Source organism: Micromonospora reichwaldensis (assembly GCF_031845925.1).
Lineage (GTDB): Bacteria > Actinomycetota > Actinomycetes > Mycobacteriales > Micromonosporaceae > Micromonospora > Micromonospora reichwaldensis.
The window spans coordinates 1-57379 of the sequence record NZ_JAVRFL010000018.1; the positions used below are offsets into that span (position 1 = coordinate 1).

General features: G+C 74.7%; 51 protein-coding genes (1 of these 51 cut by a window edge). 25 read left to right on the forward strand and 26 right to left on the reverse strand.

The window, feature by feature from the left end:
• Window positions 1-120: 120 nt before the first annotated feature.
• The 5 genes from RM555_RS16530 (at window position 121) to RM555_RS16550 (ending at window position 5191) form a co-directional block, all read left to right on the forward strand.
• The gene (locus RM555_RS16530; RefSeq protein ID WP_311412589.1) at window positions 121-1275 is read left to right on the forward strand and encodes a dihydrodipicolinate synthase family protein; all 1155 of its coding nucleotides are present in this window, start codon (window positions 121-123) and stop codon (window positions 1273-1275) included.
• Window positions 1276-1340: 65 nt separating this feature from the next.
• On the forward strand, window positions 1341-2138 hold the full coding sequence (locus tag RM555_RS16535) for a sugar phosphate isomerase/epimerase family protein (RefSeq protein ID WP_311412695.1): 798 nt from the start codon (window positions 1341-1343) through the stop codon (window positions 2136-2138).
• Window positions 2139-2192: 54 nt separating this feature from the next.
• Window positions 2193-2636: a hypothetical protein gene (locus RM555_RS16540; protein WP_311412590.1), complete on the forward strand. Its 444-nt coding sequence runs from the start codon at window positions 2193-2195 to the stop codon at window positions 2634-2636.
• A gap of 108 nt (window positions 2637-2744) precedes the next feature.
• On the forward strand, window positions 2745-4130 hold the full coding sequence (locus RM555_RS16545) for an FAD-binding oxidoreductase (protein ID WP_311412591.1): 1386 nt from the start codon (window positions 2745-2747) through the stop codon (window positions 4128-4130).
• Window positions 4127-5191, forward strand: coding sequence for a (Fe-S)-binding protein (locus RM555_RS16550; protein ID WP_311412592.1), 1065 nt, complete (start codon window positions 4127-4129; stop codon window positions 5189-5191). The genes RM555_RS16545 and RM555_RS16550 overlap by 4 nt, the downstream gene beginning before the upstream one ends.
• Window positions 5192-5601: 410 nt before the next feature.
• Here the strand turns inward: RM555_RS16550 and RM555_RS16555 are convergent, their stop codons facing one another.
• Genes RM555_RS16555 through RM555_RS16565 form a run of 3 tightly spaced genes read right to left on the reverse strand, consistent with a single transcriptional unit; the run spans window position 5602 to window position 9067 of the window.
• On the reverse strand, window positions 5602-7869 hold the full coding sequence (locus tag RM555_RS16555) for an ABC transporter permease (RefSeq protein WP_311412593.1): 2268 nt from the start codon (window positions 7867-7869) through the stop codon (window positions 5602-5604).
• Window positions 7866-8546, reverse strand: coding sequence for an ABC transporter ATP-binding protein (locus RM555_RS16560; protein ID WP_132234909.1), 681 nt, complete (start codon window positions 8544-8546; stop codon window positions 7866-7868). The genes RM555_RS16555 and RM555_RS16560 overlap by 4 nt, the downstream gene beginning before the upstream one ends.
• Window positions 8543-9067, reverse strand: coding sequence for a PadR family transcriptional regulator (locus RM555_RS16565; protein ID WP_151453153.1), 525 nt, complete (start codon window positions 9065-9067; stop codon window positions 8543-8545). Before RM555_RS16565 ends, RM555_RS16560 begins: the two co-directional genes overlap by 4 nt.
• A gap of 80 nt (window positions 9068-9147) precedes the next feature.
• On the opposite strand from RM555_RS16565, the gene RM555_RS16570 reads away from it, so the two are divergent.
• Window positions 9148-9723, forward strand: a complete 576-nt coding sequence (locus tag RM555_RS16570) for a GNAT family N-acetyltransferase (protein WP_311412594.1) — start codon at window positions 9148-9150, stop codon at window positions 9721-9723.
• On the opposite strand, the gene RM555_RS16575 is transcribed toward RM555_RS16570, so the two are convergent.
• From RM555_RS16575 to RM555_RS16585, 3 genes are all read right to left on the reverse strand, one after another.
• On the reverse strand, window positions 9694-10281 hold the full coding sequence (locus tag RM555_RS16575; RefSeq protein WP_311412595.1) for an ATP-dependent endonuclease: 588 nt from the start codon (window positions 10279-10281) through the stop codon (window positions 9694-9696). The two genes, RM555_RS16570 and RM555_RS16575, sit on opposite strands and share 30 nt — an antisense overlap.
• Before the next feature lie 243 nt (window positions 10282-10524).
• Window positions 10525-12111: a chitinase gene (locus RM555_RS16580; protein ID WP_311412596.1), complete on the reverse strand. Its 1587-nt coding sequence runs from the start codon at window positions 12109-12111 to the stop codon at window positions 10525-10527.
• A gap of 145 nt (window positions 12112-12256) precedes the next feature.
• Window positions 12257-13042 (reverse strand): RNA ligase family protein, encoded by a 786-nt coding sequence (locus RM555_RS16585; protein WP_311412597.1) that lies wholly within the window; start codon window positions 13040-13042, stop codon window positions 12257-12259.
• A gap of 166 nt (window positions 13043-13208) precedes the next feature.
• Here RM555_RS16585 and RM555_RS16590 point away from each other — a divergent pair, with 166 nt between their 5' ends.
• Entirely contained in the window at window positions 13209-13634 is a 426-nt protein-coding gene (locus RM555_RS16590) for a type II toxin-antitoxin system Phd/YefM family antitoxin (RefSeq protein ID WP_151452949.1), read from the forward strand.
• Between the two features lie 21 nt (window positions 13635-13655).
• Here RM555_RS16590 and RM555_RS16595 read toward each other — a convergent pair whose 3' ends face one another.
• Genes RM555_RS16595 through RM555_RS16610 form a run of 4 tightly spaced genes read right to left on the reverse strand, consistent with a single transcriptional unit; the run spans window position 13656 to window position 16736 of the window.
• Entirely contained in the window at window positions 13656-14720 is a 1065-nt protein-coding gene (locus RM555_RS16595; RefSeq protein ID WP_311412598.1) for an ABC transporter ATP-binding protein, read from the reverse strand.
• Window positions 14717-15532 carry an ABC transporter permease gene (locus RM555_RS16600; protein WP_311412599.1) on the reverse strand — a complete coding sequence of 272 codons (816 nt, stop codon included), beginning with the start codon at window positions 15530-15532 and terminating at the stop codon, window positions 14717-14719. Before RM555_RS16600 ends, RM555_RS16595 begins: the two co-directional genes overlap by 4 nt.
• Window positions 15529-16314: a molybdate ABC transporter substrate-binding protein gene (modA, locus tag RM555_RS16605; RefSeq protein WP_396888787.1), complete on the reverse strand. Its 786-nt coding sequence runs from the start codon at window positions 16312-16314 to the stop codon at window positions 15529-15531. Before modA ends, RM555_RS16600 begins: the two co-directional genes overlap by 4 nt.
• Window positions 16311-16736 (reverse strand): TOBE domain-containing protein, encoded by a 426-nt coding sequence (locus RM555_RS16610; protein WP_311412600.1) that lies wholly within the window; start codon window positions 16734-16736, stop codon window positions 16311-16313. The genes modA and RM555_RS16610 overlap by 4 nt, the downstream gene beginning before the upstream one ends.
• 197 nt (window positions 16737-16933) lie before the next feature.
• On the opposite strand from RM555_RS16610, the gene RM555_RS16615 reads away from it, so the two are divergent.
• Window positions 16934-18067, forward strand: a complete 1134-nt coding sequence (locus RM555_RS16615; RefSeq protein WP_311412601.1) for a transporter substrate-binding domain-containing protein — start codon at window positions 16934-16936, stop codon at window positions 18065-18067.
• Window positions 17959-19098 (forward strand): hypothetical protein, encoded by a 1140-nt coding sequence (locus RM555_RS16620; protein WP_311412602.1) that lies wholly within the window; start codon window positions 17959-17961, stop codon window positions 19096-19098. The genes RM555_RS16615 and RM555_RS16620 overlap by 109 nt, the downstream gene beginning before the upstream one ends.
• Window positions 19099-19134: 36 nt before the next feature.
• Here RM555_RS16620 and smpB read toward each other — a convergent pair whose 3' ends face one another.
• Window positions 19135-19629 carry an SsrA-binding protein SmpB gene (gene smpB, locus RM555_RS16625; protein ID WP_311412603.1) on the reverse strand — a complete coding sequence of 165 codons (495 nt, stop codon included), beginning with the start codon at window positions 19627-19629 and terminating at the stop codon, window positions 19135-19137.
• A 123-nt stretch (window positions 19630-19752) separates the two neighbouring features.
• Here smpB and RM555_RS16630 point away from each other — a divergent pair, with 123 nt between their 5' ends.
• Complete coding sequence (locus RM555_RS16630) at window positions 19753-20292, forward strand: RNA 2'-phosphotransferase (RefSeq protein WP_311412604.1); 540 nt, start codon at window positions 19753-19755, stop codon at window positions 20290-20292.
• 10 nt (window positions 20293-20302) lie between these two features.
• Here the strand turns inward: RM555_RS16630 and RM555_RS16635 are convergent, their stop codons facing one another.
• The 4 genes from RM555_RS16635 to RM555_RS16650 all read right to left on the reverse strand — a co-directional run bounded on the left by RM555_RS16635 (window position 20303) and on the right by RM555_RS16650 (window position 22606).
• Window positions 20303-20815, reverse strand: coding sequence for an NUDIX domain-containing protein (locus RM555_RS16635; protein WP_311412605.1), 513 nt, complete (start codon window positions 20813-20815; stop codon window positions 20303-20305).
• 76 nt (window positions 20816-20891) lie between these two features.
• Complete coding sequence (locus RM555_RS16640; RefSeq protein ID WP_311412606.1) at window positions 20892-21452, reverse strand: NADAR family protein; 561 nt, start codon at window positions 21450-21452, stop codon at window positions 20892-20894.
• A gap of 135 nt (window positions 21453-21587) precedes the next feature.
• The gene (locus RM555_RS16645) at window positions 21588-22229 is read right to left on the reverse strand and encodes an SRPBCC family protein (RefSeq protein ID WP_311412607.1); all 642 of its coding nucleotides are present in this window, start codon (window positions 22227-22229) and stop codon (window positions 21588-21590) included.
• Window positions 22226-22606, reverse strand: a complete 381-nt coding sequence (locus RM555_RS16650; RefSeq protein WP_132234872.1) for an ArsR/SmtB family transcription factor — start codon at window positions 22604-22606, stop codon at window positions 22226-22228. The genes RM555_RS16645 and RM555_RS16650 overlap by 4 nt, the downstream gene beginning before the upstream one ends.
• A gap of 188 nt (window positions 22607-22794) precedes the next feature.
• Here RM555_RS16650 and RM555_RS16655 point away from each other — a divergent pair, with 188 nt between their 5' ends.
• Together RM555_RS16655 and fxsT are read left to right on the forward strand one after the other, a co-directional pair.
• The gene (locus tag RM555_RS16655) at window positions 22795-24027 is read left to right on the forward strand and encodes a TIR-like protein FxsC (RefSeq protein WP_311412608.1); all 1233 of its coding nucleotides are present in this window, start codon (window positions 22795-22797) and stop codon (window positions 24025-24027) included.
• A 16-nt stretch (window positions 24028-24043) separates the two neighbouring features.
• Window positions 24044-27955, forward strand: a complete 3912-nt coding sequence (gene fxsT, locus RM555_RS16660) for an FxSxx-COOH system tetratricopeptide repeat protein (RefSeq protein ID WP_311412609.1) — start codon at window positions 24044-24046, stop codon at window positions 27953-27955.
• 168 nt (window positions 27956-28123) lie between these two features.
• Here fxsT and RM555_RS16665 read toward each other — a convergent pair whose 3' ends face one another.
• From RM555_RS16665 to fxsA, 3 genes are all read right to left on the reverse strand, one after another.
• Window positions 28124-29878: an aKG-HExxH-type peptide beta-hydroxylase gene (locus tag RM555_RS16665; protein ID WP_311412610.1), complete on the reverse strand. Its 1755-nt coding sequence runs from the start codon at window positions 29876-29878 to the stop codon at window positions 28124-28126.
• 4 nt (window positions 29879-29882) lie between these two features.
• Window positions 29883-31106 carry an FxsB family cyclophane-forming radical SAM/SPASM peptide maturase gene (locus RM555_RS16670; protein ID WP_311412611.1) on the reverse strand — a complete coding sequence of 408 codons (1224 nt, stop codon included), beginning with the start codon at window positions 31104-31106 and terminating at the stop codon, window positions 29883-29885.
• Window positions 31107-31191: 85 nt separating this feature from the next.
• Window positions 31192-31383, reverse strand: coding sequence for an FxSxx-COOH cyclophane-containing RiPP peptide (gene fxsA, locus RM555_RS16675; RefSeq protein ID WP_132234860.1), 192 nt, complete (start codon window positions 31381-31383; stop codon window positions 31192-31194).
• A 450-nt stretch (window positions 31384-31833) separates the two neighbouring features.
• Between fxsA and RM555_RS16680 the strand changes: the two genes are divergently transcribed.
• The 8 genes from RM555_RS16680 to RM555_RS16715 all read left to right on the forward strand — a co-directional run bounded on the left by RM555_RS16680 (window position 31834) and on the right by RM555_RS16715 (window position 41998).
• Window positions 31834-32340 carry a hypothetical protein gene (locus RM555_RS16680; protein ID WP_311412612.1) on the forward strand — a complete coding sequence of 169 codons (507 nt, stop codon included), beginning with the start codon at window positions 31834-31836 and terminating at the stop codon, window positions 32338-32340.
• Window positions 32340-33746: a hypothetical protein gene (locus RM555_RS16685; RefSeq protein ID WP_311412613.1), complete on the forward strand. Its 1407-nt coding sequence runs from the start codon at window positions 32340-32342 to the stop codon at window positions 33744-33746. Before RM555_RS16680 ends, RM555_RS16685 begins: the two co-directional genes overlap by 1 nt.
• Window positions 33743-35128: a VWA domain-containing protein gene (locus tag RM555_RS16690; protein ID WP_311412614.1), complete on the forward strand. Its 1386-nt coding sequence runs from the start codon at window positions 33743-33745 to the stop codon at window positions 35126-35128. Before RM555_RS16685 ends, RM555_RS16690 begins: the two co-directional genes overlap by 4 nt.
• A gap of 14 nt (window positions 35129-35142) precedes the next feature.
• A complete protein-coding gene (locus RM555_RS16695; protein WP_311412615.1) occupies window positions 35143-36252 on the forward strand; it encodes an ATP-binding protein in 1110 nt (369 codons plus the stop codon).
• Window positions 36249-39086 carry a DUF5682 family protein gene (locus RM555_RS16700; RefSeq protein ID WP_311412616.1) on the forward strand — a complete coding sequence of 946 codons (2838 nt, stop codon included), beginning with the start codon at window positions 36249-36251 and terminating at the stop codon, window positions 39084-39086. The genes RM555_RS16695 and RM555_RS16700 overlap by 4 nt, the downstream gene beginning before the upstream one ends.
• Window positions 39087-39198: 112 nt before the next feature.
• A complete protein-coding gene (locus tag RM555_RS16705; protein WP_311412617.1) occupies window positions 39199-39549 on the forward strand; it encodes a YciI family protein in 351 nt (116 codons plus the stop codon).
• Window positions 39550-39551: 2 nt separating this feature from the next.
• Window positions 39552-40763, forward strand: coding sequence for an RNA polymerase sigma factor (locus RM555_RS16710; RefSeq protein WP_311412618.1), 1212 nt, complete (start codon window positions 39552-39554; stop codon window positions 40761-40763).
• Window positions 40764-40864: 101 nt separating this feature from the next.
• Window positions 40865-41998 carry a carboxylate-amine ligase gene (locus RM555_RS16715; RefSeq protein ID WP_311412619.1) on the forward strand — a complete coding sequence of 378 codons (1134 nt, stop codon included), beginning with the start codon at window positions 40865-40867 and terminating at the stop codon, window positions 41996-41998.
• A gap of 174 nt (window positions 41999-42172) precedes the next feature.
• Here the strand turns inward: RM555_RS16715 and RM555_RS16720 are convergent, their stop codons facing one another.
• Window positions 42173-43957 carry an N-acetylglutaminylglutamine amidotransferase gene (locus tag RM555_RS16720; protein ID WP_311412620.1) on the reverse strand — a complete coding sequence of 595 codons (1785 nt, stop codon included), beginning with the start codon at window positions 43955-43957 and terminating at the stop codon, window positions 42173-42175.
• 169 nt (window positions 43958-44126) lie between these two features.
• Window positions 44127-44552, reverse strand: a complete 426-nt coding sequence (locus RM555_RS16725; RefSeq protein ID WP_311412621.1) for a MarR family winged helix-turn-helix transcriptional regulator — start codon at window positions 44550-44552, stop codon at window positions 44127-44129.
• Between the two features lie 79 nt (window positions 44553-44631).
• Between RM555_RS16725 and RM555_RS16730 the strand changes: the two genes are divergently transcribed.
• Window positions 44632-46425 carry an ABC transporter ATP-binding protein gene (locus tag RM555_RS16730; protein WP_311412697.1) on the forward strand — a complete coding sequence of 598 codons (1794 nt, stop codon included), beginning with the start codon at window positions 44632-44634 and terminating at the stop codon, window positions 46423-46425.
• Between the two features lie 84 nt (window positions 46426-46509).
• Here the strand turns inward: RM555_RS16730 and RM555_RS16735 are convergent, their stop codons facing one another.
• Together RM555_RS16735 and RM555_RS16740 are read right to left on the reverse strand one after the other, a co-directional pair.
• Window positions 46510-47337 (reverse strand): RNA methyltransferase, encoded by an 828-nt coding sequence (locus RM555_RS16735; RefSeq protein WP_311412622.1) that lies wholly within the window; start codon window positions 47335-47337, stop codon window positions 46510-46512.
• Between the two features lie 100 nt (window positions 47338-47437).
• The gene (locus tag RM555_RS16740) at window positions 47438-48271 is read right to left on the reverse strand and encodes a phytanoyl-CoA dioxygenase family protein (protein WP_311412623.1); all 834 of its coding nucleotides are present in this window, start codon (window positions 48269-48271) and stop codon (window positions 47438-47440) included.
• 413 nt (window positions 48272-48684) lie between these two features.
• On the opposite strand from RM555_RS16740, the gene RM555_RS16745 reads away from it, so the two are divergent.
• Together RM555_RS16745 and RM555_RS16750 are read left to right on the forward strand one after the other, a co-directional pair.
• The gene (locus RM555_RS16745) at window positions 48685-50013 is read left to right on the forward strand and encodes an NAD(P)/FAD-dependent oxidoreductase (RefSeq protein WP_311412698.1); all 1329 of its coding nucleotides are present in this window, start codon (window positions 48685-48687) and stop codon (window positions 50011-50013) included.
• Window positions 50014-50036: 23 nt separating this feature from the next.
• Window positions 50037-51590: an aminotransferase class I/II-fold pyridoxal phosphate-dependent enzyme gene (locus RM555_RS16750; protein WP_311412624.1), complete on the forward strand. Its 1554-nt coding sequence runs from the start codon at window positions 50037-50039 to the stop codon at window positions 51588-51590.
• Window positions 51591-51874: 284 nt separating this feature from the next.
• Here RM555_RS16750 and RM555_RS16755 read toward each other — a convergent pair whose 3' ends face one another.
• Window positions 51875-52702, reverse strand: a complete 828-nt coding sequence (locus RM555_RS16755) for a TetR family transcriptional regulator (protein ID WP_311412625.1) — start codon at window positions 52700-52702, stop codon at window positions 51875-51877.
• A 107-nt stretch (window positions 52703-52809) separates the two neighbouring features.
• Here RM555_RS16755 and RM555_RS16760 point away from each other — a divergent pair, with 107 nt between their 5' ends.
• Both RM555_RS16760 and RM555_RS16765 read left to right on the forward strand, forming a co-directional pair.
• On the forward strand, window positions 52810-53781 hold the full coding sequence (locus RM555_RS16760) for an ABC transporter ATP-binding protein (RefSeq protein WP_311412626.1): 972 nt from the start codon (window positions 52810-52812) through the stop codon (window positions 53779-53781).
• Window positions 53778-55403 (forward strand): ABC transporter permease, encoded by a 1626-nt coding sequence (locus tag RM555_RS16765; RefSeq protein WP_311412627.1) that lies wholly within the window; start codon window positions 53778-53780, stop codon window positions 55401-55403. Before RM555_RS16760 ends, RM555_RS16765 begins: the two co-directional genes overlap by 4 nt.
• A gap of 218 nt (window positions 55404-55621) precedes the next feature.
• Here the strand turns inward: RM555_RS16765 and RM555_RS16770 are convergent, their stop codons facing one another.
• The 3 genes from RM555_RS16770 to RM555_RS16780 form a co-directional block, all read right to left on the reverse strand.
• Window positions 55622-56164, reverse strand: a complete 543-nt coding sequence (locus tag RM555_RS16770; protein ID WP_311412628.1) for a hypothetical protein — start codon at window positions 56162-56164, stop codon at window positions 55622-55624.
• 190 nt (window positions 56165-56354) lie between these two features.
• Entirely contained in the window at window positions 56355-56483 is a 129-nt protein-coding gene (locus tag RM555_RS16775; RefSeq protein WP_311412629.1) for a hypothetical protein, read from the reverse strand.
• A gap of 130 nt (window positions 56484-56613) precedes the next feature.
• A protein-coding gene (locus RM555_RS16780) for a hypothetical protein (RefSeq protein ID WP_311412630.1) crosses the window boundary here: on the reverse strand, window positions 56614-57379 show its 3' portion. 131 nt of this gene lie beyond the right edge of the window; 766 of the gene's 897 nt are visible here — the last part of the coding sequence; its start codon lies beyond the right edge, outside the window; its stop codon occupies window positions 56614-56616.

Sequence of the window (57379 nt, forward strand, 5' to 3'; positions counted from 1 at the left end):
CTGTGAGCGCGAGGAGTGAGGCGGGGTTGCGAGCCCCGCAGTCGCGAACGGAGGTGGCGCTGTGAGCGCGAGGAGTGAGGCGGGGTTGCGAGCCCCGCAGTCGCGAACGGAGGTGGCGCTGTGAGCGGGGCCGAGGTGCTGCTGCCGGGTGGGCGGCGGTACCGGCTGACCGGGGGCGCCGGCTTCCCGCGCCCCGCCGGGCCGCCGAGCAGCCGGATCGCGTACGCCGCCGCGCACGTGGTGGCCGATCCGACGGCCGAGAACACCCCGGGCGCCCCGGCCGTGCTGGACTGGGACCGCACCCTGGCCTTCCGGCACCACCTGTGGTCGTACGGCTTCGGGGTGGCCGAGGCGATGGACACCGCGCAGCGCGGCATGGGCCTGGACTACCCGGCCACCCGCGAGCTGATCCGGCGTAGCGCCGCCGAGGCCCGCGCGGTCGGCGGGCGGATCGTTGCCGGGGTCGGCACGGACCAGCTGTCGCCCGGCCCGGCCACCCTGGCCGAGGTCACCGGCGCCTACCGCCAGCAGCTCGACGACGTGCGGGCCGCCGGGGCCCGTCCGGTGCTGATGTGCAGCCGCCACCTGGCCGCCGCCGCCCGCGATCCGGAGGACTACCTGCGGGTGTACGACGAACTGCTGAGCGCCGCCGACGAGCCGGTGGTGCTGCACTGGCTCGGCCCGATGTTCGACCCGGCGCTCGCGGGCTACTGGGGGTCGACCGATCTCGACGAGGCCGCCGACGCCGTGGTCGGGCTGATCAAGGCCCACGACAGCCGGGTGGACGGCATCAAGGTCTCCCTGCTGGACGCCGACCGCGAGGTGGCGCTGCGCCGTCGGCTGCCCGCCGGGGTACGCCTCTACACGGGCGACGACTTCCACTACCCGGAGCTGATCCGGGGCGACGCGAGCGGCCACTCCGACGCGCTGCTCGGGGTGTTCGCCGCGATCGCGCCGGCCGCCGCCGCCGCACTGGCCGCGCTGGACTCGGGGGACCTGGAGACGTACGACCGGATCTTCGCCCCGACCGTGCCCCTGGCCCGGCACATCTTCGCGGCGCCCACCTGGCACTACAAGACGGGCATCGTCTTCCTGGCCTGGCTGACCGGACACCAGGACCACTTCACGATGGTCGGCGGCGCGCAGTCCGGCCGCTCGCCGGCGCACCTGGCCACCCTGCTCACCCTCGCCGACGCCGCCGGGCTGCTGCCCGACGCGGACCTGGCTGCCGCCCGCGCGCGGGCGCTGTTCACGGTGGCGGGGGTTGACCAGTGAGCGCGAGGAGTGAGCCGGGTTTGCGAGCCCCGCAGTCGCGAACGGAGGGCGGACCAGTGAGTGGGCTGGAACGGTTCTCGTTCAACCAGGCCACGTCGCAGCACTGGCCGCTGCCCGAGGTGGTCGACGGCTGCGTCGCCGCCGGGGTGCCGGGGATCGGGTTGTGGCGGGAGCCGGTGGCCGACTACGGGCTGGCCCGCGCCGCGAAGCTGGTCCGCGACGCCGGCCTCGAGGTCACGTCCCTGTGCCGAGGCGGCTTCTTCACCGCCGACGGCTGGCGGGAGGAGAACCTGCGCGCCATCGAGGAGGCCGCCACCCTCGGCACCGCGGTCCTGGTGCTGGTCTCCGGCGGGCTGCCGGCGGGCAGCCGGGACATCGACGGCGCCCGCCGGCAGGTCGCCGACGCCATCGCCGAGCTGGCCCCGCACGCCGCCGCGGCGGGGGTGACGCTGGCGATCGAGCCGCTGCACCCGATGTTCAGCGCCGACCGCTGCGTGGTGTCGACCCTCGGCCAGGCGCTCGACATCGCCGAACGGTTCGACCCGGAGGTGGTCGGGGTCGTCGTCGACGCGTACCACGTGTGGTGGGACGACACGGTGTACGCGCAGATCGCCCGGGCGGGGGCGCGGATCGCCGCGTTCCAGGTGTGCGACTGGGTCACCCCGCTGCCCGAGGGGGTGCTGCTCGGCCGGGCCCTGCCCGGCGACGGCTGCATCGAGCTGCGCCGGCTGCGGGAGGCCGTGGACGGGACCGGCTACACCGGGCCGGTCGAGGTGGAGGTCTTCTCGGCCGAGGTGTGGGCCCGGCCCGGCCGGGAGGTCCTCGACGCGTCGGTCGCGGGCTACCTGCGCCACGTCGCCTGACGACGGGTCCCGGCCGGTCGGGCGGCCGGCCGGGACCCGGGCGAGGATGAGGGGGTGACCGACCGACGGGTGCACCTCGACGATCTCGGCGCGTGGCTGATCAAGGGCAACGCGGACCGGGCCGACCTGGCCGGCCGCCTCGCCCGTGATCCGCGGGTGACGGGCTGGTGCGTGCGTCCCGGCTACCGGGCCCGGCTGATGCGCGCCGGTCAGCCGGTGGTCCTCTGGGCCAGTGGCAGCCGCGGCCGGATCGCGTACGGCGTCTGGGGCGTGGGGCTGGTGGCCGCCGCCGCGGTGCCGGGGGAGCCGGGCGCGGCCTGGACGGTGCCGTTGGACCTGACGGTCCTCGACGAGGCGCACCGGGTGCCCCGGGAGTCCTTCCGGGGCGACACGCGGCTGGCCGGCGCGGAGGTGCTCCGGCAGCCGCAGGGGGCCAATCCGTCCTTCCTCACGGTGGCCGAGTTCGCCGCGCTGCGCGAGCACCTGCCGCCGCGCTGACGGCCGGCCCGCCGTCTTCACCCCGCCCCTCCGGCTCTCTATGATCGGTGAAAACTGTCGCCAGGCAACCGGTGACGAACCGGCAAAAAGCTACAGGGAAGGGTGGGCATGGCGCTGTCCGCGACCGTCCTCGCCGAGCTGCGCGGGATCGTCGGCCCGTCGCACGTGCACGACGCGGCCGGCGACCTCGTGGCGTACGCGCGGGACGCGACGCCGCTGTTCTCGCACCGCCCGGACGCGGTGGTCTTCCCGGCCGACACCGCCGAGGTCGCCGCGGTGCTGGCACTCGCCACCCGGCACCGGGTGCCCGTGGTGCCCCGCGGCGCGGGCTCCAACCTGTGCGCCGCCACCGTGCCGCTGCGCGGCGGGATCGTGCTGGTGCTGACCCGGCTCAACGCCATCCTGGAGGTCAGCGGGGACGAGCTGCTCGCCCGGACGCAACCGGGCGTGACCAGCGCCGCCCTCGCCGACGCCGCCGCCGCACAGGGCCTGCTCTGGGCGCCCGACCCCGGCAGCCGGACCGTCGCCACGGTCGGCGGCACCATCGCCACCTGCGCGGGCGGGCTGCGCGGCCTGAAGTACGGCGTGACCCGCAACTACGTGCTGGGCCTGGAGGCGGTGCTGCCCACCGGCGAGGTGATCCGCACCGGCGGCCGGCTGTGGAAGGACGTCGCCGGCTACGACCTGACCCGGCTGCTCACCGGCTCCGAGGGCACCCTCGCCGTGATCACCGAGGCGACCGTGGCGCTGCTGCCCGCACCGGCGTCGGCGAACACCGGGGTCGCGTACTTCCCGACGCTTGCCGACGCGGGGGAGGCGGTGGCCCGGGTGATCCGGGCGGGGGTGGTGCCGGCGACGCTGGAGTTCCTCGACCGGGCCTGCATCGACGCCGTGGAGGACTTCGCCCACCTGGGGCTGCGTACCGACGCCGGCGCCCTGCTGCTCTTCGGCGACGACGGCCCGCCCGACCTCGTCGCCGCCAACCTGGACCGGATCGGCGCGGCCTGCGTCGAGGCCGGCGCGGTGGAGGTCACCACGGCCCGCGAGGTCGCCCAGGCCGAGGCGCTGTTGGCCGCCCGGCGCTGCGCGCTGCCGGCGCTGTCCCGCCGGGGCGGGGTGACCATCCTGGAGGACGCGACCGTGCCCCGGCCGCGCATCGCCGAGATGGTCGACCGGATCGACGCCATCGCCGGCCGGCACGGCGTCGCCATCGCCACCTTCGGCCACGCCGGGGACGGCAACCTGCACCCCACCTGCGTGCTCGACTCGGCCGAGGACCACGACGCGGTACGCCGGGCCGAGGCGGCCTTCGCCGACATCTTCGCCGCCGCCATCGACCTCGGCGGCACGATCACCGGCGAGCACGGGGTGGGGGCGGCGAAACTGCCGTTCCTCGCCGCCCGCCTCGGCGAGGACCAGCTCGCCCTGCTGCGCCGGATCAAGAGCGCCTTCGACCCGGCGGGCATCCTCAACCCCGGAAAGCTGGGATCATGACCGGCGACGTGTTCGACCCGGAGCAGTTGTCGCGCTGCATCTCCTGCGGGTTCTGTCTGCCGGCCTGCCCCACGTACGCGATGACCGGCGACGAGGCGTCCTCGCCGCGCGGCCGGATCACGCTGATGCGGGCGTTGCAGGACGGCACCCTGCCCCCGGACGACGACACCCTCGCCGAGCAGGCCTCGTTCTGCCTGGGCTGCCGGGCCTGCGAGCCGGTCTGCCCCGCCGGGGTGGAGTACGGCAGCCTGCTGGAGCAGTGGCGGGTCCACCAGTGGCGGGGCTGGCGGAGACCGCTGGCGGCCCGGGCGCTGATGCTCTTCGTCGAGCAACGCTGGCTGCTGCGGCTGTCCGGCCTCGTCCGCCGCGCCGCCCGCGGCCGGGCCGCCATCGCGCCGGAGCCGGGCGCGCAGCTCATGCTGGGCTGCGTCGAGCGGGGCCTCTACCCGGCGGTCAGTCGGGCGGCGCACGCGCTCGCCCCCGAGCTGGCCGTCCCCACCGCCCAGGGCTGTTGCGGCGCGCTGCACGCGCACAACGGCGACCTGGCCGGCGGCGAGCGGCTGGCCGAGCGCCTCGGCGCGGATCTGCCCGGCACGATCGTCACCACCTCCGGCGGCTGCGCCGCGCACCTGGCCTCCGTGCTCGGCCGGGACCGGGTACGCGAGCTGTCCACCTGGCTCGCCGACCGGCCCGCCGGAGCCGAGCTGCGGGTGGCCGGGCGGCGGGCCAGGGTCACCCTCCAGGACTCCTGCCACCTGCGCAACGGCCTCGGCGTCTTCGCCGAGCCCCGGACGCTGCTGCGCCAGGTCGCCGACTACGTCGAGCTGCCCTCGGCGGCCGCCTGCTGCGGGGCGGCCGGCACGTACTCGCTGCTGCGGCCGAAGGAGTCGCGGCGGATCCTGGACGCGAAGCTCGACGAGATCGAGGCCGCCGGGGTGGACCTGGTGGTGGCGGTCAACCCGGGCTGCCTGCGGCAACTGCGTACCGGCCTGCGCCGGCGCCGGTCCACTGTGCGGGCCGTGCACCTGGCCGAGGTGCTCACCCGCGTCCAGTCGCCGTAGGGACACTCCGACAGCGACGTGGGAACTCCTCACCGAAGGGGCCGGTGTGGGCTCCGTCGCGCTTCGTATCAGTCCTGGTCAGCATAGCGTCCGGGCATGGTCCGCAGGCTGTACGGCAGCGCCGAGCTACAGGAACGCCTCAGGGTGTCCCGCGCCCGGATCGTGCAGATCACCAGCCGGCCAGACTTCCCGGAGCCGTTCGATCGGCAGGCCGGGGGAGCGGTGTGGTTGGTGGAAGACGTGGAGGCGTGGATCGACGTCCACCGGCCGCACCAGGCGCGCGACGCCGACCCGGACGAGCGCTGGAACGGCCCGGGCACCTGTGAGGGCCCGGGCCGTTCGCTGCGTGAGGGCTGTATCTCCGCGATCCGCGCCCGCCAGCCGTCGAACCACCGTACGTGGAGACCGCGCTACTCCGTGCGGATGCCGTCGGGTCGGGTGAGCCGCCACAGCACCGGCAGGCTGAGCCCGGTGACCAGCAGCACGACCGCCGCCCCGAGGCCGGTGGAGATGCCCAGCGCCGGCCAGGCGACCGTTACGGGCGTCTGCACCATGCGCAGCAGCACCGCGCCGAGGCCGAGGCCGAACACCACCGCCAGGGCGAGCCCGATCACCACCGGCACGGCGCTCTGCCACAGCACCGACCAGCTCAGCGTGGAGCGCCGGGTGCCCACCGCGACCAGCATCGCCAGCAGCCGGCGGCGCTCCCGCAGCTGCTCCAGCACGCCGACCAGCATGCTGGCCCCGATCAGCAGCAGGGTGACCACCGCGCCGACGTAGAGGCCGCGCTGGACGTTGACGAACTGGCTGGCCTGGCGGTTCTCGGTCAGCGTGAGCACCGAGGCGTACGGGTCGACGCCGGCGGCGGCGTTGCGGACGTGCTCCACCGCGTCCGGCCGGTCGGGCGCGAGCCGCAGGTACGCGTCGGCGCGCAGCGGCCCCAGCCGGGCGGTGTCGACCGCGCCGGGGGTGGCCAGCACCCCGCCCTGCCGGTAGCCGGACGGGTCGCTGCGCACCGGCGCCTCCCGCGCGGTGGACGGCACCCGCCAGGGCATCCCGTCGGCGACCGTGACCGCGCTGCCCGCACCGATACCGGCCGGCTCGCCCTCCGCGTCCGGGACCAGGAACACGTCGCCGTCGGCGCACCGGTCCAGCCGGGCGAACTCGGCCAGCGCCGCGCAGTCGCCGATCCGCAGCGTGCCGTACGCCTCGCCGGCCGCGACCGAGGTGGCCAGGGTGGCGTTGCTCGCGGTCACCCCCGGCGCGCCGGCCAGCCGGTCCAGCCCCGCCGCCGCGTCCGACCGCGCGGAGAACTGCACCTGCACCTGGGCCCGGGAGGTGTCCTGTCCGGTGTCGAAGGTGAACCGGTCGGCGACGCCGGCGAAGAGCATCTGCAACCCGATGGTGCCCGCCACGGCGACCGCGATGCCGTTGACCAGCCGCGCGGAGGCGGCGCTGTCGAGCTGGAGGCGACGCACCGCGAGCTGCCACGCGACCGGGCCGCCGCGCAGCCGGCGTACGAGCAGGTCGGTGAGCCAGGGCAGCAGGGTGACCACGCCGGCCAGCAGGAGCACGGCGCCGGCGGCGGTCTGCCGCTCGCCGCCGAGCGGCGCGACCCCGGCGGCGCCGGCGAGCAGCAGCCCGAGCCCGGCGGCCGGCAGCAGCAGCCGCCACACCAGCCGCCGGCGCACCGGCGTCGCCCGCCGGGTCACCCCGAGCGGCTCGACCAGCACGGCGCGCATCGACACCAGCGTCACCACGACGGCGAGCGCCGGCACGGCCAGCACGACGGCGGCCACCAGCGCCAGCGGCGGGCGCACGTCGGCGGCGTACACGCTGAGGTCCATGAGGGTGACCAGCGGCACCACCTGCCGGCCGAGCGCGAAGAGCACGCCGCCGGCCGCGACGCCGAGCAGCGCGCCGGCGGCGGCCTCCCCGGCGGCGATCCGGCGGACCATCGCGGCGTCGGCGCCGACCAGGCGCAGCGCGGCCAGCCGCCGGTCGCGCCGCTCGCCGCCGAACCGCACGGCCGCGCCGAGGAACACGGCGATGGGCAGCAGCAGGACCACGAAGATGACGACCACCAGCACCACCAGCACCGGGTCGAAGGCCTCGCCGGGCAGCCCGCCGCCGAACGCGTCCAGCCGGGTGGCGTCGTCGGCGGCGAGGGTGTCGCTGCCCAGGTAGTAGGCCAGCTCGCGAGGGCCGGCCAGGCCCTCGTCGGCGATGACGCCGGTGACCGTGGCCCCGCCGAGGCGGGGGGCGAACAGCGCGCCGTCGGCGGAGCCGAGCAGGTCGCGCAGGGCGGGGGAGACCAGCACCTCGCCGGCGCGGGGCAGCGCGGCCACCCCGGGCGGCACCGGCGCGGCCGGACCCTCGGGCCGCAGCACCCGGCCGCGCACCGGCTGCCCCCGGAACTCGGTGTCGGTCTGACGGATCAGCAGGGTGTTCGCGGCGGCCGGGATCTTCTCGCCCATCCGCAGGTCGTCGCGGGCGTCGCCGCGCGCCTGCCGGGCGTCCAGCGCGCCGGGCACCGCGGCGGCGAGCAGCAGCATCGCCACCCCCACCCCGACGCCCACCGCCGTGAGCACCGCCCGCAGCCAGCCGTCCCGGCCGCCCGTGAACGCCATCCGCGCGCCCATGCCCAGGTCGGCCGCGCGGTCGCGCAGCCGCGTCACGCCGCGACCTCCAGGTCCCGGGTGCGGCCGTCGCGGACCACGACCTCCCGATCGGAGTACGCGGCGACCCGCGCCTCGTGCGTCACCAGCACCACGGCCGCCCCGGTGTCCCGGGCGGCGGCGGTGAGCAGCCGCATGACCCGCTCGCCGTTGAGCGAGTCGAGGGCGCCGGTCGGCTCGTCGGCGAAGACCACCCGGGGCCGGGTGACCAGTGCCCGGGCGACCGCCACCCGCTGCCCCTGCCCGCCGGAGACCTCGCCGGGCCGCTTGCCGGCCACCTCGGCGACCTCCAGGCGGTCCAGCCACTCGGCGGCCCGCCGCTCCGCCTCGCGCCGACCGACCCGGCCCAGCCGCAGCGGCAGCGCGACGTTCTCCAGGCAGGTCAGCTCCGGTACGAGCTGGCCGAACTGGAAGACGAAGCCGAACTCCTCGCGGCGCAGCGCGCTGCGCTCGGCGTCGCTCAGGGTGGCGAGGTCACGGCCGGCGTAGCGGACCCGGCCGGAGTCGGGCCGGGTGATGCCGGCGAGGCAGTGCAGCAGCGTGGACTTGCCGGAGCCCGACGAGCCCATCACGGCCAGCACCTCGCCCGGGTGGACGCGCATGCTCGCCCCGGCGAGCGCCCGGGTCGGGCCGAACGAGCGGTGCAGGTCCTCGGCGAGCAGCAGCGGGGCGCTCACGACCGCACCGTCGCGGCCAGCTCGTCGAGGCGGGCGGCGGTCAGCTCCAGCCAGCGCAGGTCGGCCTCCAGGTGGAACAGCGCGTGGTCGCAGACCAGCTGCTCGGCGAGGTCGCCGTCGCGCTTGCGGCGGGTCAGCTCGCGCATCATCCGCAGGTGCTCGGCGCGCTGCACGTCGAGCACGTCGGCGGCGGGGCGGCCGGTCAGCAGGGCCAGCACCACCTTGGTGTAGAGGGTGCTCTGCAGGTACGGCTCGGGTTTCTCGGCCCGGGCCAGCCACTGCGCCACGTCGGTGACGCCCGCCTCGGTGATCGCGTACCGCTTGCGTTCCGGGCCCTCGCCGGGCTCCACCGCCTCCACCTCGACGAGGCCGCCACGCAGCAGCCGGGACAGGGTGGCGTACACCTGCCCATACGCGAGCGGGCGGGCGTGACCGAAGCGCTCGTCGTAGAGGCGTTTGATGTCGTAGCCGTGGCGGGGGGTGGCCTCGAGGAGGCCCAGGAAGGTCTGTCCGATCGACATGCCGGCGACTATACACACCGCGTATACCCGGAGCGTATAGCGGTACATTGCCCGCTCAACCGTCTGCATCGGAGGTCACCGTGTTCGCCCTGTCCCTGACCGAGGACGCGGAACTGCGTCCCCTGGAGCCCTGGCGGGCCGAGGAGTTCCTCGCCCACCTCGAGCGGGCCCGTACGCACATCGCGCCCTGGGTGTCGCCCTCGTTCCTGGTCGACGACCTGGCCGGTGCCCGGGCCGTGCTCCAGCGCTACGCGGACCTGTGGGCGCGCGACGCCGGCGGCATCTGGGGCATCTGGCGGCGGGACGAGCTGGTCGGCGGGGTCATGCTGGTCTCGTTCGACGCCGCCAGGGGCGTCTGCGAGGCGGGCTGCTGGCTGGAGCCGGCCGGGGAGGGGCACGGGCTGGTCAGCCGGGCGGTCGGCCGGCTGGTCGACTGGGCGGTACGGGAACGCGGCATCCACCGCGTCGAGTGGCGCACCAAGCCGGACAACACCCGCAGCATCGCCACCGCCCGGCGGCTGGGCATGCGCCTCGACGGGACGCTGCGCCAGGTCTATCCCGGCCCGGCCGGGCGGGTCGACATCGAGGTGTGGTCGGTGCTGGCGCCCGAGTGGCGCGGCGTGCGCTCAGACGCCGGCGAGCACCGCGTCGAGTGAGCGGGGCACCCGGTCCGGCTCCAGGGCCGCCACGAGCAGCCGCGCGTACGCGCTCTTGCGGCCGGACCGGGTGCCGAGGAACCGGCGCAGCTGCGCCTCGACGGCGCGCCCCCGCTGGGCCGGCTGCCGCTGGAACAGGTCGAACGAGCGCAGCTCGCCCTCGGCGGCGAGCACCGCCCGCACCCCGGCGACGCCGACCGCCCGGATCAGCTCGTCCTCCAGGTCGGCCACGCAGACGTAGAACCCGAGGGCCGTCAGGTCGGCCCGGGACAGGTCGACGCCGAAGCCGCAGCGTTCCAGCCCGCGCCGGAAGTAGCCCTCCTCGGCCTCGTCGTAGAGGCCCGCCAGCCGCAGGCCGCGTCCCGCCGGGCCGAGCTGGTCGAGGAAGTGGCCGACGTTCGTCGCGCCGCCCATGGCCACCACCCGTACGCCCTCGGCGTCGAGGTCCCGGCCGCGGCGCGCGGCGAGGGTTTCCAGGGCGACCCGGTCGCTCGGCCCCTCGACGAGCACCACCGTCCGCGCGTCGGTCCCGGGCACCAGGCCACCGATGCTCCGCACTCCGCCTCCCCGTCCCCGATGCCGCAGCGCCCGCCCGGGGTCGGCCCGGCGGTCCGGCCCCGACGTGCGGGACGTACCACCGGGGACGACCTGTGTCGGGCGGGCAGCGCGGCCCGTCGCCCGCCAGGGCAGCGTGGACCGGGCCGGCCCACGGCGCAACCGGATTGCGGGCGGCAGGGAACCGCCGGGGGCCGGCGGTCGTGCCGCCGCCCGGGCCGGGTGACCCGGGCGGCGGCATCGGCGTCAGGGCAGCGACTTCAGGAACGGGCCGTGGCTCAGGCGGAACTCCCAGGCGTAGAACCGGTCCCAGTTGATCGACCAGGTCATCAGGCCCCGGAGGGCGGGGTTGGTGCCGCTGCGCGGGGTGTACGGGCCGCAGCCCTGCCCCTTCACCAGGCAGGTCACCGCGGCCTGCACCCCGGCCGGGGCGAGGTAGCCGTTGCCGGCGCTGGGGGAGGAGGGGGCGCCGAAGGCCACCTGGTCCTCACGCAGCGGCGGGAAGACGCGGTCGGCGTTGCCGGCGACGGGGAAGCCGGCGAGCAGCATGTCGGTCATCGCGATGTGGAAGTCCGCGCTGCCCATGGTGTGGTACTGGTTGTCGAGCCCCATGATCGGCCCCGAGTTGTAGTCCTGCACGTGCAGCACGGTGATGTCGTTGCGCAGCGCGTGGATCACCGGCAGGTACGACCCGGCGCGTGGATCCTGCCCGCCCCACGGGCCCGAACCGTAGTACTGGTAGCCGAGCTGGACGAAGAACGTCTCCGGCGCCATGGTGAGGACGAAGCCCGTCCCGTACCGCTGCTTGAGGGTGCGGATCGCGGAGATCAGGTTGACGATCACCGGCGTGGTCGGGTTGCGGAAGTCGGTGTCCCCGGTGTCCAGGTAGAGCGAGTGGCCCTCGAAGTCGATGTCGAGCCCGTTCAGGCCGTACCTGTCGATGATGGCCGCCACCGACCGGACGAAGGTGTCCCGGGCGGCGGTCGTGGTGAGCTGGACCTGGCCGTTCTGCCCGCCGATGGAGAGCAGCACCTTCTTGCCCTGCGCCTGCTTGGCGCGGATCGCGGCGATGAACTCGGCCTCGGTCTCGACGCCCGGGCACTCGGTCGCCGGGCAGAGCTGGAACCGGATGTCGCCCGAGGTGACCGTGGTGGGTTCGCCGAAGGCGAGGTTGATGATGTCCCAGTCGGCGGGCACGTCGGCCATCCGCAGGTAGCCCGAGCCGTTGGCGAAGCTGGCGTGCAGGTAGCCGATCAGCGCGTGCCGGGGCAGCCCACCCGTCGGTGGCGGCGTGGTCGGTGGCGGCGTGGTCGGCGGTGGCGTGCTGGGCGGCGGGGTGGTCGGCGGCGCCGTGGTCGGCGGGGCGGTCGTCGGCGGTGCCGTGGTCGGCGGGGTGGTGGGCGGGGTGGTGGGCGGGGTGGTGGGCGTGCCGCCCGAGCAGGGCGCGCCGTTGAGCGTGCAGTTGGTGGGGGAACCGGAGCCGGTGGCCAGGAAGCCGAACGACACCGAGGCGCCGGGGGCCACGGTGCCGTTCCAGGAGCGGTTGGTGAAGGTGTGCCGCTGGCCGACGCTGCTGACCGTGGCGTCCCAGTAGGAGCCGAGCGTGGTGCCCGCGGGCAGGGTGAAGGCCACCTGCCAGCCGGTGATGGTGGCCGGGCCGCCGTTGGTGACGGTGTAGCGGCCCTCCCATCCGGTGCCCCAGTCGGCGGTCTTGACGAAGGTGGCGGTCGGGCCGGCGGCCTGGGCCGGCGCGGCGAGGGTCAGCGTGGTGGCGGTGACGGTGGCGAGGGCCGCGACGGCGGCCAGCAGCAGGTTTCGGGCAGGGCGACGCATCCGGACCTCCCGGGTACGAGGGCCGTCGGATCGACGGATGCACAATTATTAGGATTGTTAACTGTAGTTGTCCAGGCGTACGTGTAAGGAAGGGCCCCTTCCTATCGCCCAGGCGATAGGAAGGGGCCCTTCCTTACACTTCGGGTCAGCGCCGGGTCACGCGGCGCTTCAGGGTGCGCTCGTAGTCCTGGAACCGCGCCTTGGCGATGGCCGAGCGGTCCGCCGCGCGGAGCACCAGCCCCTCGGACCGGCCGGCCGGTCCGTCCAGGGCCACCAGGGTCCGGGGCAGGTAACCGGTCAGGAACGTGTGCATGCCCTCGATGTCGCGGGGCAGCTCCTCGGCGGGGACGGTGGCCAGCCGGGGCACGGTCGCCAGGCCCGACGCGTCGGCCCGCCCGACGAGGTCCGCCTCGCCGAGGAAGCGCTGGCCGCCGCCGTCGCGCCAGGCCGAGATCCGCTGCGCCGGCCAGTCGAGCATCGGCGCGGGGTCGTCCAGCACGGCCACGTCGAAGAGCCGGTGCCCGACCCGGCGTTCGGCCGTGTACTGCCGGGAGGCGGCGGTGACCTTGCCGCCGTACACCTCCAGGTAGAAGACCGTGATCCGGTCGGCCGCCGCGGCGACCGTCAGCCGCTCGGCCACGTCGCGCAGGGCGTCGACGATGCCGAGCGCCGGGTTGCCGATCAGGTCGCCGCGCGCGTACAGCAGCTCCTCGCGGCTGCCGATCAGGTACGCGCCGTCGGGCAGCACGACGATCCGGGCGTTCGTCCCGTCGACCTTCTCGGTGAGGGTGACCGGCCCGGTGAACGCCACGCACTCCGCCAGCAGCCCGCCGTTGTCGGGGTCCAGGGCGTGGTAGGTGGGGATCGACGGGTACTTGGTCAGCGAGTTGATCTTCCGCAGGTCGACCGTCCGGACGTCGAGGCGGGACACGGCAGCTCCTTCACGTGGCGGGTTACGCCGCGCCGGTTGGCGGTGCGGCGCCGGGCCGGCAGCGTATCCGCCGCGAGGGCCCCGGCTCGCGCCAGTTTCCGGTCCGCGCGTCCATCCTGGACCGTCGGCGTGCGGAAATGTCGTACCCGGGGGCGACCATCCATCCATGGCTGTCCCCGCTCTCACCCCGCACACCGACCAGCCGCGCTCGGTGCCGCTTCGCGAGGCGCGCACCCGGCTCACCCAGCTCGTCGCGCTGGCCGAGTTGACCGACACCGTCACCGTCGTCACCCGCGACGGCGATCCCCGCCCGGTGGCCGCGATCGTCCCGGCGGCCGCCGCCCGCAGCGCCGCCCAGGCGCGTGCCGACGGGGACCGCCTCGCCGCCGTCACCGCCGGCTGGGCCCGGCGCCTCGACGAGGCGCACCGGCGCAGCGCACACCGGCACGCCGCCGAGCTGCGCGCGGTCACCGCCGCCCTCGCCGAGGTCTGGGCCGAGCTCGACCGCCGGGTCACCCCGGGCAGCGACCCCGGTCTCGCCCGCCTCCGGGCCGCCCACGCCGACCTGCTGGCCGCCGACCCCGCCGCCTGACCCGGCTCCGGGCCGGGGGCGTCAGCCGGCGGGGTACGCGTGGGTCTGCGCCGCCTTCACCGCCGCCCAGACCGGCTGGCCGGGGGCCAGTCGCAGCTGCGCGGCGGCGGCCGGCGTGACGTCCGCCGACACCCCGATCGGCCCGTCGAGCTGCACCCGCAGGTCGTCGCCGTGCCGCTGCACGCCGGCCACCGTCGCCGCCCAGGTGTTGCGCGGGCTGCCCTCGGGGCGCGACGGGTGCAGGGCCACGGCCGAGGGTCGGAAGGCGACGAAGACCTCCCCGTCGAGCCGGTCGGCGACGGTGAGGGTCAGCCCGTCGGCGACCCGGACCCGGTGCCCGTCGGCGTGGCCCCGGTGCAGGTTCAGCCCGACGAGCCGGGCCACGTAGTCGGTGCGCGGCCGCGCCGTGACGGTCGCGGCGTCCCCCTCCTGCACCACCCGGCCCTCCTCGACGACCACGAGCCGGTCGGCCAGCACCAGCGCGTCCAGCGGATCGTGGGTGACCAGCAGGGTGGCCCCCGGGTGCGCGGCGAGGTGCCGGTGCAGCTCGGCCCGGGTGTCGAGCCGGGTACGGGCGTCGAGCGCGGCGAGCGGCTCGTCCAGCAGCAGCAGCGCCGGCTCGACGGCGAGCGCGCGGGCCAGCGCGACCCGCTGCGCCTGCCCGCCGGAGAGCTGCCGGGGCCGGCGGCCGGCGTGCTCGGCCAGGCCGACCCGCGCGAGCCAGTCGTGGGCGGTCCGGCGGGCGGCGCGCCGGTCCGCGCCGTGGCGTCGGGGCCCGAAGGCCACGTTCTCCAGCGCGCTCAGGTGCGGGAAGAGCAGGTAGTCCTGGAAGACCACGCCGATCGGCCGGCGCTCGGTCGGCGTCCAGGCGCGGCGCTGCGGCCGGTCCAGGTCGACGCCGTCGAGGGTGAGGTGCCCGTCGGTCAGCGGGAGCAGGCCGGCGAGCGCGCGCAGTGCGGTGGTCTTGCCCGCCCCGTTGGGGCCGAGCAGCGCGACCACCTCGCCGGCGGCGACCCGCAGCGCGACGTCGAGGCGGAAGCCGTCCCGCTGCACCACGAGGTGCGCGTCGAGCAGGGGCGCGCTCACGGGCTGGTGATCCAGCGGTCGTGCAGCCCGGCGAGGATGGCCACCGAGACGGCGAGCAGCACGAGGCTGAGCACCACGGCGGCCTGCACGTCCGTCTCCAGCGCCAGGTAGACGGCCAGCGGCATGGTCTGCGTACGCCCCGGATAGTTGCCGGCGAAGGTGATGGTGGCGCCGAACTCGCCGAGCGCCCGGGCCCAGCACAGCACCGCCCCGGCCGCCAGGCCGGGCGCCACCAGGGGCAGGGTGACGTGCGTGAACGTCGTCCAGCGGCCGGCGCCGAGGGTCGCCGCCGCCTCCTCGTACCGGCCGTCGGTGCCGCGCAGCGCCCCCTCCACGGCGATCACCAGGAACGGCATCGCCACGAACGCCTCCGCCAGCACCACCCCGGCGGTGGTGAACGGCAGGCTGATCCCGAAGGTCGCGTCGAGCCAGCCGCCGAGCAGGCCGCGCCGGCCGAAGACCAGCAGCAGCGCCACCCCGCCGACGACGGGCGGCAGCACCAGCGGCACGGTGACGAGGGCGCGTACCAGGCGTCGGCCGGGAAACTCGACGCGGGCCAGCAGCCAGGCCAGCGGCACCCCGAGCAGCAGGCAGAGCAGCGTCGCCAGGGTGGCGGTCAGCAGGGACAGCCGCAGCGCGGTGAGCACGCCCGGCGCGGCGAGCCGCTGCGGCAGGTCGGCCCACGGCGTACGGGCCACCAGCCCGACCAGCGGCAGGACGAGGAACACCAGGCCCAGCACGGCCGGCAGCAGCAGCGCGAGGGGCACCCCGGGGCCCGGCCGGCGGACGCGCCCGCCGTGGGTACGCGTCACGGGGCCTGGAACCCGGCCCCGGTGAGCACCGCGCGCCCCCGCTCCGAGCGGACGTACGCGACGAAGGCCCGCGCGCCGTCGGGGTTGGGCGCGTCCCGCAGCGCGACGATCGGGTAGTCGTTGGCGGCGCGGGCGGACTCGCCGAACTCGACGGCCGTCACGTCGGCCGCGGCGGCCAGGGCGTCCGTGCGGTAGACGAGGGCCGCGTCGACCTCACCGAGCCGCACCTTGGACAGCGCGCCCCGCACGTCCTGCTCCAGGGTGACCGGGGTGAGCGCGACCGAGGCGGCGTCGAGCGCCGTCCGCGCCGCCGCCCCGCAGGGCACCTGCTCCGCGCAGAGCGCCACCTTCACGCCCGGCCGGGCCAGGTCGGCCAGCCCGGCGACGCCCCGCGGGTTGCCAATCGGTACGGCGACGACGAGCTGGTTGCGGACGAAGACCACCGGGTCGCCGTCGGCATTGCCTGCCTCGGCGACGGTGGTCATGTTGCGCGTCGCCGCCGAGGCGAACACGTCGGCCGGGGCGCCCTGGTTGATCTGGGCGGCCAGCGCGGCGCTGCCGGCGAAGTTGAGGACCACGGTCGTGCCCGCGTGGGTCGCCTCGAAGTCCCGGCCGATCCGGGTGAACGACTCGGTCAGCGAGGCCGCGGCGAACACGGTCACCGTGCCGTCCGTCGACGCGCCACCGGCGGTGGTGCCCGCGCCGCACCCGGCCAGGGCCACCAGGGCGGTGATCACCGCCGCCACCGCCGCGACCGTCCGCGAGCGCCCCGCCGCTCTCACGACCCCTGCCTCCCCCGGGAGGCCCCGGACGGGGAGGCGCGTTCCACCACCACCGTGGTCGACTTGATCACCGCGACGGCCAGCGAACCGACGCGCAGGTCCAGCTCGTCGACCGCCTCCCGGCTCATCAGCGAGACGATCCGGAACGGCCCGGCCTGGATGTCGACCTGCGCCATCACGGTGTCCTTGACGACGTTGACCACGATGCCGCGCAGCCGGTTGCGGGCCGAGGAGGCATCCGACCGGTCGTCGGGCTCGGCGGCCTGGGCCCGGGCGAACGCGGCCAGCTCGACCCCGTCGATGGCCCGGTGCCCGTGCTCGTCGCGGCCGGCGGCGAGCCGCCCGGCGTCGACCCACCGGCGCACGGTGTCGGCGCTGACCCCGAGCAGCTCGGCTGCCTCCCCGATCCGGAACGTCGTCACCGGCCCAGCCTAGCGTCCGGCAGATGCGAGGGCGAGAGTGGGCTACTCCTCGCGGATGCGGCCCGGACAAGCCCATGCTCCTTGTGTTCGCGGCAGACGCCGCCGCGACACGACCGGCCGTCCGGATGCTGTCGTGACCTGGTGGGATGGACCACAATGGAGGGCTCGGGCGGGGGACGGCGACCGGGAGGGCCGAGTTGGGTCAGGACGACGAGAGCAGCGGCAACCCGCCGGCGCCGGAATCCGTAGTGGCCGCCACCGCCCGCCGGTCGAGGTCCCGGCAGGCACGCCTGGCGGCCCTGCTGCTCCTGCTGGTGGTGATCGTGGCGGCCACGGTGCGGGTGGTCGTGGCGACCGGCCCGCCCACCTGGGACGAGCTGCGCGAGCGGGCGGGGCTGACCAACCGGGACAGGCTGGTCATCGGGGTCAAGGACGATCAGCCGGGCGTGGCGCAGAAGCTGGAGAACGGCGCGTTCGAGGGCTTCGACATCGAGATCGCGTACATGATCGCCGAGGACCTGGGGTTCGACGCGCCGGAGGTGACGCTGCTGGCGATCGAGAGCGAGGACCGGGCCCGCCGGCAGGCGCGGGACGCCAGCGGCAGCTTCGTCACCGTCGACCTGGTGGTCGCCTCCTACAGCATCACCGAGCAGCGCCAGGGGCAGGGCGTGGTCTTCTCCTTTCCCTACCTGGAGACCGAGCAGTCGGTGGTGACGCTCGCGTCCGACAGCCGCAAGGTCGCCAGCCTGCGCGACCTCGACCGGGCGAAGGTCTGCACGCTGGGCACGTCCACCTCGGAGCGGCGCCTGCGGGACGCCGGCGCGAGCCCGATCGGCCGCAACCGGATCAGCGAGTGCATCCAGGCGCTCTACGACAGGCAGGTCGACGCGGTCACCACCGACGCGGCGATCCTGGCCGGCTTCGTGGGCCCCCGCCCGCCGGGTGAGCTGCCGCCGGCGGTGAAGCTGCGGGGGCGCCAGGAGTTGCAGCACTGGGACATCGGCGAGGAGGCGGCGGAGAAGTGGGGCGTGAACACCGGCCCCAATCCGGCGATGCGGGACCTGGTCAACCTCTCCCTGCAGCAGTCGGCGGAGGGGCCCGACGGCTACCGGTGGAAGGCGGCGTTCGACCGGTACCTGGCCTCGGAGCAGCAGTACAGCAACCTGCAGCAGGTGGCGGTCGGCCGGCAGCCGGAGCCCGAGGAGAAGGTGGAGGTGCGGCAGTGGCCGTGGGAGAGATGGGCCCTGCCGTCTCCGAGCCGGCCGCGATCGGGCGCGCCGACCGTCGCCCGGGAACCAAGCAGGCGCAACAGGCGCAGCAGTGGCTGCTGACGCTGCTGCCCGCGTTCCCGGTGCTGCTGCTGGTGCTGCGGCTCTGGCGGCTCAGCCGGCAGGACATGCCGACGATGCTGCTGCTGGTGCAGTACGTCAGCCCGCTCGGGCTGCTCAGCGCCCTGCTGATCGCGCTGGTGTGGGCGTTCCCGCTGGTGGTGCTGGTGCTGACCGTCCTCGGCCGGCTGCTCCAGGTCAGCGCGCCTGACCGGTTCGACCCGGATCGCTCGCTGCTCGCCTACGGCACCGTGCGTACCCCCGGTTGGGTGCTGGTGGCGGCGATCGCCCTGGCGGCGCTCACCTGGCAGCTGCGGTTCCTGCCGCTGCTGATGATGCTCGCCCTCTGGCTGCTGGCGCTGCGGACCCGGCTTCGCTACCCGGACCGGCCCCGCCTGCTCCTGGTCACCACCCTGCTGCTGCCGGTCGTGGCGGCGACCGCGAGCTACGCCTGGCTGGCGCCCGCCGTGCCGGCCGCGATCCGCGACGGCGAACTGGCCACGGCCCTGCTGCTGGTCGTGCCCCCGCTGGGAGCCGTGGTGCTCACCGGCCCGGTGCCGCGCCCGGTCGCCCCGGCGCTGACCCACAGCCTCGCCTACGCGGTGGCGGCGGTGGTGCCGCTGGTGACGGGGGTGGTCTTCCTGCGGGTGCCGTTGCTGCCCGCGGTCGCCGTCGAGGTCGGCCCGGAGACGGGCCCGGTGCGGGAGGTGGTACGCGGCCAGGCGGTCACGGTGACCGACCGGATGACGATCGTGCTCGACGGGCGGGGCGAGGTGCGCTTCCTGCCCAACGACCAGGTACGCGGGCAGCTCCTCTGCCCCGACCCGGGGCGGATCCCGGTCACCCGCGTGGACGTGTACGGCTGGCACGTGGAGGAGACGGCGCTGGACTGGATGATCCCCCGGCAACCGGTGGGGCGGGCGGACCCGCGCTGCCTGGGCCGGGTGCCGGCCGGGGACCCCACCGAACCGTCCGCGCCGCCGTCGCCCGGGCCTGCCGGTTCGTCCGCGCCACCGTCCTCCCGCCCCCGCTGACGGCCGGCCGGCGGGCGCGGGAGGCGACGGGAGCGGTCAGCCCCGTCGCGCGGTGCGGCCCTTGAGGTGGCGGCCCAGTTCCCGGGCGATCTCCCGCTCGGCGTCGCGCTCGGCGAGCGCCTGCCGCTTGTCGTACGACTTCCTGCCCTTGGCCAGGGCCAGCTCGACCTTCGCCCAGCCGCCCGAGAAGTACATCGACAGGGGCACCAGGGTCAGACCGCCCTCGCGGGTCCGCTCCAGGATCCGGGCGATCTCCACCCGGCGCAGCAGCAGCTTGCGGGTGCGCCGGGGCGCGTGGTTGGTCCAGCTGCCGAAGCCGTACTCGGCGATGTGCAGCCCGTAGAGCATCAGCTCGCCGTCGCGCTCCTGGGCGAAGGCGTCGACCAGCGACGCCCGACCCTCGCGCAGCGACTTGACCTCGGTGCCGGCCAGCACGATGCCCGCCTCGTAGGTCTTGAGGATCGAGTAGTCGTGCCGCGCCTTCTTGTTGGAGGCGATCAGCCTGCGCTCGGTCTGCCGGGCCGCGTTCACCCGGTCGAGGATATCGGCTGCCGGCCGGGGCTGACCCGCCCGGCACCGATGCGGCGGCCGGGTCCGGCCGGGTCCGGCCGAATCCGATGGCGCCCGCGGCGCCCGACGGGGGAGACTCCGCCAATGGATCACCGGGCGATGGTGCGGCTGAGCAAGCGGATGTCCCTGGCGTTGCGGCACGAGCCCGCCCGGTTCGGCCTCGCGCCCGACCGGGCCGGCTGGGTGTCGGTCGACGACCTGCTCGCCGCGCTCGGGACCGACCGCGCCGACCTGGACGCCGTGGTGGCCGACAACGACAAGCAGCGCTTCGCCGTGGCACGCGGCGCCGACGGCGTCGAGCGGATCCGGGCCAACCAGGGCCACTCGATCCCGGTCGACCTGGAGCTGGCGCCCAGCCCGCCGCCGGCGCGGCTCTACCACGGCACCAGCCGCGTCGCGCTCGACTCGATCCGGGCCACCGGCCTGCACCGGGCCGGCCGGCACCACGTCCACCTGTCGCCCGACCTGGCGACCGCCCGACGGGTCGGTGCCCGCCGGCCGGGCGAGCTGGTGGTGCTGACCGTGGACGCGGCGGCGATGGCCCGCGACGGGCACGCCTTCTATCGCAGCGCCAACGGCGTCTGGCTCACCGACGCGGTGCCCGCCCGGTACCTGGCCGACTGAGCGGTCCGGCTCAGCCCGCGCGCCGGGCGAGGAATTCGGCGAGCACCCGGGTGTGGGTGGAGAAGGCCAGCTCCGTCGGCTCGGTGAGCACCAACCACTCGGTGGCCTCCTCGGTCGGCGCCGACGGCGGCAGCGCCTCGGCCCGCCGCTCGGGCAGCTCGCCGAAGACCATGATCGTGCCGCCGGCCGGGGCGCCGTGCACCGCGAGGAGCCGGGCGTCGGCGGCGTCGGCACGCAGGCCGGTCTCCTCCCACAACTCCCGGACCAGCGCCTCCTGCCACTCCTCGCCGTACTCGATGAAGCCACCCGGCAGCGCGAGCTGGCCGCGGGCGGGCTCGATGTCGCGGCGGACGACCACCACCCCGAGGCCCCGGGCCGTGCGGACCGGCAGCACCGCCACCGCGACGGGCAGCGGGTTGCGCCAGACCGTCGCGCCGCAGGCCGCGCAGACCCGCGGCCAGCCGGCCGCCGCCGGATAGGCGGCGCCGCAGAAGGAGCAGTGGGAGTACGCCACGGCGGTCATGCCGCAGCACGTTACCCGGCGCACCGGGGGCCGCCGCGACCTGCCGCCCGGGGCGTGCGGCGGCGGCTCCCGGCGGTCACGGGCGGCCCGCGCGAAGTGCGTCCCGGGCCGCCATGAGGGCGAAGCCGAGCAGGTTCGCACCCTGCCAGCGCGCCGGATCGTCCGCGCGCGGGTCGCCGGCGGCCAGGCCGATGCCCCAGACGCGGTCGACCGGGCTGGCCTCCACGAGCACCCGTTCACCGGTGCCGAGCAGGTACGCCCGCAGGTCGTCGTGCTGGTCGAACTTGGCGACGCTGCCCGCCACCACGATGTCGAAGCGCCGGGCCTCCCAGGTCGCCTGGTCGAAGCCCCGCACCTCGCGGCCGAGTGACTTGGCGCGTTGGGGGTGCCCGGCCGCCAGGATCCGCTCGGCGACCGCCGCGTCCCCGAACAGCATCGCCTTGTGCCACATCATCCAGTGCTCGGCGGTGGCGTACGTCCGCTCGCCGTCGGTGAACGGGGCCGGCCACCACTGGCTCAGGCAGCCGGGCCCGACGCTGCCGTCACGCTGCGGTCGGTGACCCCAGAAGTGCAGGTAGCGGATCTTCTCGCCGGCGTTGACGGCGGCGACGAGCTCGGTGACGGATCGCGGCGACATGGCGGCGAGTCTGCCCGAGGGGTCCGACGGAACGCGCGCGCTTTTCCGGCCGGCCGCCGGCACGGGCAGTCGGTGCCGCCGCGCCGGGCGGTCGGGTGCGCGGGGCGGCCGGTGCCACCGCGCCGGGCGGGGCGGTCAGGCCGGCGGCGCCCCGGTGTAGAAGGCGGTGGTGCGCTCCGCGGCGCCCCGGGCGGCCTCGGCGTCGGTGCCGTCGGCGACGCTCGCCTCGCCCCACCGCTCGCTGCTCGCCGTGACGAACTGCCGGCCCTGCTCGGACACCGACCAGGCCTCGCCCTCCTCCGGCGTGACCCCGCTGCCGTCGGCGGCCAGGTACGACGCCAGGCCGAGCAGCGCCAGGTCCCAGCCGACCCCGACCGCGCCCGGGCCGAACTGGTCCCAGCGCTCCTGGTCGACGTGCGCGACGTGCTCCAGCTCGAACCGGGTCCGGTCGTCCCCGACCGGCGTCAGCCGCACCTCGATCCAGCTCACCTCGCCGCCGAACTCCCAGGTGGCGGCGAAGCCCTTCGGCGGGTCGCAGCGCTCGATCGTGCCGCCGGCGTTGCCCTTGAGCTGGTAGCGGCCGTCCAGCCGCAGGTCACCGGAGATCGGCATGAACCAGCGGGGGATCCGTTCGGCGTTGGTGCAGGCGTCCCAGAGGTCCTCCAGCGGCGCGTCGTACGTCTGGCTGATGGTCATCACCCGGGCCTCGCCGGCCTCCAGCACCCGCCGGCCGAGCTGGCGGCGTACGGCGTTGATCTGCTCGGTCGCGTCGATCATCGGTCTCTCCCGTGGTCGGTCGTGTCGTCTGTCGTGGGCGGCTGCTCGCGCAGCCGCCGTTCGCGCTTGCCTCGGGCCAGCTCGGTGGCGAGGGCGTGCAGGGGAGGCGTCCAGAACCGGCGGAAGTTGTCGAGCCAGCGGTCGACCTCCCGCAGCGGCCGGGGATCGACGGCGTAGAGACGCCGGGTCCCCTCCGCCCGCACGGTGGCGAAGCCGTTGTCCCGCAGCACCTTCAGGTGCTGGGAGACGGCCGGCTGGGAGATCCCGAACTCCCGCCGGATCACGTCGCACAGCCCGCCGGCGGTCGTCTCGCCGTCGGTGAGCAGTTCGAGGATGCGGCGCCGCACCGGGTCACCGAGTACGTCGAAGGCGTGCACGGAACCCTTTATATCAGTCACCCCTTATTTAAGCGACCCATGATGGGTCGGTGTGTCGCCGACGCCTTCGCGGAAGCGTCGGGGATACGACTCTCCACGGGTCGGTGCGAAGATCCGCACGACGCTACCCTGGCATCGACGGACATATACTTTCCGTACGATCGTGGAACCCGTGAGCGGAGGCGGGCGTGCCACTCTTCTTCCTGAGCTACGCCCATGAGGACAACCGCAACGGCCAGGTGCAGGAGTTCTTCGGCGATCTCAGCGAGGCGGTGGCCCGGCTGGCCGGCGTGGGCTGGGACCAGGCGGGATTCGTCGACGGGCAGATGCCGCTCGGCGCGACCTGGTCGCAGGAGCTGGCCGACGCCCTCGCCACCAGTTCCTGCCTGGTGGCGCTGACCTCCCCCCGCTACGTGGTCAGTGACTACTGCGGGCGCGAGTTCCGGGTCTTCGCCGACCGGGTCGACGCGCACGAGCGGGAGTTCCGTCGCCGTCCGCCCGCCGTGCTGCCGATCCGCTGGATCCCCTGCGACCGCGTGCCCGAGGCGCTGACCGGCTTCCAGCACAAGAACTTCCCGGCCGGCGCCGTGTACGCCCAGGACGGGCTGCTCACCCTGAAGCAGCGCCGCCGGCACCACGACGAGTACCAGGACTTCGTCGACGCGCTGGCCAAGCACATCGTGCAGACCGACCGCGACCACCGCCTGCTCCGGCCCGCCCGACGGCCGGTGCTCGCCCAGGTCACCAGCTCCTTCGAGACCACCCGCCGGCGGCCGGCACCCGGGTCGTCCGCCGCCCGGTCGCCCCGCTCGACAAGCGCCCGGCACGTCTGGTTCGTCCTGGCCGCCGGCAGCGCGGCGGAGCTGGCCGGCACCCGCAGCGGGGCGGAGGAGCGCTACGGCGCGCTGGCCCGGGACTGGCGGCCGTACCGCCCCGAGCTGGAGGCGCCGATCGGCAGCTACGCCGGGGCGGTCGCCACCACCAAGAGCTACGGCTGGACGGTCGAGGACGCCGTCGACCTCGCCGAGGTGCGGGAGTGGGCCCGGGCGCACAACCAGATCGTCGTACTCGTGGTGGACGTCTGGTCGGCCGGCCTGCCGCGCTACGAGCTGAGCCTCGTCGGCTACGACCGCGACCCCGACACCACCACCCCGGTGCTGGTGCCGTGGACGGCCGCCGACGACGCGGCGGCCGACGGCAACCAGCGGCTGTGGGAGACCCTGGCGCGCGTCCTGTCGCACCACGTGGTGCGCAACGATCCCGCGATGTGGCGACCGGAGATCGCCACCGCCGGCCGCTTCCACGCCGAGCTGGAGGACGCGCTGGTCGTGGCCCAGAGCCGCATCTACCGTACGGGCACGGTCTACCAGGAGCCGCCGTCGGACGGCCCGGTGCACCGCCCGATCCTCGAAGGTCCCTGATGGAGGCGGTCAGCCGATGGCGGTGAACGACGCGGCACGCGGGCAGATCGTCACGTTCTACTCGTACAAGGGCGGCACGGGACGCACGATGGCGCTGGCCAACGTGGCCTGGATCCTGGCCAGCCAGGGGCTCCAGGTGCTCGTGGTGGACTGGGACCTGGAGTCGCCCGGCCTGCACCGCTACTTCCACCCGTTCCTGCGCGACTCCGAGCTGCGCGCCACCCCCGGGGTCATCGAGATGATCTGGGATTACTCGATGGCCACGATGCAGCGCAACCCCGGCGACGACCCGCAGGAGCTGCTCGCCGGGCACGCCAAGATCCAGCGGCGGGCGGTCTCGCTCAACTGGGAGTTCCCGCACGGCGGCGTGATCGACTTCGTGGCGGCCGGCCAGCAGGACTCGGCGTACTCGCGGCTGGTGAGCACCTTCGACTGGTCGAACTTCTACGAACGCCAGGGCGGGGCGGCCTTCTTCGACGCGGTCCGCGCGCAGATGCGCGCCGAGTACGACATCGTGCTGATCGACAGCCGTACGGGCCTGAGCGACGTCGCCGGCATCTGCACCGTGCAACTGCCCGACACCGTCGTCAACTGCTTCACCATGTCGACGCAGAGCATCCGGGGCGCGTCGGCCGTGGCCCGCTCGATCCGCGCCCAGCGCCCGGACGACCCGCCGCTGCTGGTGCCCGTGCCGACCCGGGTGGAGGACGCCGAGCTGCGCAAGCTGGAGACCGGCCGGGACCTGGTCCGGGCCGAGTTCGCGTCGTTCCTCGACCACCTCTCCGACGCCGCGCGGGCCCGCTACTGGAACACCATCGAGGTGCCCTACCGCGCGTTCTACGCCTACGAGGAGATCCTCGCCGCGTTCGGCGACCGTCCGGAGCAGGCGGGCACCCTGCTGGCGGCGTACGAGCAGCTCGCGTCGGTGGTGACCGGTGGCCGGGTCACCCGGCTGGAGCCGATGCCGGAGGAGGAACGGCGTCGCTCGCTGACCGCGTTCGAGCGGTCCCGGCTCACCGCCGAGCAGACCGTGCTGGTCGGCTACGCCTCGATGGACCGGCTCTGGGCGGAGTGGATCGGCGACCAGCTCGAGGAGGCCGGGCTGCGGGTGGACCGGCGCGCGGTCGACGTGCCGGTGCGCGCCGGTGGCCGCACCGAGTTCGACCGGGCGCTCGCCGCCGCCAGCCGGGTGCTGGTCGTGCTGACCCGGCACTTCGCGGCCACGCCGCTGGCGGGGGAGGCGTGGAAGGCCGCCGCCAGCCGGGACCAGGTCGCCGGCGCCGGCGTGCTGGTGCCGCTGCGGGTCGACGAGTCCCGCCTCGCCCTGCCCTACACCGACCGCACCCCGGTCGACCTCAGCGACGTCGACGCCGGCACCGCCCGGACCCTGCTGCTCGAGGAGGTGGGCGCGCCCGCGCACACGGTCACCGGCCGGGCGGTCGGCCGGTTCCCCGGAGCGTTCCCGGCGGTCTGGAACGTGCGCCAGCACGGCACCACCTTCGTCGGCCGGGCGGCACAGCTGGAGGCGCTGCGCGACCGGCTGACCGCCTCGCCCGCCTCCGGCGTGCAGGTGGTCCACGGTCTCGGCGGGGTCGGCAAGACCCAGCTCGCCGCCGAGTACGCCCTCCGCTTCGCCCGCGACTACGACGTGGTCTGGTGGATCCCCGCCGACAGCGAGGAGCGGATCCGGGGCGGGCTGGCCGACCTCGCCGAGGCGATGGGGCTCGGCGCCGGCGGCGGTGGCGAGGCGGTCCGGCGGGTGCTCGACGCGCTGCGCCGTGGCGGCCCCGGCCGGCGCTGGCTGATCGTCATGGACAACGCCGACGAGCCGTCGCGGGCCACCCGGGCGCTGCTGCCGCAGGGCCCCGGGCACGTCCTGCTGACCACGCGCGACCAGACCTGGAGCGAGTACGCGGGCGCCACCGAGCTGACCGTCTTCGACCGGATGGAGAGCGTCCAGCTGCTGCGCGACCGCGTCCGCGGCCTCACCGAGGAGGAGGCGACCCAGGTCGCGGAGAAGCTCGGCGACCTGCCGCTGGCGGTGGAACAGGGCGCCGCCTACCTGCGGGCCACGGCGTTGCCGGTGCAGCAGTACCTCGCCTCGCTGGACACCCCCGGCCTGCTGCGCATCCTGGAGGGCCGGCAGTCGGCCGGATACTCCAAGACGCTCGCCGCGACCTGGCTGGTGACCCTGCGCCAGCTGCGGCAGGAGAAGCCCGCCGCCGCGCGCCTGCTGGAGCTGTGCTCGTACTACGCGCCGGAGCCGATCCCGGTCGCGATGCTCACCGGCGAGCGGTTCGCCGTCTTCATGGCCCCGTTCGACCCCACCCTCACCGACCCGATCCTGCAAGGGCTGGTCACCGCCGAGCTGGGCCGCTACGGCCTCGCCCAGGTCGACGCGGAGAACAACACCGTGCGCATCCACCGGCTGGTGCAGCTCGTCATCAAGGACCAGCTCGACGACCCCGCCGAGACCCGCCGCGAGGCACAGTCGCTGCTCGCCGCCGCCAGTCCCCGCGATCCGGACAAGCCGGCCAACTGGCCGCGCTACGCCGAGCTGTGGCCGCACGTACGTCCCTCGGCGCTGCACGAGTCGACGGCCGAGGAGGCCCGCCAGCTCGTCGCCGACACCGTCCGCTACCTCTACCGCCGCGGGGACTACGAGTCCGCGCGCTCGCTCGCCGAGGACGCGCTGGAACGCTGGCGCGACACCGACGACGACGACCCGACCAAGCTGCGGATGCGGTTCCACCTGGCCAACGTGCTGCGCGCGCAGAGCCTCTTCGACCGGGCCTTCGAGATCGACCAGGACGTCTACGACCGGCAGCGGCGGATCTTCGGTGAGCACCACCTCTACACCCTGATGACGGCCCGCAGCCTCGGGGCCGACCTGCGCGCCCAGGGCCGCTACCACGACGCCGAGCAGCGCGACCGGCGCACCCTGGAGCTGAGCGTCCGCAGCTTCGGCGAGGACAGCGGCCGTACGCTGACCGCCGAGAACAACCTCGCCGTGTCGCTGCGGCTCGTCGGCCACTTCCGGGAGGCGGCCCAGCTCGACCAGCACATCTACGAGCGGCGCCGGGAACGCTTCGGCGACGAGGACCCGTCCACCCTCGCCTCCGCCAGCAACTACGGCCGGGGTCTGCGCGACACCGGGGAGCTGTGGCGCTCGCACAGCGTCCTGCAACGCACCTCCGCCAACCAGCAGAAGACCATCGGCCCCGACCACCCGGAGACCCTGCGTACCGCCAAGGAGCTGGCGCTGACCCTGCGCCAGCTCGGCCGTTTCGCCGACGCGCACCGGGTGCTGGAACGCACGGTGGTGCGCTACCAGCGCACCCTCGGTGGCGAGCACGCAGACACCCTCTCCTGCGAGATGGCGCTGGCGACCACCTGGTCGGCGGTGGGCGACAACCCGACCGCGCTGCGGATGGCGCGGCGGCTGCGCGACGCGTACACCGAGGTCCTCGGCGCCGACCACGCCATCACCCTGGCCTGCCTCAACAACCTCGGCGTGTTCCTGCGCAAGGGCGGGGAGCACCCCCAGGCGCTCGACCTCGCCCAGCGGGTCCGCGACCAGCTTCTCGCCAGCCTCGGCGAGCGGCACCCGCACACCCTGCTCGCCACGCTCAACCTCGCCAACGACCTGTTCGCGCTCGGCGAGCGCGACGCCGCCCTGCTTCTGGACACCACCGCGTACGTCGAGCTGATCCGGGCCCTCGGCGCCGAGCACCCGGACAGCGTCTCGGCGGCGCTCAACCTCGCGGTCAGCAGGATCGCCACCGAGAGCGAGGCCGACGCCGGGCGCGCCCTCTACGACGACGCGTTCGGCCAGCTGGTGCAGCTTTTCGGCGGCGACAACCCACGGGTGGTCCAGGCCCGCCAGCGCGACCGGTTCAACGGCTACATCGAGCCCGCCCTGCTCTGAGCGCCCGCCCTGCGCCGAGCGCCGGTCTGGCCCGAGCACCCGCCCTGCGCCGGGCCCGCCCTGCGCTGGGCCCGCCCTGCGCTGGGCCCGCCCTGCGCTGGGCCCGCCCTGCGCTGGGCCCGCCCTGCGCCGGGCCCGCCCTGTGCCGGGCCCGGCCGGGAGGGCGCGCTAGTCGGGGCCGCCGGCCAGCCAGGTCGCGACCGCCAGCGGGTCGGCGCCGGGCAGCCGCCGACACAGCGCCCGCACCAGGTCGGGGCGGGTGGTCAGCACCCGCACGGCGGCGGTACGCCCCAGCCGCCCGGCGGCCAGCGCGACGCCGACCAGCGCGTCGGCGTCCCCGGGGTCCCCGGCGAGCCGGCGGCGGTAGCCGGTCAGGGCGCCGCCGGCGTCCCCCGCCGCGTACGCCCGGTCGGCGTGGTCCACCCGCCCCGTGGCGTCCGCCTCGCCGCTGCCCGTGCCGCGGTGCTCCGTCGTCGCCAGCAGCCGCCGCCGCACCGCCGCCTCCGCGCCGGTGTCCCCGGTCGACGCGGGTCGGGCCGGGCCGGGCACGACGGCGGGTGCGGCGATCGGCGGCGGGGGCCGACCCTGCCGCCACGCGTGCGCCACCTCCGCCACGCCGTCGTCGTCGGGGACCAGGTTGGCCAGCGCCCAGCGCACCGCCCCGCCGTCCGCGACGTCGCGCGCCGCCGCCTCGACCCGCGCGTCGCCGGTGGGCTGCCAGCCGCGCAGGGTGCCGGCCATGCCCGCCACGAAGGCCCGCCCGTCGTCGGTCAGCTCCGCGCTGCCGGCGAGCTGCGCGACGGCCCGCGCGGTCTGCACCCGCCAGTACGCGTACTCGAACGCGCAGCGGACGTCCTCGTGCCGTCGGCAGCGCCACACCTCGGCCACCCCGAGGTGGGCGTACGCGCCCTGCAACAGCGCGCCGACGGGGCGGGGATCTGATCGCCACGGCGCCCGGTAGCGGGCCGGGCCGCCCGGCGCGTGCAGCGGCAGCAGGTCCAGCAGCGCGCCCAGCTTGGTGTGCTGCAACTCGTGCACCAGCAGCAGCGCGAGCGTCTGCGGGTCGGCCGGCACGGAGAGCGCGATCGCACCCAGCGCGGCACGGCTGGTGGCGCTGACCGGGTGCCCGGACGGCGGCGGCGTGAGCGGCACCAGCGTACGCAGCAGCGTGGCCAGCCCCCGGGCGTGCGCCGGCAGCCGGTCGGTCAGCCAGTGCCACGCCTGCCCGGCGAGCCGGTCGAGCCGCTCCGCCGAGGCGTCGTCCAGCCGGCCGGTCGGCGGCCGGTGGTAGCGGCGCCGGTGCGGGTCCTGGTCGTCGACGAGCACCCCGGTCGGGGGCGCGTCGCGGCCCGGGGTGAGCCGGCGGCTCGGCAGCCACCCGCGTGCCGGGACGGGACCGTCGCCCGACCCGTCGGTGGCGTGCACGGCGCCGGCCGGCCCGTGCACCGACAACCCCGGCGGCGGCCGCCCGTCGCCGGCCGACCGGGGGTCGTAGCGCCGTCCCGTGCCACGCACGAGCGCGGTGCCGGCGCCGAGCCCGACCGCGCCGCCCACCGTGGGCAGCAGCAGCGCACCCTGCGGGCAGGGCACGGCGAGCGTGAAGGCAAGGCCCGCGCGCAGCGCGGCGGCCCCCGCCAGCCCGGCCAGGTAGCCCGCGTCGGGGCGGCCGTGCAGGGCGTCCGTGGCCCAGCCGGTGACCGGCGGGTGGGCCAGGACGTCAGCGACGGCCGCCGGATCCGCCCGCTCGGCGAGGGTGAGCAGGGCGAGGCACCGCGCGGCCGGCGAACCGGTTCCGCCCGCGCGGGCGGCGACGACGGTCAGCAGCCGCCGCCGCCCGAGCTGACCGGCGCGCAGCACCTCGAGCGTGGCGTCGTCGCCGTGGCCCGCGGCGAGGCCGGCGAGCTGGGCGGGGGAGAGCACCACCGACTCACCGCCGCCGGGCCGGGGCGGCGTCGGGCGGAGCGGCCAGGGCGCGGCGGCGCAGGGCGTCGACGTCCGCCGCCACCACCCGTCGTACGTGGTCGATCAGCCGGTAGAGGTCGGGGCAGTAGACCGACGGGTGCGCGAATCCGGCGCCGGCGCGGAAGCGGTGCGCGTACAGGCCGCCACCGCAGGCGCTGAGCACGGGGCAGGCCCGGCACGCGGCGGCCAGGGCGTCCGGACCGGCCGGCCGGCCCGCCAGCGACGGGTGCCGCAGCGCCTCGTCGAAGGAGTGGCGGAAGACGTCGAGGCCGGTACGCATCGACGCGTCGTCGGTCGTCTTCAGGGTGTCGGTGCCCTCGATGGTGCCGTCGGTCTCGATCGTCATGACGTCCGGCTCGGCGAAGCCCACCGCCCGGGTGCCGCTGCGGCCGCCCAGCACCAGCGCGATCAGCGACTCGAACAACCGGATCCCGGTGCGGCGGGGCGTCGTGGCGTACCAGCGGTCGAAGACGGCCACCAGCCAGTCGCCGTACGGGGTGTCGGTGCCGCCCGGCCGGCGCCCGGGCGGGGGAGTGCTCCAGTTGCCGTGCGGCAGCAGCAGGTCCAGACGGGGCGGGTCGAACGCGAGCAGCGACTCGTAGACGCCCACCGGGTCGTTGGCCAGGTCGACCGTGCAGAGCAGTCCCGCCCAGCGGGACCGGTGCCGTGGGCGGCCGAGCAGCCGCAGCGCGGCGGCCACGTCGGCGAAACTGCCCCGTCCGTCGGGGTAGCGGCGGTGCAGGTCGTTGGCGGCCCGGCCGCCGTCGAGGCTCACCCCGACGTCGATGTCGTGGCCGTGGCACAGCGCCAGGAACTCCTCGTCCAGCAGCACGCCGTTGGTCTGCACGCCGACGTCGAGCGCCGCGCCGGGGGGCAGTGCCGCCCGCAGGGTGCGAATGGTCCGGTCGAGGGTCGCCGGACCGGCCAGCAGCGGCTCGCCGCCGTGCAGCACGACGCGTACCCGGTCGGGGCCGTGCCGTGCCAGGTGCTCGCCGAGGCGCCGCGCGACCTGGGCCACGGTGCCCGGCGCGATCACCCGGGGCCGCTCCCGCCACCGCTGGTCGGCGCCGCGGTAGACGTAGCAGTGGTCGCACGCCAGGTTGCAGCGGCTGTGCACCTTGAGCACGAGCTGCCGGACCCGGGTCGGCGGCGCCTCGGCGACCGAGGCGGGCCCGCAGGACCCCGCCACCGGGGCCGGGGGGTCGTGCCGGGTCGGCGGACGGGCATGGTCAGGGTGGGGCGGGGCGGCCGACGTCGGGGCGTCGGCGGACACGTCAGAAGCTCGACTCGAACGCCGACACGTCGAGCTGCCGGCCCGGCTCGTCGCCGGCCACGAGCGTGGCGAGCACGTGGGCCAGCACGCCGTCGCCGGCGCCGGCGAGCAGGTCGGCCAGCGGTACGTCCCCCAGCCGCACCAGGGCGGCACCCGCGTCCACCGACGGTGGCGGCAGCTCGGTCTCAGCCACGGTGGACCGTCCGGCGACCGTGTGTCCTGCCGCGCGTCATCGCTGCGCTCACCCCGCCTTTTCTACACCATCGGGTGCCTGCCCCGACGGCCCGACACCGCACCCCGGGGCGGGCGTCGGCGGCACCCCGACGGCCCCGGCCGACCGACCCGCCGCCGGTGTGTCCGGCGACCGGGACGCGTCCGGCGGCGCGCGGTGACAGGTGGTGGACCCGGGTGGCACCGGCACTGCCCGGGACCGCGATGACCGGTGACATCCCGCCTCCCGTCGGCGTCGGTGTCCGAAGCATAGGGGCGCGGCGGCCTCCGCAGCGACCACCGTCCGTAAACCCGACTCAGGGTCTGTCGTACCCGTGGTCCATGATCCTTGTCGTCACAGCGACGCCGGCGACCCCTCCGGCGTGCGGATGGTCATGGGCGGCGCCGGGAGCGGCGGACGGGAGGTCGGACAGTGGCTGACGCGGAACGGACCGCGTGGCGACGGCACAGCACGGTGCGGGTGGTGCCGCCCGCGCGGCCCCGCAAGCTGGCCAAGGTGCCCTTCCTCGAGCTGGCCGACGGGCGGTTGCAGGGCGTGGTCTCCAGTGGGTCGGACGTCGACCGGGTCTACGTCTCGTCGATCGCCTCCGGCACCCACGCCTACCACTGCAGCACCAACAACAACCGCCCCTGCGGCGGGCTGCGCGGCGAGCCGTGCAAGCACCTGCACGCCCTGGCCGACGAGGCACTGCTCCAGTACGGCGCCGACCGGGTCGTCCGCTACCTGCGGGTCGACGTCGGCGCGGGGGTGGACACGGGCCGGGAGCTGCTGGCCGCCCTCGCCGGGCGGCACGAGCCGACCCCCGCCGCCGTCGTGTTCAGTCGCTTCCTGCGCCACCTGTCCTACCTGGAGCTGCCCGGCAGCGCGGTCCCCCTGCCCGAGCTGCACTGGTTCCCGGCCACCGGGGCGGGCCGCTGATGCTCGGCACGCAGCTCGCCGTCCTGCGCGACGGCACCCCGACCGGCCTGACCGACGCCCTCGACCTGGTCGCCGGCCTCGACGACGCCCTGCTCCGCGGCCTCGCCCGGGTGGGTGAGGACGACGCCGCCGCGCTGGCCGCCCTGGCCGGCGCGCTGACCGCCACCCCGCTCGGCGACCGGCTCGCCGAGGCGGTGGCCAAGGTGACCGCCGGCTCGGTGGCCGAGGAACACCTCCTCGCCCTCGCCGGCGCCCGGTGCGCGCTGCTCGGCGCCGCCCACGACGCGCTGCTCGGGCAGCTCGACACCGCGCTGGGCCGGGCCCGCGCCCCCTGGGCTCCCGGCCCGGCCGAGCCCCCGGGGGCCGGATCTCCGGCCCGCGCCAGCGCCCGCGCCTGGCTGCACGAGGTGGCGGTGACCGGGTGGGGCGGCGTCGACCACGAGCTGGTGGCCGCCGCGGGGGCGCCGGTCGAGGCCGCCCTCGCCGAGCCCGGCCTGCGCCGGCTGGCGGTGCTGCTCGACGGGCTCGCCGCCGAGCTGCGCGCCTGCGTGCCGGTCGCCACGATGGCGCAGCCGCCGCTGCGGCGCTGGGCCGACCTCTGGGCCCGGGGCGTGCTGCTCGCCCAGGACGCGGCGGCCGAGACCGCCCCGACCGCCGTCGAGGAGGTCTCCGGGCGGCTGCTCGTGCTCGGCGTCGACGTGCACGAGCACGACACCGCCGTGCAGGCGCAGGTGCACGCGATCCTCGAACCGGCCGACGGCGGGCCGCCGCGGCTGGTCCGTTGCGCGGTCGGCGCGGTCAAGGTGGAGACGATCGTCGGGCCCGCGCTGTGGCGGCTGCTGGACGCCCATCCCGTGCTGCTGGCCGCGCTGGCCGAGCGGCGCAGCCTCACGGTCACCGGGCTGCCGCTGCACGGGGCGGACCTGCTCTGGCACGACGACCGGGTGCGACCCGGCGAGCCGGCCGACCCGTTCGCCACCGCCCGGGTCCTGTTGCCGACGGCCGTCGCGGCGGCGCCGGCGCCCCTGGAACGGCACCCCGTCGGGATCGCCGAGCCCGTGCTGGTGGAGGGCTACACCGTGCGCGACGACGACGGCACGACGACCTTCGACATCGGCGGCCAGCCGATCGCCGTCGAGGTCGACCGGCTGCCGTCCTGCGGCCCGCTCACCCCCGAGCTGGTGGCCGCCTCGTCCGCGTGCCTCGGCCTGATCCGGTGGGACGACGGGCGGTGGTCGCTGCAACCCCTGGCGGTGCGGGCCACCGTCAAACGCCGGCCGGTCGAGGCGCACACCGGCGACTGGGCGGGCGGGGTCACCGACCCGAAGATCGCCAAGGCCGAGGCCAAGGCGGGCGACGCCGTGGCGGTGCTGCGCGAGCGCGCGGGACGGTTGCTGCGCCGATGAACGACTCCCCGACCCCCGTGGACCTCGCCGACGCCAACCGACGCCAGGTGCTCTACTGGCGGCTGCTGGCCCGGCTCTTCGACCCCGACGAGCAGCCCACCCTGGAGTCGGCCAGCATGGCGGTCGTCGAGGACCTCGGGCTGCCGGCCGCCCTGCTGGACCCGGCGGTGTCGGTGGACACCGTCGTCCAGCGCTTCCCGGCCGTCGCCGACGAGCTGCGCGGCCTGCTCAGCCCGACACCCGACGCCCCTGCGGCCGCCGACCCTGTCGCCGAGGCGGGTGGCGACGGGCCGCCGGGCGCGTCGGGTGCGCCCGGCGCCGCCGAGGTACGCCGCGCCGCGCTGGTGTCGAAGCTGCTGCTCAACGTGTTCGCCACCGGCCACGGGGCGGTCGACGCCGGCCAGTTGGCCCGGTGGCAGTCCGACGCCGGCTGGTTCGAGCAGGCCCTCGGGATGGAGCCCGGCGGGCTGCGCCGGCAGGGCGGCGGCGACGGTCTCGGCGGGGTGCTGGCCGGCATCGAGGGCGACCTGGTCCGCCGGATGCACCTGCGGGAGGTGCTGGCCGACCCGGTGCTGGCCAGCCGGCTGACGCCCAGCATGTCGCTGATCGAGCAGCTGCTGCGGGACAAGGCCAACCTCTCCGGGGTGGCCCTGGCCAACGCCAAGGCGCTCATCCGCCGGTTCGTCGACGAGGTCGCCGAGGTGCTGCGTACCCAGGTCGCGCAGACCAGCGTCGGCGTCGTCGACCGGTCCGTGCCGCCGAAGCGGGTCTACCGCAACCTCGACCTCGACCGCACCATCTGGCAGAACCTGACCAACTGGAGCCCGGAGGACGAGCGCCTCTACGTCGACCGGCTCTACTACCGGCAGACCGCCCGCCGGGTCACGCCGGCCCGGCTGATCGTGGTGGTGGACCAGTCGGGCTCGATGGTCGACTCCATGGTCAACTGCACGATCCTCGCGTCGATCTTCGCCGGCCTGCCCAAGGTGGACGTGCACCTGATCGCGTACGACACGCGGGCGCTCGACCTCACGCCGTGGGTGCACGACCCGTTCGAGGTGCTGCTGCGCACCAAGCTGGGCGGCGGCAACGACGGCCCGGTCGCGATGGCGCTGGCCCGCCCCAAGATCGTCGAGCCGAAGAACACGGTCATGGTGTGGATCTCGGACTTCTACGAGTTCGACCGCTCCCAGCCGCTGTTCGACGGCATCGAGGCGGTGCACCGCTCCGGGGTGCGGTTCATCCCGGTCGGCTCGGTCAACAGCTCGGGCCAGCAGAGCGTCAACCCCTGGTTCCGGCAACGCTTCAAGGACCTGGGCACGCCGGTCATCTCCGGTCACATCCGCAAACTCGTCTTCGAGCTCAAGAGCTTCCTCACCTAGGAGAACAACCCCTCATGTCCGAGATGCTCCGTGCCCCCGCCGAGGTCAAGTACGCTGAGGAACTCGACTTCCTGGAGTCGGTCGACACCGATCCGAAGCCGTTCTCGTGGCGGCTGAGCCCGCGGATGGTCCGCCTGTTCGTCCTCGGCTCGGAACGGGCCGACGGGCTCGACCGGGAGATCCCGCAGAAGTGGTTCGGCGACCGCACGTTCGTCGAACGCAGCATCGTGACCCTGGCGTCGGACCGGGGCCTGCTGCTGATCGGCGACCCGGGCACCGGCAAGAGCTGGCTGGCCGAGCTGCTGGCCGCCGCCGTCTGCCGCAACTCGACCCTGGTGGTCCAGGGCACCGCCGGCACCACCGAGGACCACATCAAGTACTCGTGGAACGTCTCCATGGTCATCGCGCGGGGCCAGTCCCGGGAGTCGATGATCCCGTCGCCCATCATGACGGCGATGGAGCAGGGCACCGTCGGCCGGTTCGAGGAGCTGACCCGTTCCACGAGCGACGTGCAGGACGCGCTGATCTCGATCCTGTCGGAGAAGTACGTCTCCATCCCGGAGCTGGACCACGACAACATCGTCTTCGCCAAGCCCGGCTTCTCGATCATCGCCACCGCGAACAGCCGGGACCGGGGCGTGAACGACCTCTCCTCCGCGCTCAAGCGGCGGTTCAACTTCGTCCGGATCCCCGTGGTGACCAACAAGCGCAGCGAGGCCGAGATCGTCCGCTTCCGCACCGAGGAGCTGCTGCGCCGTCACCAGATCACGCTGGACGTGCCGCCCACCCTGCTCGACATCCTGTTGCAGAGCTTCGCCGACCTGCGCGCCGCCGCCACCTCGGCGACCAGCGACGACGAGAAGCTGGAGTCGGCGCTGTCCACCGCCGAACAGATCGGCGTCCTGGAGGACGCCATCCTGCACAGCCAGTTCTTCGGCGACCGCACCCTGCGCGCCGCGACGCTGGCCGGGTCGCTGGTCGGCTCGCTGGCCCGGCGCAGCCCCGAGGACCTGGCGATCCTCAACAAGTACCTGCACGGGGTGGTCGAGCCGCGCGCCAAGCAGGACGACGGCTGGGAGGGCTTCCTCGACGGTGGCCGCCAGGCGATCGCCGCCCTGTCGTGACCGCGCCCACCACCGCCGGGCCGTTCGGCGCGCTGCGCGAGCAGCTCACGGCCGCCGCCGGCGCCTTCGCCGGCAGCTCGGGCGCCGTCGCGGAGATCCTGGCCGGCATCGTCGACGACGTTGACCGCGCCCTCGGCGAGGAACTGGAGATCTTCCCGGTCTGCCACCACTCCCCGGCGTCCGCGCTGGCCATGGTCCGCAGGCTGCGCGCGAAGCAGCCGAAGGTGATCTACCTGGAGCTGTGCGAGGACCTCCAGCCGCTGCTGGGCGAGCTGCGCAACTGCAGCCTCCCGGTGGCCGTGCAGGCCTTCGCCTCGGAGCTGGACGGCTTCCCGGCCGACTGGGGGCCGCTCAGCGTGGTCGCGCCGATCACCGAGGCCAGCGCCGAATACCAGGCCATCGCGTACGCGCTGGAGACGCCGGGCGTCGAGCTGGTGCTGGTGGACCGCTCGACCGACCACGTCTTCCAGTGGTCGCCGCGCCGCCCGGCCGACGCCGCCGACGAGGCCCCGGCCGGCGGGGACGTCGAGGCCGCCGCGCCGGCGGGGGAGGAGGCTGCCCTGCACGGCGACGCGGTCGGCGTCGAGATCGGCGACCTGCGGCCCCGCTTCGCGGAGCTGGAGGCCTACCTCCTGCACCACGGCAAGGTCCGGCACTGGTCGGAGTGGTGGGACCAGTACGTCGAGCAGCCGCTCGCCGACGCCGACCACGACACCTACCGGCAGGTGATGGTGCTGATCGGCAGCCTGTTCCGGCGGCTGCGCCCGGCCGGGGCGGAGCGGCAGGACCGCGACGAGGACCGCGAGCGCTACATGTGGACGCGGATGCGGCAGCACCTCGCCGCCTCCGGGGCCGACCCCGCCGACTGCCTCTACGTCTGCGGCGCGTTCCACGCCGCCAGCCGGGTGGAGCAGTTCGGGTTGCGGGCCGACGCCCCCTTCGAGATCGGCCCGCGCACCGGCACCCGGTGGCACTACGGGCTCATCCCGTCCAGCCACTCGGCCATCGAGGCGCAGTTCGGCCTCGCGCCCGGCTCGGTGTCGATCGCCTCCGCCACCTGGACGAAGGCGGTCGCCCGCACCAAGCTGAGCCCGTTCCGGCTGGAGGGGCAGCGGGGCGGCCGGACCCGCACCGGTGGCCGTCGCCGCGCCACCCCCGCGCCCGCACCCGCCGCCGGGGTCGCCGACCGGCTCTCCGGCTACCTGGCGCAGCCGCCGGCGACGCAGGGCCTGGACGAGGCGGAGCTGCGCGGCTGGTGCGTCGACATCGTCCGGCTGGCCCGGCGCAACGGCTACCTGGCCAGCACCGCCGACGCGATCGCCGTCTTCGAGACCTCGATCCTCCTCGCCGGCCTGCGCAACCGCGCCCGCCCCACGCCGTACGACTTCGCCGACGCGGCGGTCACCTGCATCGAGAAGGACGTCGTCCCGGGCCGCCGGGACGTCCGCCGGCTCTGCGAGATCCTGTTCGGCGGCGACCGGGTCGGTCAGGTGGGCTACGAGGCACTTCCGCCGCTCGCGCGCGACGTCCACGACCGGCTCGCCCCGCTCGGGCTGGACCTGGAGAAGCGCACGATCCAGCGGGCCCTGGTGGACCTGCGGGCCAGCCCCGAGCTGGTGCCCTGCTCGGATCTGCTGTGGCGGCTGCGGCACCTGCTGCCCCGCGACGCGGTCCGGCCCATCATGGGCGAGCGCCGGCTGGGGCAGCGCTCGATCCAGGAGAGCTGGGACCTGGCCCTCGGCCGCAGCCAGCGGGCGCTGATCGAGCTGGGCTACGAGGGGGTGACCGTCGAGCAGGTGCTGGAGCAGCGCCTGCGCCGCGCCGTGCGGGGCCCGGAGGCGACGGCCTCGGTCGCGCTGGAGGCCGTCGAGGACGCCATCCGGCTGCTCGACAGCCCGCGCCTGGTCGACGAGCTCGGCGCCCGGGCGGTGGAGCTGCTCGCCGCCGAACGCACCGTCGACGACGCCCCCGAGGTGCTGCGCCGGATCCGGCGGCTGCTGGCCCACCACCGCGCCACCGGGCCGCTGCCGGCCTGGTGCGAGGCGTTCGTCACCACCGGGTACGCGCACTACTGCACGCTGCTGCCCACCGCGTTCCTCGACGAGGAGAGCGGCGTGCGTCAGGTCGGCGCCATGCTGGGCTTCCTGTTCGGCATGGAGAGCCTGGCGCTCTCCCTGGGCTGCGACCGGTCCCAGCTCGAACTCGCCGTCGCGCAGTCCCATCCGGAGACGCCGGCCAAGGTGGCGCTGCTCTGGGCCGCCCGGCACCAGTTGGGCCTGCTGCCCCTGGCCGAGTTGCGCGAGCGGTGCGCCGCGCTGCTCGCCAACCCGCTGGTGGTGCCCGCCTTCCCGCAGTACCTCAGCGGCTTCGTGCAGGCCCTGGAACCGGTGCCGGGGCTGGCGCCGTTCGTCGTGGAGGTGATGTCGTCCGCGTTCGCCCGGTTGCCCGACCCGGTCCTGCTGCCGTGGCTGCCCACCCTGATCACCACGCTGCGCGAGCACGGCGCGGAGCTGGTGCCGCTGCTGGTGCGGGAGGCGGGGCGTACGTTCCCCGGCTCGCTGGCCGCGCTGGACGCCTGGGTGCCGCCGTGGTCGGCCTCGGCGCCGCCGTCGACGTCGGCGGTCCCCGCCGCCGTGTCCGGGCCGGTCGCCGCCCTGCTGGCGGCCAACCCGCAGAGCGTGGACGCCGTGGCCGCGCTGCTCGGTTGCGACGGCGGATGGCGCGAGCTGGACGCCGCCACCACCGCCGTTCCCGCCGGCCTGACCGCGCTGCTCGCCGCGCATCCGGAGACCGTCGACGCCGTGGCCGACCTGCTGGCGGCCACCCCGCGCTGACCGGCGCCGGCCGTCGGCGGAGCAGTTTCCGGCGGGTTGTCGATCCTGGCCCGCCCCGTTCGTGTGGAGGATGAGAGGCCGGCGCCGTCGGCCGCCGACGCGGGGAGAGGCCATGAAGCAGTACTTGCTCAGCATCCACCAGCCCGACGCTGACGGGCTGCCGGACCCGGAGTTCCTGGCCGGGGTGATGCGCGAGCTGGGCGCCATCCGGGAGGAGCTGGAGGCGTCCGGCTGCTGGGTGTTCGGCCAGGGGCTGCACGCGCCCGACACGGCGACCGTGCTGCGGCCGTCCGACGGCGAGGTGCTGGTCACCGACGGGCCGTTCGTCGAGGGCAAGGAACACCTCGGCGGGATCACCATCCTCCGGGCGCCCGACCTCGACGCCGCGCTGGCGTGGGGCCGCCGGTACGCGCTCGCCACCACCCTGCCGATCGAGGTGCGCCCCTTCCAGGGCGAGAGCTGACCATGCCCGACGTGGAGGCGGTGTTCCGCGCGGAGTACGGCCGCGCCGTCGCCGTCCTGGTCCGCCTCCTCGGCGACATCGACCTCGCCGAGGAGGCGGTGCAGGAGGCGTTCACGGTGGCGGTGGCGCGGTGGCCCGAGACCGGGCCGCCGCCCAGCCCGGCCGGCTGGATCATCACCACCGCCCGGAACCGGGCCGTCGACCGGCTGCGGCGGGAGGCATCCCGCGCCGACCGGCACGCCCAGGCCGCCCTGCTGCACGTCCGCGACGTACCGCCCGAGGAGGGACCCGTGCGCGACGACCGGCTCCGCCTCATCTTCACCTGCTGCCATCCGGCGCTCGGCCCCGCCGCCCGGGTCGCGCTGACCCTGCGGCTGCTGGGCGGGCTGGGCACCGCCGAGATCGCCCGGGCGTTCCTGGTGCCGGAGGCGACCATGGCCCAGCGGATCGTCCGGGCCAAGGCCAAGATCCGCGATGCCGGGATCCCGTACCGGGTGCCCGGCGACGCCGACCTGCCGGACCGGCTCCCCGCCGTGCTGGCCGTGCTCTACCTGATCTTCACCGAGGGGCACACCGCCAGCTCCGGCGACCGGCTGGTCCGCGACGACCTGTGCGCCGAGGCGATCCGGCTCGGCCGGCTGCTGGTGCGGCTCATGCCGGACGAGCCCGAGGCGCTGGGGCTGCTGGCGCTGATGCTGCTCACCGAGGCGCGCCGCCCCGCCCGCACCACGGCCGACGGCGCGCTGGTGCCGCTGCCCGAGCAGGACCGCCGCCGGTGGGACGCCGGGCTCGTCGGCGAGGGGCAGGCCCTGGTGCGCCGCTGCCTGCGCCGCGACCGGCCGGGGCCGTACCAGATCCAGGCCGCGATCGCCGCCGTGCACAGCGACGCGCCCGACGCCGCCGGCACCGACTGGGCGCAGATCCTCCGGCTGTACGACCAGCTCACCGCGTACGCCCCGGGGCCGGTGGTGGCGCTGAACCGGGCCGTCGCGCTCGCCGAGGTGGCCGGGCCGGCAGCGGGGCTGGCGGCCGTCGAGCGGCTCGACCTGGCCGGGTACCACGTGTTCCACGCCGTCCGGGCGGACCTGCTGCGGCGGCTCGGCCGGGCGGGGGAGGCGGCGCGGGCGTACCGGACGGCCGCCGAGCGGACGGACAACGCGGCCGAACGCGCCTTCCTGGACAGCCGGGCGACCTCGGTGCTGACGGGCGGATGACGCCCGCGCCCCGGGCGTTTGCCCAGCCAGTGGGCCGGGAACTCGGGTCGTCCGGCAGCGCGGCGCCCGGCGCGTCGCCCGACGAACGGACGCGAGCGCCCATGACGTACCGTCCGGCACTTGCCACCGCTTCCGACCAGACCACGCTGACGCTCGGGGTCGAGGAGGAGTACCTCCTGCTCGACCCGCGGACCGGGGAGAGCCTGCCGGTCGCCGACCGGGTGCTCACCGCCCTGTCCGGCAGCGCGCGGGACCAGAGCCGGCAGGAGTTCCGGCACAGCATGGTGGAGATGGTCACGCCGGTCACCGCCGACCTGGCCGAGCTGCGCGCGCACCTGGTGGCGCTGCGCCGCTCCGTCGGCGACGCGGCCGAGGCCGCCGGGGCGCGGCTCGTCGCGGTCGGTGCCACGCCCGTGCACGAGCCGCACCGGACGGTGCCGGACAAACCGCGCTACCACGCCATGTCCCGGCGGTTCGGGCCGGTGGCGCACGACCCCGCCGTCTGCGGCTGCCACGTGCACGTCGGGATGCCCGACCGGGAACTGGCCATCCAGGTCTGCAACCACCTGCGCCCCTGGCTGCCGGTGGTGCAGGCGATCACCGCCAACTCGCCGCTGCACGACGGACGCGACACCGGGCACGCCAGTTGGCGCTCCATGCAGCTGGAACGCTGGCCCAGCATCGGGCCGACCCCGCACTTCGAGTCGGTCGCCGACTACGACGCGACGGTGGCGGAGCTGATCGACGCCGGGATCATGCTCGACGCGGCGATGGTCTACTGGTACGCGCGCCCGTCGGCCGCATACCCCACGGTGGAGGTGCGGGTGGGCGACGTCTGCCCGGCGGTGGACGACACCGTGCTGGTCGCCGGGCTGGTCCGCGCACTCGTCGCGACGATGGCCGACGACGCCCGCGCCGGGGTCCCCGCCCGACGGATCCGGGACTGCCTGGTCTCCGCCGCGCACTGGCGGGCCGCCCACGACGGGCTGGAGGGCGACCTGATCGACCTGCGCGCCGGCGTCGCCCGTCCCGCCTGGGACCTGGTCGGCGAGCTCGTCGACACGGTCGCGCCGGCCCTGGCCCGCCACGGCGACCTCGACTACGTACGCGACCAGCTGGTCCGGCTGCGGCGCGACGGCAACGGCGCCACCCGGCAGCGCCGGGTCATGGCCCGCACCGGCGACGACGTGCGCGCCGTCCTGGACCACCTGGCCGCCGAGACCCGCGCCGCCTGACCGCGCCGCCTAACCCCGTCCCGCCCGGCGGCGAGCCGCAACCCGGTGGCGGCAGCGGGCCGGTGGAACGCCACGGGTCTCACCGGGCGGTGGAGGGACCCGTGGTGTTCCACCCGTGGGCTCGACGGCGCCGCCGCAGCCCGGCGACCGGGGTGCGCGTCGGCCGGGAGGCGGTCAGCGGATGTCGTGGGACTGGAGCCAGAGTTCCAGCAGGCCGAGCTGCCACAGCTTGTTGCTGCCGGCGGCGGCCTGCGCCCGGTCCGGCTCAGCGAGCAGCTCGGCGACGTACTCGCGGCGGAACAGGCCGCGCTCGCGGGCGGCGGGCGCGGCGAGGGCCTCGGCGACGAGCTGCCGCACCGGCCCGTCGACGTTGCGCAGCGCCGGCACCGGGAAGTAGCCCTTCGGCCGGTCGACCACCTCGACGGGCAGCACCTGGCGGGCCACCTCCTTGAGCACGCCCTTGCCGCCGTCGGCCACCTTGTGCTCGGGTGGGCAGGCCGCCGCCAGGGCGACCAGGTCCTGGTCCAGGAACGGGGTGCGCACCTCCAGCCCCCACGCCATGCTCATGCTGTCCACCCGCTTGACCGGGTCGTCGGGCAGCATCAGGTGGGTGTCCAGGCGCAGCACCGCGTCCAGCGCCGTCTGCGCGCCCGGCGCGGCCAGGTCCGCCGCGAGCAGCTCGCGACTGGCGTCGCGGTCGCAGGCGTACGCCGGGTCCACCACCCGGCTCAGCTCGGCGTGGTCCCGGTCGAAGAACGCGTCGGCGAAGGTGGCCGCCGCGTCGTCGCGGGGCACCCGCGTGAGGGGCTGGTGGTAGCCGTAGCCGGCGAAGACCTCGTCGGCACCCTGGCCGGACTGGGCCACCTTGACGTGCCGGGCGACCTGCTCGGAGAGCAGGTGGAAGGCGACCACGTCGTGGCTGCCCATCGGCTCGGTCATCGCGTGCACGGTCCGCCGTACCGCCGGGACCAGGTCGTCGTCGGCGAGCCGGATGCGGTGGTGGTCGGTACCGAACGTGCGGGCGACCAGGTCGGAGTAGTGGAACTCGTCGCCGGCCTCGCCGCCGCGGCTGTCGAAGCCGATGCTGAAGGTCCGCAGGTGCTGCTGCCCGGCCTCGGCCAGCAGCGCCACGATCATGCTGGAGTCCAGGCCGCCGGAGAGCAGCACGCCGACGGGGACGTCGGCGACGAGCCGCCGCCGTACCGCCTCGCGCAGCGCCTCCCCGACGGCGGCCCGCCAGTCCCCGGCGTCCATGCCGGCCTGGGCGGGGTCCCGGGCGTAGTCGGGCCGCCAGTAGACGCGCTGGCGGCTGCGCCCGTCGGCCTCGACGACGCGCACGGTGGCCGGGGGGAGCTTGCGGATGCCGCGCAGGACGGTGCGGGGCGCCGGCACGATGGAGTGCCAGGAGAGGTAGTGGTGCAGCGCCACCGGGTCGATCGAGGTGTCCACGTCGCCGGCGCGCAGCAACGCCGGCAGGGTGGAGGCGAACCGCAGCCGGCTGGGTGACTCGGCGAGGTAGAGGGGCTTGATGCCGAGCCGGTCGCGGGCCAGCACGAGCCGGCGCCGCCGGCGGTCCACCAGCACGACGGCGAACATGCCGACCAGGTGGTCGACGAAGTGCTCGCCCCACTGCGCGTACGCCACCAGGACGACCTCGGTGTCGCTGGTGGAGTGGAACGTGTGCCCGGCGCCGCGAAGCTCCTCGCGCAGCTGGGGGTAGTTGTAGACGCAGCCGTTGAAGACCAGCGTCAGCCCCAGGTCGTCGCGGACCATCGGCTGGGAGCCGGCCTCGGTGAGGTCGATGATGGTGAGCCGGCGGTGCCCGAGGACCACCCAGCCGTCGTCGAAGAGGCCCTCCCCGTCGGGGCCCCGGGAGCGCATCGCCTCGGTCATCCGGGTCACCGCGCCGGCGTCCGGCGTCGATCCGTCGAACCTCGCCTCGCCACTGATGCCGCACATCGTCAGCGGTCACCGGGCTTCCGGGGCATCCGACCCACCGTGATCACTCCTGTCGGCGTCGCAGGTGTGCCGGGCCGCCGCTCGGGGGACCCGGTCCCGTCGGCAGGACGGGTGGCTGGGCTACCCGCCGCCGGGGGCGGCAAACCCCGGTGCCACGCGCGTCGGGCGGTCAGTCGCGCAGCGTACGCAGGATGCGGGCGAGCTGTTCCCGGTCGGTGGGTGCGAGGCGGCCGAACAGTTCCTCGGCGGCGGCCCGGCGGGCGGCGTGGATGGCGGCGCCGGCGCGCGTGCCCTCCCCGGTCGGCGCGACCAGGGTGGCGCGCCGGTCCGCCGGATCGGGCCGGCGCCGCACGAGCCCGCGCGTCTCGAGGTCGTCCACGACCTCGGTGGCCGAGCGCGGGGCGATGCGCAGGTGCGCGGCGAGCGCGCTGAGCCGCAGCGCGCCGTGCCGCATCAGCACGCCGAGCGCCCGGGACTGCGCGGGCGTGACGTCCCAGGGCGCGAGCGCCTCGCGGGTGCGGTGGCGCAGCCGCCGGGTCACCGCCCAGAACGCCTCGGCGAGGCCGTCCCCGGCGTCGTCCGTGTCTGCCGTCACGGGGAATACGGTAGCAGCAGGAGCTGTTGTTCCCTCATGTTGAGGCAACCTCAGCATTTCCTACGTGAGGAAGTACCCCTTGGAACCCGTCCCCTCCGGCCGCGACCGCGGCCCCCGCAAGGTCAGCGCCGCCGAGAAGGCGCAGGCCCGCCAGGTGTCCCTGCGGCGCATCGGCACGCTCTTCGCCCGGCACCGGGCGGCGCTCGCCACCGTCACCGCGATCATCGTGATCTCCTCGGTGCTCGCCATGGCCTCGCCCTTCCTGCTCCGCGCCGTGATCGACCGGGCCCTGCCCGAGCGCGACCTGCCGCTGCTGGGCTGGCTGGTGGCCGGCATGGTCGCCGTCGCCGCCGTGACCTCGGTGCTCGGCGTGCTCCAGACCTGGATCTCCACCCGGGTCGGCCAGCAGGTCATGCACCGGCTGCGCACCGACGTCTTCACCCACCTGCAACGGCAGTCCCTGGCGTTCTTCACCCGCACCCGCACCGGCGAGGTGCAGTCCCGCATCACCAACGACATCGGTGGCATGCAGAGCGTGGTCACCTCGACCGCCACCTCGATCGCGGCCAACCTGACCACCGTCGTCGCCACGGCGGCGGCGATGGTCGCGCTCTCCTGGCGGCTCTCGCTGGTCTCGCTCGTCGTGCTGCCGCCGGCCATCTGGCTGACCCGACGCGTCGCCCAGCTGCGCCGCGAGATCACCGCGCAACGCCAGCGCGAACTCGCCGACCTCAACGTCACCGTCGAGGAAGGGCTGTCCGTCAGCGGCGTGCACCTGGCCAAGACGCTGGGCACCGGCCCCGCCCTGGCCGCCCGCTTCGCCGCCTCGTCGGACCGCCTGGTCGACCTGGAACTGCGCTCCGAACTCGCCGGCCGCTGGCGGATGGCCACCATGAGCGTCGTCTTCGCCGCCATCCCGGCGGTCATCTACCTCAGCGCCGGGCTGCCCGGCGCCGCCGGCACGCTCAGCATCGGCACCCTGGTCGCCTTCACCGCGTTGCAGGGCGGGTTGTTCCGCCCCCTGATGGGCCTGCTCAACGTGGGCGTCTCCGTGACCGCCTCGCTCGCGCTGTTCGCCCGGATCTTCGAGTACCTGGACCTGCCGGTCGAGGTGGACGACCCCGCCGAGCCGGTCGACGTCGACCCGCGCCGGATCCGGGGCGAGCTGCGCCTGAGCGACGTCACCTTCCGCTACCCGGGCAGCGACACCGCCGCCGTCGCCGGGATCACCCTCGACGTGCCGGCCGGCAGCGGCCTGGCGCTGGTCGGCGAGACCGGCTCCGGCAAGAGCACCCTGGCCGCCCTGATCAGCCGCCTGCACGACCCGACGAGCGGCCGGATCACCGTCGACGGCGTCGACCTGCGCGACCTGCGCCTGGCCGATCTGGCCGCGATCGTCGGCGTGGTCAGTCAGGAGACGTACCTGCTGCACACCACCGTGCGGGAGAACCTGCGCTACGCCCGCCCGGACGCCACCGACGCCGAGATCGAGGCCGCCGCCCGCGCCGCCCAGATCCACGACCTGATCGCCGGGCTGCCCGACGGGTACGACACCATGGTCGGCTCGCGGGGACACCGCTTCTCCGGCGGCGAGAAGCAGCGCCTCGCGATCGCCCGTACGCTGCTGCGCGACCCGCGCATCCTGATCCTCGACGAGGCCACCAGCGCGCTGGACACCGAGACCGAGCGCGCCGTGCAGCGGGCGTTCGACGAGGTGGCCCGGGGGCGTACCACCATCACCATCGCGCACCGCCTCTCCACGGTGCGGGGCGCGGACCGGATCGCGGTGCTGGACCACGGCCGGATCGTCGAGTCCGGCAGCCACGACGGCCTGCTGGAGCGCGCCGGCCGCTACGCCACCCTGGCCGCCTGACGTGTCGGAGTCCAGAGGGGCGCGGCGGGTCAGGTGGCGCGATGGTGGCGGACAGCCGCCGGTCGGCTGCCTGCCATCAGTGCGCTACCGCCGGGCGGCGGCCCGCTGGCGTGCCGATTCGTACAGCACCACAGTCGCGGCGGTCGCCGCGTTCAGGGAGCTGGCGGACCCGCACATGGGGATCCGGACGAGCTGGTCGCATGCCTCGCGCCAGCCGGAGCTGAGGCCGGTGGTCTCGTTGCCGATCAACGTCAGGGTGGGTTGCGTGAAGTCGTACTCGGCGGCGTCCAGGATGCCGCGCTCATCGGTTCCCACGATGCTCATGCCGATGCCCTCGGCGCGGACGTCAGCGACCCAGGACAGAACGGCCTGGTGGGAGGGCACCCGGACCACGGGCAGGGCGAACAGCGAGCCGGTGCTCGCCCGGACCGCCTTCGGGTCGTACACGTCGGCGGCGTGGCCGGTGACGATGACGCCGCCGGCGCCGAAGGCGTCCGCCGACCGGACGAGGGTCCCGATGTTGCCGGGGCTGGTGGGCCGATCGAACACGACGGTGAGCATGGTCGGGCCGACCGGGATACGGCCCAGATCGTCCTCCGGCAACGCCACCACGGCCAGCAGCTCTGGAACCGTGTCCGCCTTACCTCCCAGTTCGTGGAGCAGTTCACGCGAGACGGCGAACTTCTCGGCCCGGACCGTGTCCATGGCCTCGCGTGCCCAGCCGGACAGTTGCGCGCTGGTGTCGTAGAGCAGCTCCCGGATCTGCCAGCCGTGTTCGACGGCCATGGTGATCGGGCGCACGCCCTGCACGAGGAACTCGCCGCGTCGCTGCCGCTTGGTCCGATTGCCGAGGAGAGCCTCCCACTGCTGGAACCGCGCGTTGCGGCCACTCACCCGCAGAACCACTGCCACCCCCGCCTCCACCGCACCGGCGACGGCAACCTCACCGGTGCCCCGCCCTGGACCTCACCCCGGCTCCCCGAGGTTTCCCACATGACCTTCGGCCGGGCGCTCAGGAACGGACGGGGCATGTCGCCCCGGCGCCGCGGTCGGTGCCGTCCCCGTCCGGACCGGGGGCGTCCCGTCCGAGACCCCGACGGATCGCGATCTCCACGGGTGAGTATGCGCCGTCGGCCCGCTCCAGTTCGTACGGTGCGGCCGGCATCAGCGGCGGTTGGGCCATGAAGCGAGGCCGCGCTCCGTGGTGCGGTTGCGCCGCGTGCACCAGGAACGGGTGGCACAGGAGGACGTCGCCCGGAGATCCGGTGGCGAGGGCGAGCGGCCGGTGCTCGGACGCCGCCACCAGGTCGGGCGCAAGGGCCAGCCCGCTCGCTCCGTTCTCCCCGTACTTCTCCAGCACCTTCGGCACGTCGAGGTGTGAGCCGACCCGGATCCGGGTCGGGGCGTCCTTCTCCCCGACCTCACTGAACAGGAACAGCATCAGCAGCGCCCGGCCGCGGGAGCGCACATTGGTGAAGTACCAGCTCTCGCCCTCCGGCAGATAGCTGCCCTCGATGTGCCAGCCCGCGTCGTCCGGCTCCTCCTCGTGCGGGAAGCGCAGCGGGAACGTGCCCAGCGAGTAGCGCGGCTCCCAGCGTCCCGCGCCGACGAGCAGGTCGTACGCGCGATGGAGGAACGGGGAATTGGGAGCGGCGGCGAACGGTCCCTGCGCCAGGCCGGGCACCCAGTGCACGGGCTGCGTCCACGTCGCTGGATCGTCCGGGTCGCAGCCCGTCTCCCGCCACAGCAGCCGCGCGCAGTCCGCTGCCACGCGCGGCGCGACGGCGCCCTCCAGCTTGACGAAGCCGTCGCGGAGGAAGCGGGACACCAAGGTCGTGTCATCCATGCCCCCATCGTGCGGCGGCGCCGGTCCCGATCACCCGACATCTTCCGCGCAGCTTCTGTCGGATGCTGCCCGTTGCACGGCGACCAAGGTCGACGCACATCCAGCGGCACATCACCGAGAGCCTCGACATCCGGAGCTGCCGCGATCCGCTCGATCTGTGCGCGGCGTCAGTCCACTGAAGTGACCTCGGGTGCCCGCTCCGAGCGGTTTCAATCCACTGTGGACATGAGCTACGCTCTCCGCCGGGCCTGCGGCCTCGATCGGTAGGTGTGGCAGAGGCAGCCACCGGCAACGGTGGCCGACGCCGCACGCAACCCGGGTGACCTGCGCGATCCGCGGACCCCGGGGCCGCTCTCAGGTGGGTCTTCCGCCGCCGCTACCTGCGCCGCCACCGCCACATCAACGAAGGATCGATTCAGTTGTACGACGCGATCGTCATCGGCGCCCGCTGTTCGGGTGCGTCCACCGCCCTGTTGCTCGCCCAGCGCGGACACCGGGTGCTCGTGGTGGACCGCTCCTCGTTTCCCAGCGACGTCATCTCGACGCACTTCCTCTGGCCGCACGGGATGTCCTACCTGAACCGGTGGGGACTGCTGGACGAGGTCCTGGCGGTCACTCCGGCGCACACCACGGTCGAGGTGGTCAACGACGGCATCTCGCTGACCGGCTCGGTGCCGACCGAACTGCTGCGCGAGTACTTCCGGGACCTGCACGGCGACGACGCGGGCGTGGTGCAGAGCTATGCGTCCGTGCGGCGCCGGGTGCTCGACGAGATCCTGGTCGGCGCGGCCGCCAAGGCCGGCGCCGAGGTGCGGACCAACTTCACCGTTCGTGAGCTGATCGTCGAGAATGGGCAGGTCATCGGCATCCGGGGGCGTGCGGTCGACGGAGAGCTGGTCGAGGAGCGGGCCCGGATCGTGGTCGGTGCCGACGGCCGGAACTCGTTCGTCGCCCGTACCCTCGCGTTGCCGAAGTACGACGAGCGGCCCCGCTGCACGTTCGCCTACTGGAGCTACTGGTCCGGCTTCGACCTGGGCCCGGCACAACTGCACCGGCGCGGCCGGTTGGCCTGCGCGGTGGCGCCGACCAACTTCGACCAGAACATGGTCCTGGTCTGGGGGCCGAGTGAGTGGTCGCGGGAGTTTCGCGGTGACGTGCCGGGCAACTACCAGAAGGCGTTGGACTTCGTCAGTCCGGAACTGGGCGACGTGGTGCGCAGCAGGGGGACCAGGGAGGAACGCATCTACGGCACCCTGGACCAGTCGGCCTTCCTCCGGCCACTGCACGGGCCCGGGTGGGTGCTCGTCGGTGACGCCGAGTCGGCCAAGGACCAGTGCACCGCGATCGGCATCACCCACGCCTTCCGCGACGCCGAGCTGGTCAGCGCCGCACTCGACCGGTGGCTTCGCGGTGACGCGTCGATCGACGAGGCGATGACCGCCTACGGGGACCGCCGCCGGAGCCAGAACGCCGCCGCCTACCACGACTACGTCTGCACCCTTGCCGAGATGCGTCCGTACCGGCACGACGAGTTGCAACTGTTCGTCGCGTTGCGGGGCAACCAGCAGGAGACCGACCGGTTCATCGCCACCCACGCCGACGTCGCGCCGGTGTCGGAGTTCTTCCAGGCCTCCAACCTCTTCCTGCTCAACGACGCGGCGAAGGAGTCCTCCGCAGACCACGCGGTCTTCGAGGACTTCGCGGAGACCTCCCGCAGCTACCAGCAGAACCTCTTCGCCTGATGATCCACCAGGGAGACGACACCGTGACCACCGAGCTGGACCAGCGTGAAGACGGCGAACTGATCGGGATCATCCTCAAGGCGGCACACTGCCGGGACTTCGACACCATGACGCGTACCGCGGCCGAGGTCTCCGAGATGACCCGCAACTGGGCCACCCACATCCCGTGGGACGACCTCGCGTCGCTCGACGGCGCCGACGAAGAACTGGCCCAGGTGGTCGCCGACCTCACCGAGATGTGGGAGCCGGCCCACCTGCGCAACCCCGTCGACCCCGACGAGGAGTACGCCCTGGACAAGAACGCGTACGACTTCTACCGGCCCGCCGGCCGCAACCTGCTGACCCGCACCGGGGACTTCTACGGCTGGGTGCAGGCCCGTCGACGCACGGAGACGTGGCAGTACTCCCGGGTGCTGGAGGCGGCACCGGACAGCGTCGCCCAGATCACCAACGACCTGGGCCGGCGGGCCCGCGGCATCAACTTCAACTCGCAGGACTACCTGTCGTTCAACACCCACCCGGCGATCCGGGAGGCGGCGGCCAGGGCGATGCACGACTACGGGCCGCACAGCGCCGGCTCGCCGATGGTGCTCGGCAACACCCGCATCTCCGACGATCTGGAGGCTGCCCTCGGCGACCTGGTCGGTCTCGACCACGTGACGCTCTTCCCGACCGGCTGGGCGGCCGGCTTCGGCGCGGTCGTCGGTCTGGTCCGGCAGTCCGACCACATCCTGATCGACCGGCTGGCCCACTCCTGCCTGCAACAGGGGGCACGGGCGGCCACCCGGAACGTGGTCCGCTACGAGCACCTCAACGTCGAGGCGGTACGCCGGCACCTGACCGAGATCCGGGCCACGGACACCCGCAACGGCATCCTGGTGGTCACCGACGGGCTCTTCTCGGTGGACGCGGACTGGCCGGACCTCGTCACCCTGCAACGCGTCTGCCGGGAACACGACGCCACGCTGCTGGTCGACGTGGCGCACGACCTGGGCTCGATGGGGCCCGGTGGCACGGGCGTGCTGGGGATGCAGGACCTGCTCGGCAGCGTCGACATCGTGATGGGCGCCTTCTCCAAGACGTTCTGCTCCAACGGTGGCTTCGTGGCTTCCAACTCGCCGGCGTTGAAGCAGTACATCAAGATGTTCGGCGGCTCGCACTTTTTCTCCAACGCGCTGTCGCCGGTGCAGACCGCGGTGGTGCGGGAGGCCACCAGGATCATCCGGTCGGCCGAGGGGGACGTGCTGCGGGCCCGGCTCTTCACCGCGATCCACGCCCTGCGCGACGAGCTGACCGGCCGGGGTCTGACCTGCATGGGTGAGCCGTCACCGATCGTGCCGCTACTGATCGGCAACGAGAAGTTGGCGCGGACGGCGAACCGCCTGCTCTTCGACCGGGGGGTGCTGGCATTCATGGTCGAGTTCCCGGTGACCCCGACCGGCTCGTCCCGGTTCCGGCTTCAGGTGCAGGCCGGGCACCGGCCCGAGGAGGCCCGCGAGGCGGCCCGGATCATCGAGGGCGCCATCGCCGACTCCCGGGCGTACCTCTCCAGCGCCTTCGGCAGTGCTCCCCGCTGAGAGGCGTCTCGTCACTCGATGAGGGCGGAATGCCCGGCGCCCGGACTGGACCGTCAGCCGGCAGCTGCCCGTCCCGGTCGGTGAGCCGTTCGACGCGGGCGATGCGGTGATCGGTTCCCGGTACCGCCCACCACCGGATCAACGCAGTGGAGGCACCCTCGGATGAGGGTGCCTCCTGCTGAGCGTTTCGACTTGCGCGGATGCCGGTGACCGCCTTGCCCGCCGCCTCGGCCTGCGAGACGGGGTCGGGCCCCGTTCTCAAAACTGTCGCAGAACCAGTCTCATTATTTCGCGACGGCCGGGTCGAGGTGGCGGTAGACGGTGGCCCGCGAGACCCCGAGCGCGGCGGCGATCTCGTCCGCCGAGTGGTCGCCCCCGGCGTGCATCCGCCGGGCCGCCTCGACCTGCTCCGGGCTCATCGCCCGTGGCCGTCCGGGCCGCCGCCGACGCCCCGCCGCGCCGCCGGCCGCCGGGGTGCCCGCACCGCCGCCACCGCCGGTCGCGCTCTCGCCGCCCGCCGTGCCCGCGCCGTCGGCTTGATCGGAGCCGTCAGCGGGGCCGGAGCCGGTCGGGTCGCCGAGCAGGCGGCGCACGCCGTCCAGCATGTCCGCCCGCAGTACCGCGTCCGGCACGTCGACGAAGAAGACGACCGGATCGCTGCACGCGGCGACCGCCTGCACCGCCCGGACCCGCTCCCGGCGCCCCGCGTCGGGCCCGGCGATCAGGTCGTTGGCGCGCATCGCGATCCGTATCAGGCGGTGGTAGGTGTCGCCCCGGCCGACGAGCGCGATGTCGTGGAAGAGCATGCCGAGTGGTCGGCGGTGGCCCAGGATGATGTCCACCCAGCCTTCCAGCACCGTCCACCGGGCCCGTTCGGCCGGCCCCTCCTCGGCCGCGTCCAGCAGCGCCTCGAAATCGGCCACCATCGGCTCGATCAGGGCGGTGAGCAGGTGCTCCTTGGTGGGGAAGTGGTAGAGGATCGCGGCCTTGGTCAGCCGCAGCCGCTCGGCGATCTGGCGCAGCGGGGTGCGCTGGTAGCCGTGCTCGGCGAACAGGTCGAGCGCGGCGCGCAGGATCCGGGTACGCGTGTCGTCGGGCGCCTCGGCGGTCATGGCGGCAAGCCTAGTGGCGTCTGACCGATGGCAGGCAACCCTGTTGATTCGACTGACCGCCGGTCAGTACAGTGTGGTCGTCGGCACCGCCAGCGACAGGAGGGCCCATGCCCGTCATCTCCATCGGCAACCTGGTCAAGACGTTCGGCAGCGTCCGCGCGCTCGACGGGCTCGACCTGACGGTCGCGGCGGGGGAGGTGCACGGCTTCCTCGGGCCCAACGGCTCCGGCAAGTCCACCACCATCCGCGTCCTGCTCGGCCTGCTGCGCCGCGACGCGGGCGACGTGCGGGTCTTCGACGCCGACCCGTGGCGCGACGCGGTCGCCCTGCACCGGCGGCTCGCGTACGTGCCCGGCGACGTGAACCTGTGGCCGAACCTCTCCGGCGGCGAGGCGATCGACCTCTTCGGCCAGCTGCGCGGCGGCCTCGACCGGCGCCGCCGCGACGAGCTGCTGGAGCGCTTCGATCTCGACCCGACGCGCAAGTGCCGCACCTACTCCAAGGGCAACCGGCAGAAGGTCGCCATCGTCGCCGCCTTCGCCTCCGCCGTCGAGCTCTACGTGCTCGACGAGCCGACCTCCGGGCTCGACCCGCTCATGGAGGCCGTGTTCCAGGACGAGGTCCGCCAACTCAAGCGCGACGGCGCCACCGTGCTGCTCTCCAGCCACGTGCTGGCCGAGGTCGAGGCGCTCTGCGACCGGGTCAGCATCATCCGCGAGGGCCGCACCGTCGAGTCCGGCACCCTCACCGAGCTGCGCCACCTCACCCGTACGGCCGTGACGGTCGAGACCGCGCGGCCGGCGACCGGCCTGGCGGCGCTGCCCGGCGTGCACGACGTACGCGAGGTCGACGGTCGCACCCACCTGGAGGTCGAGCCCGCCCACCTCGACGAGCTGCTCGCACACCTGGTGCGCTTCGGCGTACGCGCGCTGACCAGCGCCCCGCCCACTTTGGAGGAGCTGTTCCTGCGCCACTACGGCGACGAGCGCGCCGCCGTCCCCGCTGGCGCCTCCGCCCCGGCGGCGGGCCCGACCGACGGTGACCGCCCCGACGCCGACCGGCCGGCGGGTGCCCGGTGAGCGCGTTCACCGGCACCGGGCGGCTCGCCCGCCTCGTGCTGCGCCGCGACCGGCTCCGGCTGGCGATCTGGGTGCTCGGCACGCCCCTGCTCGGCTACGCCCTCGCCGGCAGCGTCAAGGAGTTCTACCCGGACGAGGCGTCCCGGGTCGGCTACGCCAGCACGTCGGCGTCCAGCCTGGTCGCCCGCGCGTTCAACGGGCCGATCGCCGGCACCGACCTCGGCGCGGTGGTGACCGCCGAGACGTACGTGACGCTGGCCCTGCTGGCCGCGCTGCTGAGCACCTTCGCGGTCATCCGGCACACCCGGCAGAACGAGGAGACCGGCCGGGCGGAACTGCTGGGCGCCTCCGTCGTCGGCCGGTACGCGCTGCTCACCGCGGCGCTGCTGGTGGTCGTCGCGGCGAACGTGGCCGCCACCGCCCTGCTCGCCGCCGCACTGGCCGGCGCCGGACTGCCGCTCGCCGGGTCGGTCGCCGCGGCCGCCGCGATCGGCGGCGTCGGCCTGGCGTTCACCGGCGTCGCCGCCGTCGCCGCCCAACTGTCCGTCACCTCCCGGGGCGCGAACGCGCTCGCCGCCGCCGCAGTCGGGATCTCCTTCCTGCTCCGCGCGGCCGGTGACGTGCTGGGCGAACAGACCGACGGCGGGCTGCGGGTGGTCAGCGCCTGGCCGTCCTGGCTCTCGCCGCTCGGCTGGGGCAACCAGGTCCGCGCCTTCGGCGGCGAACGCTGGTGGACGCTGGCGCTGCCCGTCGCGCTGCTGGTCGCCGGGGTGGCGGCGGCCTACGCCCTCGCCGAGCGGCGGGACATCGGCGCCGGACTCGTCGCGCCCCGGCGCGGGCCGGCCACGGCCGCACCCGGGCTGCTCAGCCCCGCCGGGCTGGCCTGGCGGTTGCAGCGCGGCGCGCTGCTCGGCTGGGCGGTCGGGGTGGCAGTGCTCGGGTTCTCGATGGGCATCGCCGGCGACGAGTTCAACGCCATGATCGAGGAGAACCCGGCCGCCGCCGAGGCCATCAGCGCGATGGGCGGCGGCGCGAAACTGATCGACGCGTACCTGGCGGCGATGCTGGGGCTGTTCGCGCTGACCATCGGGGCGTACGTCGTGCAGGCGCTGCTACGCACACGCAACGACGAGGCCGACGGGCTGCTGGAGGCCGTGCTGGCCACGGCGGTCAGCCGTACCCGCTGGCTCGTCACCCAGGTGGTCGCGGCGACGCTCGGCGCGCTCGCCCTGGTGCTGCTGGGCGGGCTCACCACCGGCCTCGGCTACGGCCTGGTCGCCGGCGACCCCCTCGGCCGGGCCGTCGGGCTGGGCGGGGCGGCGCTGGTGCGACTGCCGGCCCTGCTGGTGGTCGCCGGGGTGGTGACGGCGCTGTTCGGCCTGCTGCCCCGCTGGTCGGTCGCGCTGTCCTGGGCGGCACTGATCGTGTTCCTGCTGCTCGGGCAGCTCGGCGCGGTGCTCGACCTGCCGCAGGCGGCGCTGAACCTGTCGCCGTACACCCACGTGCCGTCGGCCCCCGCGGTCGACCCGGCGGCGCTGCCGCTGGTCGTGCTGACGGGGGTGGCGGTGCTCCTGCTGGCGGCCGGGACGGCCGGCTTCCGCCGCCGCGACGTCCCGAGTTGACGGGGCCGCCGACGTGTTTCGGCCGCTTCAGCGGGTACCACTTGGCGAGCTTCCTTCGGCACCACCTGCGGGGAGCAGGCTCCGGTGCGGGGTCTGAAGGGCCCGGCTCCGGGTGGTGATGAGACGCGGCGGCGTCGGGACGAACTGTCCCGACGCCGCTGTTCGTCGTAAGGGGTCTGGGAGCGACAGGCCAGAGGTGCCCGGTCGAAGGGCGGCGGTCAGGAGTTCTTCGGTAGTTCCTCGGGCCACCGCTGGCGGGCGACGCTGTCCTGCCACTCGGCCACCGGGCCCGACCCCCCAGCACGTGCCGCCGCCCGGTCGACCACCGGGAAGTCCGCCCCGCCCACCAGTTGATGTGTCTCGCGCCCCTGCTCGGTCTTCGCCGCCAGCACGTAGGTCGTGCCGGGCCGCAGCAGCGGCTCGCCTTCCACCCGCCAGGTGTCCTTGCCGAGGGTTCCACCAAGCTGGACCACCCGCAGCGTCTTGACCGGCTCGCCCTTGAGGGACTTGTCCACGGTCACGTCGAAGACGGTGTAGGGCCTGCCGTCGCGCTCCTGCACCTCGACGACACGGTCCACCGTCGCGACGACGACGTAGTCGGCGAAACCGGCCACCTTCGTCTCATCCTTGACGTCGAACGCGTAGGACGAGTGCACCGAGTGTGTCTCGCCCGGGCGCAGCGAGTCATAGGCCAACCACCCGCCGGAAGCTACCGCGACCACGGCGGCGCCTGCGACCAGCGGTCGAACAAGGCGGTTCATTGTCAGCACCCCCTCACGCGGTGATACGAGCCGATGCGACCCCCGGTGGCAATCAGCGTCGAGGCCACCACAAGGGCAGCCAATCGTGCCGATCGAAGCCTGTCACCTGATGTCCATCCTCCACGTGACCGCTGATCGTCAAGCTGCCGGACTCAGCCCGTTCAAGGTGCCGAACTCACGCCGGCGGGTGTCACGGTGCGGCGAGAGGTTCCCGGGACCCGGCGTCGAGCAGCGCGCCCACCCGTGCGATCGCCTTGCGGATCATCGTGCCGTACCCGTCGTCCGGCAACTCGGCGGCCAGCGGTGCCGCGACCGTCACGTGGTGCCGGGCGCGCCCGACATCGCCGGCACGGCGGTACCCGTCGGCGAGGTTCAGGTGCAGCGACAGCAGCTTTTCCGCCGATTCTCGCTCGGGCGGTCCGGCCGCAGCCGGACCGCCCGTCGGTTGATCAGGCGCGGGTGCGCTGCCGCAGCCGGGTCGAGACGACCGCGCCGACTGCCATGAGGACCGCGACGACCAGGGACGGCAGGGCGTCGGGCCGGTGCAGCAGTTCCCCCGCCGACCCGGCGTTGCCCAGTTGGTGGAGCGTGCCCAGCAGGAGGGTGGGAGCGACGGCAATCAGGAGTCGCTGGTCGGCCGTCGCCACCCATAGGAAGGTGGCTGCCCCGACGATCACCATGATGGCGGCAACGATCTGCGAGCCCATGTCGACCCTGCGGAAGCCTTCCGCAGGGATCAGATGCAGGGCGAGTATGCCGGCGGTGACCAGAACGGCGTTGGCCCGGGGCGCCGGCGGCACGTCCGCCGGACGCCGCAGGCCCACCATGATCAAAGGCGTGGCGACAACCGGTGCCCACCACTGCGGCAGGCCGTTGAGGAGCAGGTACTGAGAGATCGCGGTCGGCACCACGACCGCAGCTACCACCAGGACGGCAGCGGTGCGGGCGCGGCCCGTGACGAGCGCGACCAGCGCCGCGATCACCATGACCGCGTGGATGCCCTGATCCCGCAGGACGGCCAGGGGGTCCGCGAATCCGCCGAACTGGAACGCCTCGACGAGGTCGTCCAGGCCGATGAGCGCACCCAGCGCCAGCACCGCCATGGCGCCCAGGTGGATGCCCTGCCAGAGCAGCACGGCGGTGGGCCGGGCCGCGGTGCTGCCACCGTGCACCTGTAGGGCGCCCCGGATGAGGGAGGCCGTCTCCCGGATGCTG

Excerpts from the sequence above, each read along its gene's own strand:
- RM555_RS16545 (WP_311412591.1), top strand. The coding sequence starts at position 2,745 with ATGGCGCTGTCCGCGACCGTCCTCGCCGAGCTGCGCGGGATCGTCGGC.
- RM555_RS16550 (WP_311412592.1), top strand. The coding sequence starts at position 4,127 with ATGACCGGCGACGTGTTCGACCCGGAGCAGTTGTCGCGCTGCATCTCC.
- RM555_RS16565 (WP_151453153.1), bottom strand. The coding sequence starts at position 9,067 with ATGTCGATCGGACAGACCTTCCTGGGCCTCCTCGAGGCCACCCCCCGC.
- RM555_RS16580 (WP_311412596.1), bottom strand. The coding sequence starts at position 12,111 with ATGCGTCGCCCTGCCCGAAACCTGCTGCTGGCCGCCGTCGCGGCCCTC.
- RM555_RS16590 (WP_151452949.1), top strand. The coding sequence starts at position 13,209 with ATGGCTGTCCCCGCTCTCACCCCGCACACCGACCAGCCGCGCTCGGTG.
- RM555_RS16630 (WP_311412604.1), top strand. The coding sequence starts at position 19,753 with ATGGATCACCGGGCGATGGTGCGGCTGAGCAAGCGGATGTCCCTGGCG.
- RM555_RS16635 (WP_311412605.1), bottom strand. The coding sequence starts at position 20,815 with ATGACCGCCGTGGCGTACTCCCACTGCTCCTTCTGCGGCGCCGCCTAT.
- RM555_RS16640 (WP_311412606.1), bottom strand. The coding sequence starts at position 21,452 with ATGTCGCCGCGATCCGTCACCGAGCTCGTCGCCGCCGTCAACGCCGGC.
- RM555_RS16645 (WP_311412607.1), bottom strand. The coding sequence starts at position 22,229 with ATGATCGACGCGACCGAGCAGATCAACGCCGTACGCCGCCAGCTCGGC.
- fxsT (WP_311412609.1), top strand. The coding sequence starts at position 24,044 with ATGGCGGTGAACGACGCGGCACGCGGGCAGATCGTCACGTTCTACTCG.
- RM555_RS16685 (WP_311412613.1), top strand. The coding sequence starts at position 32,340 with ATGCTCGGCACGCAGCTCGCCGTCCTGCGCGACGGCACCCCGACCGGC.
- RM555_RS16690 (WP_311412614.1), top strand. The coding sequence starts at position 33,743 with ATGAACGACTCCCCGACCCCCGTGGACCTCGCCGACGCCAACCGACGC.
- RM555_RS16695 (WP_311412615.1), top strand. The coding sequence starts at position 35,143 with ATGTCCGAGATGCTCCGTGCCCCCGCCGAGGTCAAGTACGCTGAGGAA.
- RM555_RS16705 (WP_311412617.1), top strand. The coding sequence starts at position 39,199 with ATGAAGCAGTACTTGCTCAGCATCCACCAGCCCGACGCTGACGGGCTG.
- RM555_RS16710 (WP_311412618.1), top strand. The coding sequence starts at position 39,552 with ATGCCCGACGTGGAGGCGGTGTTCCGCGCGGAGTACGGCCGCGCCGTC.
- RM555_RS16715 (WP_311412619.1), top strand. The coding sequence starts at position 40,865 with ATGACGTACCGTCCGGCACTTGCCACCGCTTCCGACCAGACCACGCTG.
- RM555_RS16720 (WP_311412620.1), bottom strand. The coding sequence starts at position 43,957 with ATGTGCGGCATCAGTGGCGAGGCGAGGTTCGACGGATCGACGCCGGAC.
- RM555_RS16740 (WP_311412623.1), bottom strand. The coding sequence starts at position 48,271 with ATGGATGACACGACCTTGGTGTCCCGCTTCCTCCGCGACGGCTTCGTC.
- RM555_RS16755 (WP_311412625.1), bottom strand. The coding sequence starts at position 52,702 with ATGACCGCCGAGGCGCCCGACGACACGCGTACCCGGATCCTGCGCGCC.
- RM555_RS16760 (WP_311412626.1), top strand. The coding sequence starts at position 52,810 with ATGCCCGTCATCTCCATCGGCAACCTGGTCAAGACGTTCGGCAGCGTC.
- RM555_RS16770 (WP_311412628.1), bottom strand. The coding sequence starts at position 56,164 with ATGAACCGCCTTGTTCGACCGCTGGTCGCAGGCGCCGCCGTGGTCGCG.